At 38.9% G+C, this 57,671-nt stretch carries 44 protein-coding genes (1 of these 44 running past the window's edge); 25 read left to right on the top strand and 19 right to left on the bottom strand.

Translation table 11 applies throughout. From position 1 onward, the window contains the following. The first annotated feature begins 193 nt into the window (after positions 1–193). The 4 genes from AC07WY_RS11780 (at position 194) to AC07WY_RS11795 (ending at position 4,842) form a co-directional block, all read left to right on the top strand. Entirely contained in the window at positions 194–1,327 is a 1,134-nt protein-coding gene (locus AC07WY_RS11780) for a protein NO VEIN domain-containing protein (protein ID WP_494736420.1), read from the top strand. 366 nt (positions 1,328–1,693) lie between these two features. Further along, positions 1,694–2,836, top strand: a complete 1,143-nt coding sequence (locus tag AC07WY_RS11785) for a PQQ-dependent sugar dehydrogenase (protein WP_494736421.1) — start codon at positions 1,694–1,696, stop codon at positions 2,834–2,836. Positions 2,837–2,974: 138 nt separating this feature from the next. Beyond that, positions 2,975–3,370, top strand: coding sequence for a tautomerase family protein (locus AC07WY_RS11790; protein WP_494736422.1), 396 nt, complete (start codon positions 2,975–2,977; stop codon positions 3,368–3,370). 227 nt (positions 3,371–3,597) lie between these two features. Next, on the top strand, positions 3,598–4,842 hold the full coding sequence (locus tag AC07WY_RS11795) for an esterase-like activity of phytase family protein (RefSeq protein WP_494736423.1): 1,245 nt from the start codon (positions 3,598–3,600) through the stop codon (positions 4,840–4,842). A gap of 278 nt (positions 4,843–5,120) precedes the next feature. Here the strand turns inward: AC07WY_RS11795 and AC07WY_RS11800 are convergent, their stop codons facing one another. Both AC07WY_RS11800 and AC07WY_RS11805 read right to left on the bottom strand, forming a co-directional pair. Further along, complete coding sequence (locus AC07WY_RS11800) at positions 5,121–5,888, bottom strand: hypothetical protein (RefSeq protein WP_034612732.1); 768 nt, start codon at positions 5,886–5,888, stop codon at positions 5,121–5,123. A gap of 441 nt (positions 5,889–6,329) precedes the next feature. Further along, a complete protein-coding gene (locus AC07WY_RS11805; protein ID WP_105713782.1) occupies positions 6,330–9,821 on the bottom strand; it encodes a PAS domain-containing hybrid sensor histidine kinase/response regulator in 3,492 nt (1,163 codons plus the stop codon). A gap of 185 nt (positions 9,822–10,006) precedes the next feature. On the opposite strand from AC07WY_RS11805, the gene AC07WY_RS11810 reads away from it, so the two are divergent. The 4 genes from AC07WY_RS11810 to AC07WY_RS11825 all read left to right on the top strand — a co-directional run bounded on the left by AC07WY_RS11810 (position 10,007) and on the right by AC07WY_RS11825 (position 15,090). After that, the gene (locus AC07WY_RS11810) at positions 10,007–10,339 is read left to right on the top strand and encodes a DUF485 domain-containing protein (RefSeq protein ID WP_004725226.1); all 333 of its coding nucleotides are present in this window, start codon (positions 10,007–10,009) and stop codon (positions 10,337–10,339) included. Between the two features lies 1 nt (position 10,340). Further along, positions 10,341–12,056 (top strand): cation acetate symporter, encoded by a 1,716-nt coding sequence (locus AC07WY_RS11815; protein ID WP_004816490.1) that lies wholly within the window; start codon positions 10,341–10,343, stop codon positions 12,054–12,056. Between the two features lie 218 nt (positions 12,057–12,274). Further along, positions 12,275–12,955, top strand: a complete 681-nt coding sequence (locus tag AC07WY_RS11820) for an ion channel (protein WP_004725230.1) — start codon at positions 12,275–12,277, stop codon at positions 12,953–12,955. Between the two features lie 167 nt (positions 12,956–13,122). Further along, entirely contained in the window at positions 13,123–15,090 is a 1,968-nt protein-coding gene (locus AC07WY_RS11825) for a glycine betaine transporter (RefSeq protein ID WP_056517627.1), read from the top strand. A gap of 74 nt (positions 15,091–15,164) precedes the next feature. On the opposite strand, the gene omp33-36 is transcribed toward AC07WY_RS11825, so the two are convergent. Further along, positions 15,165–16,049: a porin Omp33-36 gene (omp33-36, locus tag AC07WY_RS11830; protein WP_034612715.1), complete on the bottom strand. Its 885-nt coding sequence runs from the start codon at positions 16,047–16,049 to the stop codon at positions 15,165–15,167. A gap of 881 nt (positions 16,050–16,930) precedes the next feature. Here omp33-36 and blaOXA point away from each other — a divergent pair. Together blaOXA and AC07WY_RS11840 are read left to right on the top strand one after the other, a co-directional pair. After that, entirely contained in the window at positions 16,931–17,776 is an 846-nt protein-coding gene (gene blaOXA / locus AC07WY_RS11835) for an OXA-274 family carbapenem-hydrolyzing class D beta-lactamase (protein WP_494736424.1), read from the top strand. A gap of 286 nt (positions 17,777–18,062) precedes the next feature. Further along, entirely contained in the window at positions 18,063–19,775 is a 1,713-nt protein-coding gene (locus AC07WY_RS11840; RefSeq protein ID WP_494736425.1) for a GGDEF domain-containing protein, read from the top strand. A 79-nt stretch (positions 19,776–19,854) separates the two neighbouring features. Here AC07WY_RS11840 and AC07WY_RS11845 read toward each other — a convergent pair whose 3' ends face one another. After that, positions 19,855–20,424 carry a hypothetical protein gene (locus AC07WY_RS11845; protein ID WP_494736426.1) on the bottom strand — a complete coding sequence of 190 codons (570 nt, stop codon included), beginning with the start codon at positions 20,422–20,424 and terminating at the stop codon, positions 19,855–19,857. 252 nt (positions 20,425–20,676) lie between these two features. Then, positions 20,677–23,508 (bottom strand): excinuclease ABC subunit UvrA, encoded by a 2,832-nt coding sequence (uvrA, locus tag AC07WY_RS11850; protein ID WP_494736427.1) that lies wholly within the window; start codon positions 23,506–23,508, stop codon positions 20,677–20,679. Between the two features lie 478 nt (positions 23,509–23,986). Between uvrA and AC07WY_RS11855 the strand changes: the two genes are divergently transcribed. Then, the gene (locus AC07WY_RS11855; RefSeq protein WP_262087270.1) at positions 23,987–24,751 is read left to right on the top strand and encodes a hypothetical protein; all 765 of its coding nucleotides are present in this window, start codon (positions 23,987–23,989) and stop codon (positions 24,749–24,751) included. Between the two features lie 100 nt (positions 24,752–24,851). Beyond that, positions 24,852–25,205, top strand: a complete 354-nt coding sequence (locus AC07WY_RS11860) for a GlpM family protein (protein WP_034612698.1) — start codon at positions 24,852–24,854, stop codon at positions 25,203–25,205. Positions 25,206–25,316: 111 nt separating this feature from the next. On the opposite strand, the gene AC07WY_RS11865 is transcribed toward AC07WY_RS11860, so the two are convergent. After that, positions 25,317–25,949, bottom strand: a complete 633-nt coding sequence (locus AC07WY_RS11865) for an LOG family protein (RefSeq protein WP_004816519.1) — start codon at positions 25,947–25,949, stop codon at positions 25,317–25,319. 373 nt (positions 25,950–26,322) lie between these two features. Here AC07WY_RS11865 and AC07WY_RS11870 point away from each other — a divergent pair, with 373 nt between their 5' ends. From AC07WY_RS11870 to AC07WY_RS11905, 8 genes are all read left to right on the top strand, one after another. Further along, on the top strand, positions 26,323–27,906 hold the full coding sequence (locus tag AC07WY_RS11870) for a TerC family protein (RefSeq protein WP_419335974.1): 1,584 nt from the start codon (positions 26,323–26,325) through the stop codon (positions 27,904–27,906). Positions 27,907–28,088: 182 nt separating this feature from the next. Then, positions 28,089–28,556, top strand: a complete 468-nt coding sequence (locus tag AC07WY_RS11875; protein ID WP_494736428.1) for a YchJ family protein — start codon at positions 28,089–28,091, stop codon at positions 28,554–28,556. A 61-nt stretch (positions 28,557–28,617) separates the two neighbouring features. Next, entirely contained in the window at positions 28,618–29,262 is a 645-nt protein-coding gene (locus tag AC07WY_RS11880) for a trimeric intracellular cation channel family protein (protein WP_004816523.1), read from the top strand. A gap of 61 nt (positions 29,263–29,323) precedes the next feature. Next, a complete protein-coding gene (locus tag AC07WY_RS11885) occupies positions 29,324–29,827 on the top strand; it encodes a GNAT family N-acetyltransferase (protein ID WP_262087263.1) in 504 nt (167 codons plus the stop codon). Between the two features lie 54 nt (positions 29,828–29,881). Then, positions 29,882–31,201: a niacin transporter NiaP gene (gene niaP, locus AC07WY_RS11890; RefSeq protein ID WP_004816527.1), complete on the top strand. Its 1,320-nt coding sequence runs from the start codon at positions 29,882–29,884 to the stop codon at positions 31,199–31,201. A gap of 601 nt (positions 31,202–31,802) precedes the next feature. Next, positions 31,803–32,090: a hypothetical protein gene (locus AC07WY_RS11895; RefSeq protein WP_494736429.1), complete on the top strand. Its 288-nt coding sequence runs from the start codon at positions 31,803–31,805 to the stop codon at positions 32,088–32,090. Positions 32,091–32,400: 310 nt separating this feature from the next. Then, positions 32,401–34,620 carry a DNA topoisomerase IV subunit A gene (parC, locus tag AC07WY_RS11900; protein ID WP_494736430.1) on the top strand — a complete coding sequence of 740 codons (2,220 nt, stop codon included), beginning with the start codon at positions 32,401–32,403 and terminating at the stop codon, positions 34,618–34,620. Positions 34,621–34,769: 149 nt separating this feature from the next. Then, positions 34,770–36,443 carry a long-chain-fatty-acid--CoA ligase gene (locus tag AC07WY_RS11905; RefSeq protein WP_004816532.1) on the top strand — a complete coding sequence of 558 codons (1,674 nt, stop codon included), beginning with the start codon at positions 34,770–34,772 and terminating at the stop codon, positions 36,441–36,443. Positions 36,444–36,527: 84 nt separating this feature from the next. Here AC07WY_RS11905 and AC07WY_RS11910 read toward each other — a convergent pair whose 3' ends face one another. Further along, entirely contained in the window at positions 36,528–36,914 is a 387-nt protein-coding gene (locus AC07WY_RS11910) for a hypothetical protein (RefSeq protein ID WP_004816535.1), read from the bottom strand. A gap of 106 nt (positions 36,915–37,020) precedes the next feature. Here AC07WY_RS11910 and AC07WY_RS11915 point away from each other — a divergent pair, with 106 nt between their 5' ends. Beyond that, the gene (locus AC07WY_RS11915) at positions 37,021–37,419 is read left to right on the top strand and encodes an MAPEG family protein (RefSeq protein WP_004725268.1); all 399 of its coding nucleotides are present in this window, start codon (positions 37,021–37,023) and stop codon (positions 37,417–37,419) included. 121 nt (positions 37,420–37,540) lie between these two features. Then, complete coding sequence (ppa, locus tag AC07WY_RS11920; RefSeq protein ID WP_004725270.1) at positions 37,541–38,065, top strand: inorganic diphosphatase; 525 nt, start codon at positions 37,541–37,543, stop codon at positions 38,063–38,065. A gap of 102 nt (positions 38,066–38,167) precedes the next feature. On the opposite strand, the gene AC07WY_RS11925 is transcribed toward ppa, so the two are convergent. Beyond that, a complete protein-coding gene (locus AC07WY_RS11925) occupies positions 38,168–39,493 on the bottom strand; it encodes an OprD family outer membrane porin (RefSeq protein WP_096735327.1) in 1,326 nt (441 codons plus the stop codon). Between the two features lie 309 nt (positions 39,494–39,802). Here AC07WY_RS11925 and AC07WY_RS11930 point away from each other — a divergent pair, with 309 nt between their 5' ends. Next, complete coding sequence (locus AC07WY_RS11930) at positions 39,803–40,573, top strand: TorF family putative porin (protein ID WP_494736431.1); 771 nt, start codon at positions 39,803–39,805, stop codon at positions 40,571–40,573. 499 nt (positions 40,574–41,072) lie between these two features. Beyond that, positions 41,073–41,843 carry a TorF family putative porin gene (locus AC07WY_RS11935; protein ID WP_262087258.1) on the top strand — a complete coding sequence of 257 codons (771 nt, stop codon included), beginning with the start codon at positions 41,073–41,075 and terminating at the stop codon, positions 41,841–41,843. Positions 41,844–41,907: 64 nt separating this feature from the next. On the opposite strand, the gene AC07WY_RS11940 is transcribed toward AC07WY_RS11935, so the two are convergent. From AC07WY_RS11940 to AC07WY_RS11955, 4 genes are all read right to left on the bottom strand, one after another. Beyond that, a complete protein-coding gene (locus AC07WY_RS11940) occupies positions 41,908–42,417 on the bottom strand; it encodes a GNAT family N-acetyltransferase (protein WP_262087257.1) in 510 nt (169 codons plus the stop codon). 159 nt (positions 42,418–42,576) lie between these two features. Then, the gene (locus AC07WY_RS11945) at positions 42,577–44,088 is read right to left on the bottom strand and encodes a GMC oxidoreductase (protein ID WP_494736432.1); all 1,512 of its coding nucleotides are present in this window, start codon (positions 44,086–44,088) and stop codon (positions 42,577–42,579) included. A gap of 2 nt (positions 44,089–44,090) precedes the next feature. Further along, positions 44,091–45,086, bottom strand: a complete 996-nt coding sequence (locus AC07WY_RS11950; RefSeq protein ID WP_494736433.1) for a Gfo/Idh/MocA family protein — start codon at positions 45,084–45,086, stop codon at positions 44,091–44,093. A gap of 2 nt (positions 45,087–45,088) precedes the next feature. Continuing rightward, positions 45,089–46,369, bottom strand: a complete 1,281-nt coding sequence (locus AC07WY_RS11955; RefSeq protein ID WP_494736434.1) for a sugar MFS transporter — start codon at positions 46,367–46,369, stop codon at positions 45,089–45,091. A 124-nt stretch (positions 46,370–46,493) separates the two neighbouring features. Between AC07WY_RS11955 and AC07WY_RS11960 the strand changes: the two genes are divergently transcribed. Beyond that, positions 46,494–47,366 carry an AraC family transcriptional regulator gene (locus AC07WY_RS11960; protein WP_494736435.1) on the top strand — a complete coding sequence of 291 codons (873 nt, stop codon included), beginning with the start codon at positions 46,494–46,496 and terminating at the stop codon, positions 47,364–47,366. A gap of 61 nt (positions 47,367–47,427) precedes the next feature. On the opposite strand, the gene AC07WY_RS11965 is transcribed toward AC07WY_RS11960, so the two are convergent. The 7 genes from AC07WY_RS11965 to AC07WY_RS11995 form a co-directional block, all read right to left on the bottom strand. After that, entirely contained in the window at positions 47,428–48,567 is a 1,140-nt protein-coding gene (locus AC07WY_RS11965; protein ID WP_494736436.1) for a glycerate kinase, read from the bottom strand. Between the two features lie 90 nt (positions 48,568–48,657). Further along, on the bottom strand, positions 48,658–51,345 hold the full coding sequence (gene ppc / locus AC07WY_RS11970) for a phosphoenolpyruvate carboxylase (protein WP_494736437.1): 2,688 nt from the start codon (positions 51,343–51,345) through the stop codon (positions 48,658–48,660). A gap of 32 nt (positions 51,346–51,377) precedes the next feature. Next, positions 51,378–52,607 (bottom strand): sugar MFS transporter, encoded by a 1,230-nt coding sequence (locus tag AC07WY_RS11975; RefSeq protein WP_494736438.1) that lies wholly within the window; start codon positions 52,605–52,607, stop codon positions 51,378–51,380. Positions 52,608–52,669: 62 nt separating this feature from the next. Next, positions 52,670–53,848, bottom strand: coding sequence for a dihydrodipicolinate synthase family protein (locus AC07WY_RS11980; RefSeq protein WP_494736439.1), 1,179 nt, complete (start codon positions 53,846–53,848; stop codon positions 52,670–52,672). Further along, positions 53,820–55,460 (bottom strand): GMC family oxidoreductase, encoded by a 1,641-nt coding sequence (locus tag AC07WY_RS11985; RefSeq protein WP_494736440.1) that lies wholly within the window; start codon positions 55,458–55,460, stop codon positions 53,820–53,822. The genes AC07WY_RS11980 and AC07WY_RS11985 overlap by 29 nt, the downstream gene beginning before the upstream one ends. 8 nt (positions 55,461–55,468) lie before the next feature. After that, positions 55,469–56,254, bottom strand: coding sequence for a 3-ketoacyl-ACP reductase (locus AC07WY_RS11990; RefSeq protein WP_494736441.1), 786 nt, complete (start codon positions 56,252–56,254; stop codon positions 55,469–55,471). Positions 56,255–56,302: 48 nt separating this feature from the next. Further along, a protein-coding gene (locus AC07WY_RS11995; protein ID WP_494736442.1) for an aldehyde dehydrogenase family protein crosses the window boundary here: on the bottom strand, positions 56,303–57,671 show its 3' portion. Its footprint extends 146 nt past the window's final position; the window shows 1,369 of its 1,515 coding nt (coding positions 147–1,515); its start codon lies off the right edge, out of view; the stop codon is at positions 56,303–56,305.

Raw genomic sequence — 57,671 nt, forward strand, 5'->3', positions numbered from 1 at the left:
AGTGAAACCTCTTAGCGCTGATGGTAGTGTGGGGTTACCCATGTGAGAGTAAGTCATCGCCAGCTTTTAAATCTAAAGCACCCCGATCTCTAGAGAGCGGGGTGTTTTTTATGGTAATAAGAAAAATAAGTGAATATAAATTATTTAATTCAAATAAACTGTATTTATAAACTTTAATAAGAGAAGGGAATATATGACAATTCATAATTTAGATGAAGAACTAGAGATATTTACAAAAAAATTTGATACTTCTTATGAAGATAGAGCCGCAACTGTACGAGCACATTTTTTAAGTGCTTATCCTCTAAGTAATCTAAAAAATATTCTTATCGATGACTATGTGATTGGTAAGAGAAACTCATCATTTTGTACATATGTTGAAGCTAAAACTAAAGATTGGGCGAATATACAAGGTGCAACAGCAATTAAGTTTGGTATTTATTTTGGTAAAACAAAATCTGATATTAAACAAAAGTATCGTTTTTCAAAAAAATTTGGTGAAACAAAAAATGAGTCATTTCGACATGTTAAGTTGTCTTTATTAAATCTTATTCAATCTGGTAAATCAAAAAAATTTCGTGAAATTGATGAAAACCCTCTCTCTCAAATGTTTAAGGCTAAAATATTAAGCCTTTACTTTCCTGATATTTATTTGAATATATGCAGTTCTGAACATATCGAAAAAATTGCACTAAATTTGGGTGTTGAAAAGAGTCGATTCATAAGTGAGTATCAACATTTATTATTGGAGAAGAAATTAGAAAATAAAATAACAAAGGATTGGAGTAATCCTAAGTTTATGTCATTTCTTTACGCTAAATTTATTTATAATGATTTACAATCACCACTTCCTAGCACGATTAAAAAGCCTCGCTCAAAATCAGCACAAAAAATTGATTTTGAAAGCATTTTGTTAAATAGAGATGCTATAGGAAAAGCTAGTGAAGAATTTGCTATGGAGTGGGAAAGAAATCGGTTAATTGGGCTCGGTTATAATAGGCTGGTTGAAAAAATAAAAGATTATCGTGATTTTCCATCTTATGGTTATGATTACCTTTCGTTTAGCTCATCAGAACAAAAGAGGTGTATCGAGGTTAAGTCAGTAGGTAAAGATAGGAATAAAAACAGCTTCCGCTTTTATCTTTCTGAAAATGAACTCACTGTCTCAAAGTCTAAAGAAGATGGTGCAGATTATTATTTTTATTTGGTCTTTTATGGAAAGGATGGAAAACCGAATAATCTCATAGCAAAGCGTGCTAAAGACTTATATAAAAGTAGTGAAATTAGTCCTTGTGCATATGTAGTAAGATTTGAGATAGAACTTTAAATATTATTTTAGAGTATAATTTGAGTCTTTATTAGTAAGAATTAAGCAGCTACAAAAAGAAAACCCCATCATCCTGATGGGGTTTTCTTCGTATTGGTGTGTTAGATTTGACCCCTGTCGAATCTCACGTCCTGTGTGTTTTCTTATTCTCAATGAGACTTCCTGTCTCTTTATGTTTGCTATGATAAGCGCAATGCCTAAGTCAGTATATTCGCTAATCACTGCGATTGTTGTAGGTTAAAGCTTACAAGATGATTCAATTAAAAATTAAGACTCAATTCGCTCAGTTACCAATATGAAATGGTGAGATGGATACTTTTGTTTAAAATAAATCGATAAGTTATAACAATACTGAGGGAATTTAAAATGAAGGCTTTTCGACAGTGCTTAATCTATTTACCCCTATTGCTCAGCTGTAGCTTGTTGAGTGCATGTAATGCTCAAAATAATCAAACCACTACGGCTAATTCTTTGATTAACCAGACCTATCAGATCCAAAAAGTAGCGACATTTGATGAACCTTGGGCAATGGCTGAGTTGGCTGATGGTCGTTTACTGATTACCGAAAGGAGAGGAAAGCTAAAACTGTTTGATCCTTCTACATTGAAAAGTATAGAAATTTTAGGGGTTCCCCAAGTGGCTTATGGTGGGCAAGGGGGCTTGGGCGATATTGTTTTACATCCTGATTTTGCAAACAATCATCAAATTTATTTAAGTTATGCCGAAACAGGAAAAGGGGGATATGGTGCGGTTGTGATTCGTGGTGAATTAAATCTACAAGAAAAAAATCCCCGAATAATCAATATCAAAAGAATTTGGGAACAAGTTCCTAAGCTTTCAGGACAAGGGCATTATGCACATCGAATGATTTTTGCAAAGGATGGCAAGCTTTGGATTAGTTCTGGTGAACGCCAAAAATTTGATCCTGCTCAAGATATGAATTCCAATTTAGGAAAAGTTTTAAGACTGAATGATGATGGTACTGTTGTTGCAGATCATCCATTTACTCAGCAAGGTGAGATTGCAAAACAAGTATGGTCGTTGGGTCATCGTAACCCATTAGGTATGGCTTTTGATGCGAAGGATCAATTGTGGGTGGTTGAAATGGGGCCTAAAGGAGGAGATGAGTTAAATCTGATTAAGAAGGGCGAAAATTATGGTTATCCGATTGTTTCCAATGGTGATCATTATTCAGGAAAATCCATTCCCGATCATGCGACACGTCCTGACTTTAAGGCACCAGAAATCAGTTGGACACCAGTAATATCACCCTCCAGTTTGGTCTTTTATCAAGATGAATTATTCCCGAAATGGAATCATAAAGCCTTGATTGGTGGGTTATCTTCAGAAGCGATTATTGTGGTTGATACTGAATCGAAGCCTGTCCGTGAGGTACAGCGTTTAAACATGCAGCAACGCATTCGAGATATCCATCCCGCCCATAATGGTTCGATTTGGGTTTTGGAAGATGGGAAAAATGCGGGGTTATTAAGACTGTTACCTAAATGAAAAATTAATTTAAATCAATGGATTATTATATTATTGAAAAGTTGTGGAAGCAGCTGAATTGATATCAGTTGAATTGTTAGGGTTGTCTAGAAATTATGCTATTCTTTCGATTTACAATAATATAAATCGAGAACAATAATGCCAGCAACTACAATTGAAGTTCGCTATCAATATTCTGTAGCACAAGAAGTGGGCTTAATCGATGCTGTTCATCATGCATTGGTGAGCGCTTTTAAAATTCCTGAATATGATCGTGATATTCGTTTATTGGTACATGAACCACATCGCTTTCAATGTCCACCGAATAAGCTTTATCCTGAAAAATTTACCCTGATTCGTATTGATTGTTTTGCTGGGCGTACACTGGATACCAAGCGAAATTTGTATCGCAGTATTGTAGAGAATCTATCTGTATTAGGGGTTCCCAAAGATCATATCAAAATTTTATTAAGAGAAATTCCCGCTGAAAATTGGGGAATCCGTGGTGGTCAAGCTGCCTGTAATGTGGATTTGGGTTTCGATATTCAAGTCTAGCTCAACCTAATATGAATCAAAGTAGATGGAATAGATTACTCTGTTGATAATATTATTTAAATTCAATGTGTTAATTCAGCTTGTGCGCGCTTATAAGGTGGAGTATATGCTGCGTGAAGCATATCTACGTATCATTAAACTGACGCAATATTGTCATTGAAATGACCTCAAAATGTCATGCTATTGGTTTCTAATAAAGCTCATTTAAATCAATAAAAAAGACCTTTATGAAAAAAATTGCTTACTCTGTTTTAGCGTTAGGCGTATTGGCTTTAACCGCATGTAATGATGATGACAATGATTTCTCATTTGAACCATCTGTCACTGTACCGACCTTGGTTTCATTTGCCAAACTTGATGTCGAAACTTATGCAGCTGGTCCAAACTCAGGTGCCTTTGTAAAGGGCGCCAATGGCATATTCCCACCTTTTAAAGGTCAGCCAGTTCAAGGCTTTTCGGGTGCTGTAAAGAACGGTGATGGCACTTATATGGTCATGGCAGACAATGGCTTTGGTACACAAGACAATTCATCTGACTTTTTACTCCGTGTTTATCAAGTAAAACCTGATTTTCGGACGAAATCAGCAGGATCTGCAAAAGTTCAAGTGATGAGCTTTATTCAGCTTCGTGATCCCAATAAATTAATACCATTTTCAATCATCAATCAAAACAGCACAGATCGTTTACTCACTGGGGCGGATTTTGATCCTGAATCGATTCAACGTACTGCGGATGGTACTTATTGGATTGGGGATGAATTTGGACCATATTTACTGCATTTTGATAAAGATGGAATACTGCTTGATGCGCCGATTGCATTACCTAATCCATTGAAAGCTGGTGTGGAATTGCGTTCTCCGCAAAATCAATTCAATAAAGCCAACATAAATTATGTAGAGCCTTTGGTTCAGCAAAGCGGTGGCTTTGAAGGAATGGCATTGTCTAAGGATGGTCAATATTTATATCCTTTGCTAGAAAAACCGTTAAAAGGCGAGACCACACAACAGCTGCTTATCTCACAATTTGATGTGAAGAAGAAAGCGTATACTGGTCGATATTATTATTTTACCTTGAATGCCAAGGCGACCAATATTGGTGACTTCCAAATGTTTGATGATAAGTCTGGCATTATCATTGAGCGTGATGCGAGTCAAAACAAGTTAGATGGTTATAAGAAGCTGATTCAAATTGAATTAGGGGATTCTGGTAAAGCGGTAAAACGTTCTGACTTAGTTGATCTTATGAATATCGCCAACCCGAATAATTTATATGGGACAGCGCGAGATGGAGATATTGGTACAGCAACAACTTTTGCTTTTCCATTTGAAACAATTGAAGATGTGATTATTGAAAATAAAAATACCTTAACTGTTTTAAATGACAATAACTTTCCAGGTTCATCAGGACGAAATGCAAAGCGTGCGGATGATAATGAAATTATTCAGATTAAATTGCCTAAAGCATTGTATTAATACGCGATAAAATGCTTAGTCTCAACGACCCGAAGCTAAATTAATCTTAGCAAGGGAAAACGCCCTCCTTTTTAAAAGGAGGGCTGGGGAGGATTAAAACTTAAACTGATCAATATTAAGTGAAATACCTGACTTTTTATTGAGGGTAAAGCATCAGTACATACCTTAAACTAGCTGAGCAGATATTCTTATTTTAAAGTACGAAGTAATCTTTAAGCTAAATCGCAGAAAGCCAGTCAATTGACTGGCTTTATTTATGCATCATTCAAGCATGAGGATTAAGCTAAACAGTCTTGTTTCGAAACTTGATCAGGGCAACCCAATGGATTTAAAGCACATTTTAAATCTTCAATTTGTTCATGGGTGACATAGCCTTTAGATTTTAGATAATCTGCAACTCGGTCATCACGTAGACTTAAGAATGCTGCATCATAAACACCTAAATCTACAAATAAAGCAGCTGCTTCTAAGCTATTAAAACGGTCTAGGAACACATCATTGCCATACATCAGGAAAACATGGTCGTAATCCGCATGTGCATCGATTTTTAAACGAGCTGCCAATGTTGTTGGTGAGGTTTTGATAAAAAGCAAATCTGATAATTCATCAAATTGGGTCATATCTAAGATATTTTCGCCGGTTTTTACTTTACCTAACCATGCTTTAAAGACCAGTACCGCACCGCCACGCAGTAACATGCTCCACACTTGATGACGAACTTCATCATTTAAGCATTCGCATTCATCTTCGAGACGTTGAACCAGTTTTTCTTCTTGTTGCGCTAATTTATCAAACAGACCTAAGCCTTGAGGATGGTAAGCAACAGGGGTAAATACATCAAATTTTAATTCCTCAAACACTTGAAGTGCTAAAGGCACAGCTGCTTGATAAATCGTGTTGAGTGCTTGGATTTGTGTGTCGTGGAGTTTGCTGTGTTTAAACAGATCTTGCCAATCAATTTCAGGCAGGATTGCATTTGCACCATATTGACGATGAAATTGTTGAGCTTGGTGTAGCCCATGTGGAACAGTTTCTGAAATATTCATGGTTAAAAATCCTATTTAAAATTGAATTCAAACGCTGTTTTTGTTTTCCTAAACATGAGCGTAGTTTTGTCTTGAAGTAATTTTTGATTTATCTGAGATGCAATAGGAATACGACTAAAGTTGTAGGTAGGGTGAAAAGTAGTTTTTTATTTTTTAAAATCATATAAATAGAAAATTGTAACTAACTATACAAGTGTATATTTACTATTTTGATGTTATTTGCCATAGAAAAGAGGGCTTTGAAGTTTTTAGTCAATAAATGGGTTCGAGTTTTGCTTTTTTTTGAATGCTTTTGCACAAAGCTTAAAAAAAATTGCTATTCCACTTAAAAAAATGCGTTACAAAACCTCTAGAACGCAATGGTCTAGAGGTTGTAAATGTTTCAAAACATTAAAGAAGAACGTGATCAATAAACTGAAAAGGGTTGAACGTAGTGGAAGATTATTTAGAAATCTTCAAGCCAGATAACCATGCACGTAGAGAAGCAGGCTTCAATGGTTTCTTCAACAACACCACGTTGAGGTCTTTAACACGCTCTGGTAATTCAGGATCAGAATCTGCAGTAATCAGTGCTGAAGGAACATTTTCCTGACGGTTTTCAACAATAAAATCTAAGCCAATTTTGCCGTGATTTAAATGCTGATCAACCAACCAGACTTGAATATTTTCTTTTTGAATAATTTCCAACGCTTGTTCAGGTTCAGTGGCTTTAAAGACTTGATAACCCCATTTGGTCAGTAGCGTTGCCATACCCTCCAAAATCGTATCATCATTGTCCAAACATAAGATTTTATAAGCTTTGGCTTTTAATGGTACCGCTTGTACAGGTGATGAAACCACTTTAGGTGCTGCTACCATTGGCACATCAATCATAAAGCATGAGCCTTTACCTAGTTCAGAGTAAACATGCACAGGATAATCAAGCAAACTGGTCATACGTTGTACGATTGCCAAACCAAGTCCTAGGCCTTGCTCACCCCATGGCGAGGTATGTCCACAACGCTCAAACTCTTGAAATAGCTTAATGCGTTGTTCTTCTGCAATCCCCGGGCCAGTATCCCAGACACCGATACGGATATGATTTGGGCGATTAGACGCGCGTAACACACCAACAATCACACGTCCGCGAGCAGTATAACGTAAGGCATTACTGACAAAGTTTTGGATGATACGACGGATCCATTGTGGGTCAGTATCAATCCAGAATTGAGCATCATGGACACGCAATTGGATATTGCGTTGTGCGGCGATTGATTTAAATTGCAGTTCTAAATCACTTAATAAATCATGCAGTGGATAAGCTTGGCGTTTCGGTTGGATTGAACCACCTTCCAGCCGCGCAATATCCAAAAGGGCAGACAACATACTTTCAGCACCATGTAAGGCACGATCAAGTTGTTGTAATGTTTTGCGGTCTTCATCCGATTGTACGCTTTGTTCTAAAGCAGTACTGAATAAGCGTGCTGCGTGCATCGGTTGAAGCAAATCGTGGCTGGCTGCTGCAATAAAGCGGCTTTTTGACATATTGGCTTTATCGGCTTGCTCACGTGCCAGTTGTTGTTCAGATAAGGCATTTGCAAGCTGTTGAGTACGGTCAGACACACGTGCTTCAAGTACTGCTTCATTTTCACGGAATGCGGTAATATCTGCAAAGGTCGTGACAAAACCACCGCCTTCAATGGGATTACCACGCATTTGAATCACACGGCCATCTTTACGAATCCGTTCAAACTCATGTGCGCTACCGACTTTCATCCAATGAATTCGCTTACGTACATGTTCTTCTACCGAGCCTGGACCACATTCGCCACGCTCTGCGTTATAACGAATCAAATCGGCAATTGGGCAGCCGACATAGACTAAATCTTTTGGATAATCAAACAGCTTTAAATATTGATTGTTCCACGCGACCAAACACATGTTTTCATCAACCACACTCACGCCTTGGGTCATGTGGTCAATCATGGTCATGATGAGATTTTGGTTAAAGCGTTGCCATTGTGACGCTTGGTCGAGAATATTTGCCACTTGGCCCAACGCCAAGCCATTATTGACCATAGCCGTGGTGAGTAATGTCCGTGCAGAGGCTGCCCCGATTGTGCCTGCGAGGTATTGTTCAGTGAACCGCCACCACATCCCATTGGCACTGCTATTCTCATTGAGCACCACATTATTCATGGTACAAAATTGCTGAAAGGCATGGGTTGCTGGGCCTTCACCAGTAATCCGTTTGGCTAGTGCAATCAGATCACCAACTTTAAGTTTAGCGACATCATGGTGTAAATAATTAATATCGGTAGAGGTGTTTTGTGCAGGTAAGGGCTTGGTTTCATAATAGAAAAAGCTTTCTGCCTGAATTTGCTCAGCAATACTAGGACGATAAATACGAGAGACCCAAATATATAAGGTAATATTTAAACCAAGTGCCCAGATTACTCCATGAGTAAGCGGGGCAAAAGATTCAAAACCAAATAAAGCTTCTGGTCTTAACCATTCAATATTTAAAGGTCCAAACATCAAAAATTGATGTGCAAACTGGCTATATTCAACAGGTAAGCTACGTAAAATCGTTGGCAATAATAAGGTATATGACCAAAGGATAAAGCCTACAACCAAGCCTGCATAAACCCCTTGGCGACTTCCGCCACGCCAGTATAAACCACCAATTAAAGCCGGCGAAAATTGTGCAACCGCACTAAAAGCCAATAATCCAAAGGTGGATAATTGGTCAATATCATTAAAGAAGTGGAAGAATAAAAATCCGAGCAGCATCACCGCTAAAATACACACACGACGGGTAAATTTAAGTACCTGTGGTAAGCGTTTGTCATGACGAGAAAGAATGCCAAACTTCCATAGAGAAGGCATAATCAAGTCATTACTGAGCATGATGGACAGTGCCACAGAAGAGACTAGTAGCATCCCTGTTGATGCTGAAAAACCGCCCAAAAATGCCAGTAAAGATAACCAGTCTTGGTTATAACTAATCGGTAATGAGAGTACCGCTACATCAGGAATGGTCAGATACTTAGGTGCTGCATGCAGTGCCCAACTGGCGATTGGAATAATGGCAATAATGGTCAGAATCAAATATGCCGCAAACCACCGTCTTGCACCACGTATATGTTTTTCATCGCGTAATTCAACCACGGCCACATGGAACTGACGTGGTAAACAGATAATTGCCAATGAAGCGAGTAATGTTTGAACCCAGAAAGTGTCTGGCACACCAAACAGTTGTACTTCATGAAAAGTTTTTTGCACATCCTGTGAGATTTGTACAATATTTTGTGGATGATCAAAAATAAAGAAAAAGGCCACGCAGAGCAGGGCAAATAGTTTTACAAATGATTCAAAAGCAACGGCAAGCATTAAACCGCCATGTTGTTCTGTATTGGCAATTTGTCTTGTGCCAAACATCATGGCCAAGATCGCCAATACAGCGGTAAGACCAAGCACACCATTGGTGGTGGTGGAGACCACTTGGGTATTGTGATCGAGCATGACGGAAGCGCTAAGCGCAATGGCACGTAATTGTAGTGCTAAGTAAGGAATAATGGCGATTACAGCCAAGATGGTCACTAAGGACGCTAATGTTCCACTTTTTCCATAACGTGCTGCGACAAAGTCGGCAATCGAAGAAATGGCATGATGTTGTCGAACGCGACCTAAACGACGCCAAATGTCATAACCCAGCCAGACAAATAATAAAGGTCCTAAATAAATCGGCAGGAAAATAATCCCCTCACGTACTGCAGCACCTGTTGCTCCATAAAACGTCCAAGAGGAGCAATATACGCCCAATGTTAGACTAAAGAGAAGCATTCTGCCGCGCGTGCTTAATCGACTCGCATGCTTCTCACCAAAGAAGGCGCAAACGAATAGAATGAGGATGTAAAGGGCCAGAACCCCTATAATTAACCAACTGTTCATAAGGACTACAGTATAAAAAGCTGCGCCTATAATAACGCATACATGAACTGTCTCGTTTATTTTGCTCAAAATTTAACGACCAAAGTCTAAGTTACGAGAACCCCACAATATTGTTAATTTTGACCATGTAAAAAAAGACTAAAAAAAGCAACCAGCGTTCTGGTCGCTTATCAAGGAGCATGGTTATGGATGAGAGACAGGTAGAGGCGATTCTACAAAATCCAAAATTCAAGGAAATGGTTGCTAAAAAAAGTAAATTAAGCTGGACATTAACTGCAATTATGTTGTTCGTTTATGTTGGATTTATGCTTTTAGTTGGCTATAACAAAGAATTTTTAATGAGTTCATTTAGTGGTGGCATCACCACTTGGGGAATTCCTTTAGGTCTAGGAATTATTGTTTTATCTTTCGTATTGTGTGGTGTGTACTCATACATTGCCAACAATAAATTGGATCAATTGAATGCAGATGCAATGAAAGAAGTCGAAGCAATCGCCCACGAAAAAGGACTGCACTAAGATGAAATGGAACTCTTTAAAGACTAAAGCAGCTCTTGCATCTACTGCACTGCTTTCTACTGTTGCACAAGCAGGCCCAGATTTAGGTGAAGCTCAGCAGCAAGCGACCAACTGGCATGCAATCATTATGTTTGCAATTTTTGTTGGTTTAACCTTATTTATTACCAAATGGGCTGCAAAACAAACCACCAATACTGCAGACTTCTACACCGCTGGCGGTGGTATCTCTGGTTTCCAAAATGGTTTAGCGATTGCAGGTGACTATATGTCTGCTGCATCGTTCTTGGGTATTTCTGCATTGGTGTTTAGCTCAGGCTTTGATGGCTTGCTTTATTCACTGGGTTTCATGGTTGGCTGGCCAATCGTATTGTTCTTGGTTGCTGAGCGCCTACGTAACTTAGGTAAATATAACCTGTCTGACGTGGTTTCGTTCCGTTTAGAAGAAAAACCAGTACGTACACTTGCAGCAATCAGTTCGCTTGTAGTTGTGGCTTTCTATTTGATTGCTCAAATGGTGGGTGCAGGTCAGTTGATCAAATTGTTATTTGGTTTGAACTATAATATCGCAGTTGTGATTGTTGGTCTTCTGATGATGGCTTACGTGATCTTCGGTGGTATGTTGGCGACAACTTGGGTACAGATCATTAAAGCAGTGATGTTACTTTCAGGTGCAACATTCATGGCGTTCATGGTGATGCATTCTGTCGGTTATAGCTTCTCTGAAATGTTCAGACAGTCTATTGATGTATTTGCAAAAGTACATGATGTCAGTCTTGATGATGCAACCAAAATTATGGGACCAGGCAGTTTGGCGAAAAACCCACTCGATGCTTTGTCACTTGGTTTAGCACTCATGTTTGGTACAGCAGGTTTACCACACATTCTTATGCGTTTCTTTACAGTTAAAGATGCTAAAGAAGCGCGTAAGTCTGTGGTTGTTGCAACAGGCTTCATTGGTTACTTCTACTTATTAACTTTCATTATCGGTTTCGGTGCGATCCTTTTCGTATCAAACAACCCACAATTTATTGATGTTGCTAAAATGGCTGTGACTGGCAAACTAGAATTAGTTGGCGGTAACAACATGGCAGCGGTACACCTTGCAGATGCAGTAGGTGGCGATCTGTTCATGGGCTTTATTTCAGCAGTTGCATTCGCAACGATTCTTGCGGTAGTTGCGGGTTTGACACTGTCAGGTGCTTCAGCAATTTCACATGACTTGTACGCAAACGTACTGAAAAAAGGTCAAACAACCCCTGAATCTGAATTACGTATGTCGAAGATTGCAACACTTGGTCTTGCGATTTTTGCGATGATTTTAGGTATTTTGTTCGAGAAGCAAAACGTTGCCTTCATGGTAGGTTTAGCATTCTCTGTCGCGGCGTGTGCAAACTTCCCAGTATTGGTTCTTTCAATGTTCTGGAAAGGCTTAACTACACGTGGTGCTGTTGTAGGTGGTGTTGTCGGTCTAGTGACAGCGGTGACTTTAATTATCTTATCTAAAGCAGTTTGGGTAGACACATTAAAAATCTCTGATACTCCGATCAACTCATTCAATGGTCCTGCAATCTTTGCTATGCCATTAGCATTCATCTGCTGCTGGTTGTTCTCTGTGACAGATAAATCTGCACGTGCAGAAGCAGAGCGTAAAGCATTTGATGCACAGTTTGTACGTTCACAAACAGGTATTGGTATCTCTGGTGCTTCAGATCACTAAGTGATTTGAGATCAGCTTAAAAAACACCTTCTCGAAGGTGTTTTTTTATGGGTGATGCAAAGCTAGAACTCCATCATCCCAGTTTCAGCTTTTAAGCGATATACAGCTTGTTTGATGCTGATTTATCAGTTGAATGATCACGAAAAATTGAAAGGATTTAAGAAACTCAATGAATATGTTAATTTGAATGTTTAAAAGAACAATCAGAATCAGAAAATATGCGTTCAATGATCGAATTTTGGAAAGGTTTTAAACAATTACCGTCAGCATGGTTATTGTTGGTCCAACTGCTTATTTTAGTTTTATCTGTCTATACCAATGCCAGCAGAAGTTATCAAATTTTAACTTGGTTACTGGGTGTCTCTGCATTACTGATTATTGCCAAAGTGATTCGACAAACACCGACATTTACACTGTTGGGCTTAACCTTTGTCACAGGGGCATTTGTACTGTCCTTTCTAATGTTGATCGGTTTTCATTCTGTTACTTTGCAAATCTTTGCACATTCATTTGAAGCAGCCGCTTATTTTTGTGCAGCATATGGTCTAATCCGTTATATGTTTGCAGATCGTTATTTAACCAAAGATGAGCTGTTTGCTGCAGGTGCAGTATTTACCCTGATCGCATGGGGATTTGCCTTCTTATACAGTATTTGTCAATTGGTGGTTCCGCAGAGCTTTCAAAACCCAAATCATGTTGCGGACTACCAATCTTGGCTGGATTTATTGTTCATTAGTTTTAGTCTGCAATCGGCAACGGGATTGTCCGATTTGATTCCTGTTGCACCTGCTGCGCGGGTGATTTCAATGTTGCAAATGTTCTGTGGTGTGATGTATTTTGCCTTGATCGTCTCACGGATGATTGCCCTGCAATATATTGAAAATAAACCAAAATCATGAGCTAATGATCTTGTTACATTTAGTAAATTGTTGAAAATGTTAATTTAAATTATAATGTGGCCTGAATCCAATCGCTGTTCTACAGGATTCGTCTTTTTTCACACCTGTGAATGCCTTTTTTTGACTTTAAAAAGTCTGTCCATTGAGTATAAAAACCTGGGGGAAATATGCCTTCCAAAAAAATCACTTGGTTTGACAATGTCAATCCAAATGTTTTCTTGAGCACTGTTGGAATTATTGCGCTTTTTTTAGCCGTTGTTGTCTTTGCACCAAATGCCTTTGAACTGATTACTCAAAGGATGAACCGCTGGATCACCGATTCATTTAGTTGGTTCTATGTTTTATCTGTCGCAATATTTTTAATTGTGCTGATTTTTATTGCCTTTTCTGACATGGGTAAAATCAAGCTTGGACCTGATCATAGCCAGCCTGAGTATAGTAATGGGTCATGGTTTGCCATGCTATTTACTGCGGGTATGGGAATCGGGTTAATGTTCTTCAGTGTTGCAGAACCTGTCATGCATTATGTCAATCCACCTGCTGGTGATCCACAAACCATTGAATCTGCTCAAGAAGCAATGAGAATTACCTTTTTCCATTGGGGCTTACATGCTTGGGCTATCTATGCGGTTGTGGGCTTAACGCTGGCTTATTTTGCTTTTCGCTATAACTTGCCACTCAAAGTTCGTTCGGGTTTATTTCCGATTATTGGTCAACGAATTCATGGTCCAATCGGAGATGCGGTCGATACTTTTGCCACCATTGGTACGGTATTTGGTGTGGCTACCACGTTAGGATTTGGGGTAACTCAAATTAATTCTGGCTTAAATTATTTATTTGGCTGGGAAAGTAATATTAGCACCCAAATCTTTTTGATTATTGTGGTGAGTACGCTGGCTTCATTGTCGGTTTTCCTCGGATTAGACAAAGGAATTAAACGACTTTCTGAACTGAATCTAATTTTAGCTTTGGTATTGCTGGGCTTTGTATTTCTTGCTAGTTCCAGTATTTATATCCTACAAGCAACCATTCAAAACGCTGGGCAGTATATTTCGAATTTGTTTAGCATGACCTTTAATTTATATGCTTATCAATCGAATGGCTGGATTGGGGGGTGGACCATTATGTATTGGGCATGGTGGATTTCTTGGTCACCATTCGTCGGTATGTTTATTGCGCGTGTTTCAAAAGGTCGAACCATTCGAGAGTTTATTGTCGGTGTGCTGCTTATTCCGACAGGCTTTACCTTGATCTGGATGGGATTTATTGGCAATGCTGCCTTGTTTAGTATTATGGAACAAGGGCAGACGGGGCTGATTTCTGCGGTACAAAAAGATTCATCAGTTGCATTGTTTGAGTTTTTAACCCACTTGCCTTTTTCAGGTGTGTTTAGTCTTATTGCGACACTGCTGGTGGTATTGTTCTTTGTTACCTCTGCGGATTCTGGTGCATTGGTGACCGATTATCTCACTGCGAAAACAGAAAATTCGCCGATATGGCAACGCTTGTTCTGGACTGTTTTAATGGCGGTCTTGTCGATCATTCTTTTAATGGTTGGTGGGCTAGGCGCGCTACAATCGGCTACCATGATGAGTGCCTTACCGTTCACATTTATCATGCTGCTATTGTGTTGGGGTTTAGTCAAAGCATTGCGCTTAGATGTCACCAAAATGCAGGCTTTACAAGTGGCAAGAATCACGCCGAGAGCTGTGCAAAATCCACGTAGTTGGCAGCAACGTTTAGGCTTAATCATGCACTATCCGCATACATTGGCCGAAGTACAACATTATATTCAGGTTGATGTGATTAAGGCTTTTGAAAGTATTCGTTTTGAGTTTAAACGCCGTGATTTAAATGTGGTGATTAAAGAAACCGAAGACGGTGTTCAACTGAGTGTGGATCATCATGATGAGTTCAATTTTATCTATAAAGTCATTGCACGCAAAATGGTTGCGCCAAGCTTTATGATGAATGAAGAACATCAGGAAACCGATGATTTTTATCAAGCAGAAATATTTTTAAGAGAAGGTGGTCAAAACTATGATGTAATGGAGTGGACGCAAGAAGACTTGATTCAAGACATCATTGATCAATATGAACGCCATCTACACTTCTTAAATGTACTGAGAAACTAAGTTGTTTATTTAAAAAACAAAGGCAATAAAAAAGGACTCGTATGAGTCCTTTTTTGATTCAATTTCTAAGCAACTTAGAAACGGAATTTAGCGTTTAAGCCAACAGTTTGCGTATCACCAACATACGAAATTGCTTGGCCTTTATTGTTTTCGTAGTTTGCATTTACGTAGCTTGCACCAACTGCAATCGCAGGTGTGATGAAGTAGTTTACGTTTGCACCCCAAGCTGAATCAGGCGTACCTTCGTAGCTAGACGCTGCGTAAGAAGCACCAACGCTTAATTGTGGGTTCAAATAGAAATCAGTTTTGAACTGGTATGCAGTCGCATCACCATAGATGATGCCTGATTCAAACGCTAAAGACATATTTGTACCGTCAATACCGCCAACGTATTTAGCACGTGCAGTGATTGCGTCTTGGTCTTCACCAATTGTTGCAGCTTCAGCAGTCGCTTTAGCAACGCCGTTACCCATAACATTGAATGCATCTAAAGCAACTTGGTCAGCAACATTAGTATAACCAACAGCGACTAAGAAGTTTTGAGTAGGAAGAGCACCCACTTCTAATGCAAAACGATCGCCTTGATCATTTGGCAAGCCATTTTTACCGTCAAGGATTGTGTGGCTATAAGAAGCACTTGCGTATGCAGGTACATATGGAGTAGGAACATAAAGTTCAGCTTTAGCGCCGTAGTTATGTGCAACTACACCAGCGTCTAATTCGCCATAGTTATATGCTAAAGAAACATTTGAAGCTTGGTTTAAGAACGCTGCTTCAGCCAATGGACCTTTTGAAGAGTCAACATTTTTGAAGTAGTAAGTACCTTGCAAACCACCAGTGAAATCTTTGTCATTTTCAGTTGTATCGATATACTCTGATTGACCTTGAATTTCAAATTGGTATGCTTGAGCGCCGGTCATGGCTAATAATAAAGCAGTGGCTAAACCGAGTTTTTTCATAATCTTTTCCAATAGGAGAAATTGGTGAAACAGACGGCATTGTATTGTAACAAGATATTAAGTCAATGACGTTTAAGGCCACTGTTTACAAAGTAGATACATGAAATTTACATTGTTTAAAAAACGTACATTTAAACAGCTTTACGTCAACCTGTAAAAAAACTTAATTAGAACAACAGACTAAATTCAGACAAAAGTTTTATTTCATATAAAACAGATATCAAATTGTTAAATTAATACATTTATTTTATTGTTTATTTGTGTTTTTTGATCGATATTACCGATGGTTGTTTTGCGATCAATGTCAAGAAAATGTCATTAAATTCTGCTTATTTTTAGAATTAATTTGTGATTGTATAATCATTTCATGTGAATATTGTTGTTTTATTCTCAATTATTTATAAAAACGATAATTAATTTATATCCGATCAATTTAATAGGTTTTACAAAGTAAAAGATATTTTAGATAATGAGTCAATAAAGTTCATTCATTTTAAATGAATTTTTTTGAGATTTAGAGTTTATATGCCCAGCTTTCCCCAAAGTTGGGCTTTTTTTTTATTTAAAAAATTCAAGGCAAATCGTATTAAACAGACAATAAAAATATTGCACCAATATGTAGCATAATTAAGCAAAAGGTGAATTATGTTGGCATGATTCTTGCCAAAAAAAATCCCAATTTTCAAAGAAAACTGGGATTTTTCGCCAAAATCTGGAGCAAATCAATAAATTCTGCTGAGGAATATTAATAAATTGCCCTAATGGAGTGCATTATGCACCAATATATTGCACCTGTAAATATTTTCTTACATTCAATTTAAAAAATAATTCATGAGCTCATCTACACTATTTCAGATTGAGTCAATGCCTAAGTAAAGTTTATGAGTAATTATCGATTTAAATCTAAAATAAAAAGCAGTGTATTGATCATTCTGAGTAGTTTGGCTTTTTCAGGTTGTGTTTCGAAGCTTAATTTGCATGATCCAGCGTCATCACAAAGAACAAGTGAAATCCCATTGCTGTTTAATTATGCGCAAACTCAAGCCGTCTTTGTGACTTATGATGGAACTCAATTTAAACGTTATGGGAATGATTTAAATAGAGCCAAGACTGCCTATATTCCAGCCTCTACTTTTAAAATGTTGAATGCCTTAATTGGTTTGCAACATGCGAAAGCGACGAATACAGAAGTATTTAAGTGGAATGGTGAAAAAAGATCTTTTCCTGCTTGGGAAAAAGATATGACTTTGGCACAAGCAATGCAGGCTTCAGCTGTACCCGTATATCAGGAACTGGCACGACGTATTGGCTTGGATTTGATGAGTAAAGAAGTCAAGCATGTTGGTTTTGGTAATACCCAAATTGGTCAACAGGTAGATAATTTCTGGCTGGTCGGACCATTGAAAATCACCCCAGAGCAAGAAGCTAAATTTGCTTATCAATTGGCAAAGAAAACATTGCCTTTTGATGATGCTGTACAGCAACAAGTTAAAGATATGCTCTATGTCGAAAGACGGGGTGATTCCAAGCTTTATGCCAAAAGTGGTTGGGGAATGGATGTGGAGCCACAAGTGGGGTGGTACACAGGATGGGTGGAACAGCCGAATGGTCAGATCACCGCTTTTGCTTTAAATATGCACATGCAGACAGGGGATGATCCTGCTGAACGCAAGCAACTGACATTAAGTATCTTGGATAAATTAGGCCTATTTTTTTATTTGAGATAAATGCAGTAGATAAAAAAATGCCCAGTTTATTGGGGGAAACTGGGCAATAAAAAAGATAAATTTTCAAATCATGAGAATTTCTATCTAAGTCTAATTTTATGCAAATTCTATTTATATGTAAAATGTGAATTTTGAATATTACTCATCTATAAAAACGATAATATAAAGGCGTTGAACGCTGTAGATTAAACTTGATTATGTGGAGTAGTTTATGTGTATATATTCTATAATATAAACAAAATTTCTTTAGCTTTATTGCGATATAACTTCCCACAGGACCATGGTGATGGTGCATGAACTCAGATCAGAACAAATAAGCACGCGTTTGCTTATCCTCATGTCAGTCATCATTTTGTCTGTTTTGTTAATTGCTGTTCCACAAATCATCAGTAATTATCGAGAGTATAGCCGAGCAAATCGAGCTTTAGTCAATATTCAAGCCTTGCAAGTTTTTGCTGAAACATCCAATAAAATTTCACGGGAAAGAGCGCCAACAAATAAAGCAATGTCGAGCTCGACAGCAAATTTTCCAGACAGAATAAAAGAATTGCAGGACTATCGTAAGGGCGTAGATCAGCAGATTAATTTAACCGTTGAGACCTTAAACAAGGCGGGGTTTACCAGTTTGGCGGATCAAGTTGATGTTCAGTTAAGACATGATTTGAACATCGCCCGCAAACAAGTCGATGCTTATTTAGCCTTACCATTAAAAGAACGTAATTCAGTGCAAATGGATCAAGTGATTCAGGGAATGTTTCGGGCGTGGGACAGTTGTAGAGCCGTGTTGCAGCAATTAATTAACCATTCAAAAAAGAATAATAGCGATGTGACAGATTATGCTTCAATTGTGCTGATATTGGCTGATTTACGTGATCAATCTGGACGAGTCGCGTCTAACATTATGGCACCCCTAAGCTTTTCCGAACCCCTGCCTGAATATAACAAAGCACGTTCATTACAAACACAAGAACAGGTTAAATATTTATGGCGTTTGATGGATACCATGCAAATAGAGTCTTTAAAAACGCCAGAGTATCTTTATTTATATGGTCAGGTGAAAACTCAATTTATTGACCAAGGTTTACCCATCGTAAATCGTTTGGTGCAAGAGAGTAGAAATCAGCAGCCTTATTTTTTAACGGCAAACCAACTGACAGATGCAATCGTGGATAAGTTTACCACGGTGGTAAATTTACAAAAATATCTACTTGAAACTCATGCCTTAAGTGCACGTCATCGAATGGAATCGGAGCAACGTCAATTTTTTATCACGCTCTTTATTTCTCTTTTGTCATTGTCGGTCGCAGTTTTTACGATGTTATATACACGTAAAAAGTTATTTGAACCCTTAATATATGCAAGAAATATGATTTTGGAACTGTCACAAGTACAAGAACGTGATTATCTAGGGGATGCTTCGATACAAACCAAAGAGGTGCATACCCTAACTGATGCGCTTGATAAATTAAAAGAAATGCTCAAGCAACGCGATGCTTTTGAATTTCAATTACAAAATAGTGCCAACACTGACAGTTTAACCGGTGTTTCAAATCGATTGGCTTTAGATGTTTATTTAAAAAATATTGCGACACAAACCGAGCGGTTTCAAGAGTTGACCTTGATCATGGTGGATATTGATAATTTTAAATATGTGAATGATCGCTTTGGGCATATTTTAGGTGATTCGGTTATTGTTGAAATTGCTCGATGTTTAAAAGCAAATATTGCGCAATCTGATTTGATTGTACGTTTTGGTGGCGATGAATTTTTGATTTTGATTGATCGTATTCAATGGGATTGGGCGTTGCAAATTTCTGAAAGCATTTTGGCTGATGTCTCACGGTTAAATTTTAACAGTTCTATGTCTAACGAACAGCTCAATGTTTCTGTCAGTATTGGCGTGGCAACAGGGGCTGAAAGTTGGGAAGCCTTATTTAATCGGGCAGATGCATCGCTATTTAAGGCCAAAGCACAAGGTCGAAATAAAGTCGTGGGATGATCGACTGGGAATCTTGATGATGATTCACCTGTTAGAAAATATTGATTTATCATCAGTATTCAATGATAAGAATACTGAATTATTTTGCAGTGACTTTACGTAACTCAGCATACAATTGATTTAAAAATCGTTGCTGTTCTGCATTGTCTTGAAAGTGACGTTGATACAGCACACTACAGCTTTCCACATCAATAATATTATTGAGATTAAATGACCAATCCTCTGTATTTTTAATACCAATCCCCAGATCGTCACCGCAACGTTGCCACTGTTTGGAGAAGCCAGAGTTTTGATTGGGAGCAAGCTGCTTAAATTCTGCTTTAAGGCTAAAGCCGCGCATTTCTGAGTTGGTGAATTTGTTGATCGCACTGATTGGTACACCACCCCAAGTGATGGTTTGTCCACTCGGCATTGAAATGCTTTGCAGTTGACTTTCATTCATTAACTGACTTTGTTTGCCAGTTTTAAAGCCCTGTTTTTCGTAGGTCAAAGTAGAGCCAACAGGAAGCTGTATTTTTTTAATCAGTAAGGGCTGGGTGGTGATAAAATAAGGATTGTCGGGTCTGCCATTACCACCCGCAATGTTTATACTACAACTGCTGAGTAAACAGATACTTGGGACTAAAAAGCATAAGTAAAGAAGCTTCATAAGGAAAATATCCTGTGCTATGCATTGATCTTGCCTTGTTTAAATTAGAAATGCAAAATTTGCTCAGCAAATCCTTAAATTAAGCCAATGATTATTGGAATATATAAGAGAAAGGCGCGAATCTGAGTTTTATAAAAATTATATGAGCTATTAAATTTCAAGATTAGATGATTAATCTCCCCCCCTAAGCCCTATGGGATAAAGAGAGAAACTCCCTCCTTATTTAAAGGAGGGAGGGGAAGATGCAGGGAATTACTTCAACAACGGTTTTAAGAATTTCGCTGTATGTGAAACTCTGGATTTCACCACCTGTTCTGGGGTACCTTCCGCAATAATCTGACCACCACCTGCGCCACCTTCAGGGCCTAAATCAATCACCCAGTCCGCCGTCTTAATTACATCGAGATTATGCTCAATCACCACAATGGTATTGCCCTTATTGCGTAGTTCATGAAGAATATCGAGCAGTTTGGCAATATCATGGAAATGCAAACCAGTGGTTGGCTCATCCAGTACATACAAGGTTTTACCTGTATCGCGTTTTGCCAGTTCACGCGCCAGTTTGACCCGTTGCGCTTCCCCACCAGATAGCGTTGTTGCAGACTGACCTAAGCGGATATAGCCTAACCCGACTTGGTTTAAGGTTTCTAAACGACGGTGAATCACAGGAATTGCATCAAAGAAATGCATCGCATCTTCGACGGTCATTTCCAATACGTCAGAAATATTCTTGCCTTTATAACCAACTTCCAAGGTTTCACGGTTATAACGCTGACCATGACAGTTATCACAAGGCACGTACATATCGGGTAAGAAGTGCATGGCAACTTTGATCATACCATCCCCCTCACACACCTCACATCGCCCGCCTTTGACGTTAAACGAGAAACGACCTGCAGCATAACCACGGGCTTTAGCTTCAGGGGTTTGCGCAAACAATTCACGAATCGGGGTAAATAAACCAGTATACGTCGCTGGGTTAGAACGTGGAGTACGTCCAATCGGACTTTGGTCAATGTCTACCACTTTATCAAGGAATTGTAAGCCATCAATCGAATCAAACTTTTCAGCAGTTAAGGTGGTTGCACCATTTAATTGCGTCGCTGCAAGTGGTAACAGGGTCCGGTTAATTAAGGTAGATTTACCTGAACCTGAAACACCTGTCACACAAGTCATTACACCTAAAGGAATCGTCAAATCAACATTTTGTAAGTTATGCCCTGATGCGCCCATCAGTTTAATTTGTTCTTCAGGCTTAGGTGGTTTAACTCGCTCTTTGGGCACTGCAATTTTTAACTTACCAGAGAGGTATTTTCCTGTTAGAGAGTTCTCATTGGCTGCAAGTTCATCATAGGTTCCTTCGGCAATGATATGACCACCATGCACACCAGCACCCGGACCAATATCAATAATATGGTCGGCTGCACGGATTGCATCTTCATCATGCTCAACCACTAAAACTGTATTGCCCAGATCACGCAAACGAACCAGTGTTTCCAATAAACGATCATTATCACGTTGGTGTAAACCAATGGATGGCTCATCTAAAACGTACATCACCCCCATTAGACCAGCACCAATTTGTGAGGCTAGGCGGATACGTTGTGCTTCACCACCTGAGAGTGTTTCAGCAGAGCGAGACAGGCTCAAATAATTTAAACCGACTGATACTAGGAAGTGCAAACGCTCGCGAATTTCTTTAAAAATTTTATCAGCAATTTCACCTTTGGCACCTTCAAGATTTAAATCTTGATAGTAGCTTTCAGCGTCACCAATCGACATTTTGGTAATTTGGGCAATGGTTTTGTCTTTAACACGGACATGACGTGAAATTTCATTTAAACGTGAGCCGCCACAAGCATCACAAGCGGCATTGGATAAATATTGCGCCAGATCATCACGGACATAATTAGATTCAGTTTCACGATAACGACGCTCTAAATGAGGCAAAATACCTTCAAAAGGTTGTACCCGATTGTGTTTACGACCACGCTCATCGATATAGCTAAGATCAACTTTTTCTTTGCCTGTACCGTAGAGAAATTTCTTTTTCGTATCAGCGTAGAGTTCATTCCAAGGCGTGTCTAACGAAAACCCAAAATGATCTGCAACTTTCTGAATCATGCTGTAATAGTATGGACGTTGTCTGTCCCAGCCACGGATTGCGCCTTGGCTAATAGAAACATCTGGGCTTGGAATCAGTTTTTCAGCACTGAAATGACTACGGGTACCTAAACCGTCGCAGACAGGGCAGGCACCAAATGGGTTATTGAACGAGAACAGGCGTGGTTCTAATTCAGCAACAGCACGGTCGCATTCAGGGCAGGAGTGTTTTGCTGAAAATACACGGTCAGGATGTTCACCACCCATCCACGATAAAATCGCCAGATCACTGCCTAAACGTAAGGCTGTTTCAAAGCTTTCGGCAATTCGGTTACCTAAGTCATCACGGACTTTAAAACGGTCAACCACAACTTCAATGGTGTGCTTTTTCTTTTTATCGAGTTCTGGCGGTGTATCGATATCAATCACTTCACCATCCACACGCGCGCGGACAAAACCTTGGCTCTGTAATTGCTCAAACAGGTTGCTGTATTCACCTTTACGCTCACGAACAACTGGTGCAAGGAGCATCAATGCTGTGCCTTCCTCCAGTCCTTTCACTGCATCGACCATTTCAGAAACAGTCTGTGCAACCATCGGCAAGTCGTGCTCTGGGCAGTAGGGTGTGCCAACACGTGCATAGAGTAAACGTAAATAGTCGTAGATTTCAGTAATGGTTCCCACGGTTGAACGGGGGTTATGGCTGGTAGACTTCTGTTCAATCGCAATCGCAGGGCTTAAACCTTCAATTGAATCAACTTCAGGCTTTTCCATTTGTGAAAGAAACTGACGTGCATACGCAGATAAAGATTCGACATAACGGCGCTGACCCTCAGCATATAAGGTATCGAAAGCCAGAGATGATTTCCCTGAGCCTGAGAGTCCTGTGATGACCACAAACTTGTCACGTGGAATATCGAGTGACACATTTTTTAAATTATGGGTACGTGCGCCTCGAATACGGATATGACTTTGACTCATAAAAGCTTTCTCGAAATTATGCGAATTAAAGGGGTATATGATAGCGATTTAATTTTGTTCAAGCTGTAAAAAATAGTTTTTAAACGACAAATTGTGTCATGTAACTGACCATTTAAAACTGTGATGGAGTTTGAGTTTTTGAATAAAATAATAATATTCATATGTTTATGATGGTTTTCAATAATTTTTAGGGTCGCATTCAGCTAATTTAAAATCAAAGCTATAATTTATTTAAAATAAGTTATTGAAGAAAAATGAGATATGCAGTCAGCTTTAGATGCTGTGCTGATTTCTGAGTACTTATTTCGATATTGCATAGGGTAGAACGAATAAACCAGATCAGCTTTAAGATTGGTCCCGTGATGCAATCAATAACCACTTATCTAAAAAAGAGAATTGTTAGACAAAGGTTCTGTGATTAACCATTGTTTTTATTATAAAATGTGTGATATCTATCGCACTTGTGGAGGGCTCGAAAATGAATATACGAAAAATTATATCAATTGTTTGTTTTGCATTTTCTTGCAATGTCTTGGCAGGCGAGACTTCACAAGTTTTATTTGATCAAGTGTTAAATTTAAAACCCAATCAATTGTACGAATTAGAATTAGAAGATGTACAAGCGGGGGATCAAATTTGGACGGCGGTTTATTTGATTGGACGACAAAATTATCCGGGACTTACTGCAAAAGTTGAATTTGTCATGGACAATCAAGGCCTGTTAAATAAAGCCAATCCCAGTGAGCATGCTGTATATCAAACACTGATTGCAGAAAATTTGACGCAAACCAATCAATATTCATTTAAACAATTCAAAGGTTTAAACACATTCATTGAAGATACTTCAGAACAGCTGATTACAGATCCGATATTGGAAAAAACAGATAGCATTCGTATTTATAGTCAAGTGAATGACTGGATTCCTGAATACAACACTTATGAACCCACCAAAGTGAAATTTGGCATTCAAAATCCTTTGGATTTTGACATTGTTGCGGCTTATGTTTTAGTGGGCAAAGGTGAAAAGCCTGCTGAACTCAGTGAATTAAACTTTAAAAATATTCCAGCCTCTTATGTCTCACCTTTGCCGCCAGTACCAGCTGATTTTACCCAAGCTGAAGTGAATAAATCTGAGACGCACTTGAGTAGAAGTGAGCTAAAATTTATCTTTTTTATTGTGATGGCGATTGTCATGGGTTTGGTTGCGTTTATTAACCGAGGCAAATTAAAACGCGCTTTTTAAAGGTTTAACTTATAGCGCATTAAATTTCTAATATTTTAGATTTCAAATTTACACGCTTGGCGTAAACTCTTGCACTGATCATGTGTTTGAGTAATTTTAGATGTTGTCTTTATTTTTGAAATGTATTCTTGGTGCAGCAGTGGTTTTGTTGATTTCAATTCTTTCAAAAAGTAAGGCATTTTATATTGCAGGTTTAGTCCCACTTTTTCCAACATTTGCATTGATCGCACATGTGATTGTGGCGCAGGAAAAAGGTGCTGAAGCCTTAAAGCAAACAGCCTTATTCGGGCTATGGTCATTGATACCGTATTTCATTTATTTGTTCACGGTTTATTTATTGGCAACTAAGCTTTCGATGTGGTCTTGTTTAGGGATTGCAACGTTATGCTGGATTGTGGCTGCTGCGGTTTTGATTTATGCATGGCAATTGTTTCAGAATGGATCGGTTTTATGATTTATTGAATCAATAAAAAGAGTTACAACGAATACTTTTGAGTTGATTATAAAGTTCATGAGCCTTTGATTAAGGCTCATTTTTTAGGGAAGAATTTTAATAATCAGCTGTTTAAACAATAAATTGTTTTGGGCTTTCTAGGTTCTTAATGGCATTGTAAATTTGATCTGCATGATTACACACAATCAGTTTTGCCCGATGTTGAGGCGGTAAAAAACCTTCAATAACAGCATGGTCTAATTGCGCAATCAAATGGTCATAGAAACCATTGACGTTATATAACATCATCGGTTTTTGATGTTGATTCAATTGTCCCCATGTCGCGACTTCTAAAATTTCCTCAAAGGTACCAAAGCCACCTGGTAGAGCGACAAAAGCACTCGCGCGTTCAGCCATCATAGCCTTACGTTCATGCATGTTTTGTACAATATGTAATTCTGTTAATTGGTTATGGGCAATTTCATAATCCAGCATAAATTCGGGAATAACACCCACAACATCACCGCCATGTTCCGTGACCGTATCTGCAACTTGGCCCATTAAGCCAATACTTGCACCGCCATAGACGATCCCAAAACCTTGTTCTGCGATGCCTTGGGCAAGTTGGATGGCTTTTTCTCGATAGGTGGGGTTATTTCCAGGTCGGGAGCCACAATAGAGCGCGATTAAACATTGTGTGGCTTTATGTTGTTGTTGATCTAATTCGAAAGGTTTATTCATCATTACAGGCAATACACTATTCATAATTTATTTTTTCACCTTAACTTATCATGTTCTTATACATTTCTACTACTTTAAGTAAGAAATGTGACAAAAACATGTTGTGTTATCAGCGCTTTTGCAATGATTTGTATCACTTTGATTTTGTATTTAATTTTAGATAAATCAGTAAAAATCCTGATAAATGAGATGAAATTCCTATCTGGATTGCCTATAATTAACGCTTATTTATCAACAAATGAATCATCATGGGTAGTGGTTGTAGTCGCTCCGAAAATGCACAATCTTTAGACAAAATAATAGTTCAAAATACACTAAAGTTTTCTTCTCAATTCCGAAATTTACAGTTCTCACATGCTGAAAATAGCTATTGCACATTTTCAATGGAGCAAGATCAATGATACTTGAGTGGATGTCTGATCCTTCTGCATGGGTTGGTCTTGCAACTTTAGTTGTTTTAGAAATCGTTTTGGGTATTGATAACCTTGTATTTATTGCAATTTTGGCAGAAAAACTTCCGCCTGAACAACGTGATAAAGCAAGGATTATTGGGCTTTTACTTGCCCTCTGTATGCGAATGGTGTTACTGGCATCCATTGCATGGGTGGTGACATTAACCCAACCATTATTCCATCTCTTTGAGCATGCTTTTTCTGGGCGTGATCTGATCCTGCTGTTTGGTGGTGTGTTCTTATTGTTTAAAGGCACAATGGAACTACATGAACGCCTTGAAGGTGGTCAGGATCTTAAAGAAGAAAATCCTGTACATGCTGTATTTTGGATGGTCATTGTCCAAATTGTTGTTTTAGATGCAGTATTCTCCCTAGATAGTGTGATCACCGCTGTGGGAATGGTGAAAGAACTTTCAGTGATGATGATCGCTGTGGTGATTGCCGTAGCTATTATGCTATGGGCATCGAAAGCTTTGATGGACTTTGTCAATAAGCACCCGACAGTAGTGATTCTATGTCTTGGCTTTTTGATGATGATTGGTTTCTCATTGATCGTTGAAGGTTTTGGTTATCACATTCCAAAAGGTTACTTATATGCAGCGATTGGTTTCTCGGTGCTGATCGAGTTTATGAACCAAACCATGCGTAAAAACCAAGAGAAAATGGTGACAACGACCGACTTACGTTTCCGTACTGCTTCGGCGGTATTGAAAATGTTAGGCGGAAAAAGTGCCGATAGTCAAAATGCTAAAGCGGATGATGTGATCGCAACACAAGCATTGGCAGATGAAATTTTTGATGATGAAAATGGCGCTTACCATAGTGTTATGGTTCAAGGGGTCTTAGGACTATCAGAACGTCCAGTAAAATCGGTCATGACACCGCGCCCTGAACTAGAATGGTTAGATTTGGATGAAGACGAAGCCAGCATTAAAGAAAATTTGATGGCAATGTCACATTCACGTTTAATTTTGGCGCATGGTGAATTAGATAATATTGCGGGTATTGTTTTAACCCATAAAGTTTTAAATGATTATATCGAAACGGGTGTTTTAAATTTTGAAAAACACTTACGCGAGCCTGTGATTGTGCATGAAAATGCGCAAGTGTTGATGGTGATGGAACAACTGCGTCAAGCACCCTTACAAATGGCGATTGTATTAAATGAATATGGGTCAATTGAAGGGATTGCAACGCCGATTGATGTGCTTGAAGCAATCGCAGGCGAGTTCCCTGATGAAGATGAACTAGAAGCTGCTGCGGAAAGTCTTGAAGATGGTTCGTTGATCCTTGAAGGTTCAACCGATATTCGTCATGTTTCTTTGCTGTTAGGTCGTGATTTAGTCGATGAGTCAGAACAATACTCAACCCTCTCAGGTTATATTCTGTTCCATCTCGGGCGTTTGCCTGAAAATGGTCAAAAGCTTCAAGTCGATGGTTATGAGTTTGAAGTGGTAACGATGGATGGGCATAAGATTGAGAAGGTGCATATTATGGCATTAACAAAATCTAAAGATGCTGAGTCCTAATGGATTTGTTGTAATGAAGCCAGTCGAAAGACTGGCTTCTTTTTATTTTGTTTTTGAAAATAATGGCTTAAACCATATCGTTAAAATGATGGCTGAATGGCATCATTCATATAGAAAGAATAGGTTTCGATTTCCTGCTGGGTTGGATTATCATTGAACCTATTCAGATTTTGAGTATTTTCATGTCCAATCTATCCTGCCCATGTGGTTCAGCACTTTATGCTGAATGCTGTCAGCCGCTGCATTTGGGTCAGAACAAAGCCAAGACAGCGGCACAGTTGATGCGTTCGCGTTATAGCGCTTTTGCCAAACATGAGATTGATTATATTGTTCAGACCACTGCGCTTGGACAGCAGCAAGCTTTGGATGTTAAAGCGATTTTAGACTGGAGCAAAGCCAATCAATGGCTCAGTCTCGAAGTGGTGCAAGCCCAAGAAAAGCTCGATAAAAATCATGCTCAAGTTGAATTTAAAGCACATTTTCATGATGGTCAGCAGGCTCAAATACACCATGAAGTTTCACACTTTGTGCAGCATGATGGTGTATGGTATTTCTTAGATCCAACCACAGATCAGCCAATCACCATGAAACAGCCATGTATTTGTGGATCCACCAAAAAATTTAAGCAATGTTGCGCACAATTTTTATAACTTTTAGTTCATTTTTGACTTAAAATAGCGCGCATCTTTTCCCATCAGTGGATGAAGGGCAATGTTACTGACGATTATTTATATTATAGCCATTACAGCAGAAGCCATGACTGGAGCGTTGTCCGCAGGACGACGCAGTATGGACTGGTTTGGGGTGATACTGATTGCCTGTGTCACTGCACTCGGTGGCGGTTCTGTGCGAGATGTTTTACTTGGACATTATCCACTGACTTGGGTCAAACATCCTGAATACCTTGTCCTGACATGCTGTGCTGCCTTTGTCACCATTATTATTGCCAAATGGATGAAGCACTTACATTCCATTTTCTTATTGTTGGATGCTTTAGGTTTAATTGGTTTTACCATTATTGGCTGTCAAATTGCCTTGCAAATGGGGCATGGTTTTGTGGTTTCCGCGGTTGCTGGGGTATTAACAGGGGTATCTGGTGGTATTCTACGAGATATTCTGTGTAATGATGTTCCGCTGGTCTTCCGTCGTGAACTGTATGCGTCGATTTCCTTTGTCGCGGTGATTTTCTATTGGTTCTGTATAGATTTTGGTTTATCGCTTGAAATTACTGTGGTTTCTACTTTAGTTTTTGGTTTTGCATTACGTTGTGTGGCGATTTATTTTGGTTTGGAAATGCCGAAATTTATCTATAAAGATCATGATGAACAATCGGCATCTTCTAAAGATGAGTCCTAAGAATGGATGCTTGAACAGCAGCTATTGACTGTGAATCGCTACGTTTAACTTTGAGCTTGGTATGTCATATCTGATTCAGCAAAATATTAAACTTGAAAAATTTACTGAGCTAGATTTTGCTGTGTATTTTGAATTGGTCAAAAATATTAAAGTCATGCAAATGATTACCGAGCGAGCATTAACGCTTGAGGAAGCACATACAGAATTTGCCAAGATTTTATCCAAGAATACCTATGATGTGGCATTGGGAAATTATAAAATTCTTGATGCTCAAACAAATGACTTTATGGGTTTAGCCAAACTTGAGTTGGATCGGCCAACAGCAACAACTGCGGAATTGGGCTATATGCTTTTACCCGAATATTGGGGAAAAGGTATTGCTAGTCAGGTTGTTACATTTTTAATTGAGCATGCAAAACAACAAGCATATTTAAAGGATCTCATGGCTATTATTGATCCCGAAAATATAGCTTCAAGAAAAATATTGATAAACAATGGTTTCCATTCTCAAGAGTTTAAAGATTTTGACGGACTAGCAGGAGAAATTCTGCTGTTCAGTCTTTAAAATTAAACTGCGAGCCAAAGTTGTTTCTGCTTTTACATATTTGTTGAGTGCATTATGGATTTAGTATCACGTGTACAACGCTTACCCATAGGTAAATTTCACTATACCTTACTCTGGGTGATCGGGTTGGGCTGGATGTTTGATGCCATGGATACAGGACTGATCTCCTTTATTCTCACCAAAATGGCGGAAGAATGGCAAATGACCCCTACTGAAAAAGGCTGGGTGGTCTCCATTGGCTTTGTGGGTATGGCAATTGGTGCTGTATTTTCCGGTGGCTTGGCTGATCGAATTGGTCGTAGAACAGTCTTTGCGATTACTTTGGTGACCTATAGCATTGCAACCGCGTTATGTGCTTTTGCGCCGAATCTGACTTGGTTATTACTGTTCCGTTTTATTGTCGGATTAGGTCTGGGTGGGCAACTTCCTGTGGCTGTGACTTTGGTCAGTGAATATATCCCTGCTCAAGTACGGGGTCGATTTATCGTACTTTTAGAGAGTTTCTGGGGACTTGGCTGGCTTGTTGCTGCGCTTATTTCTTATTTTGTAATTCCTGATTATGGTTGGCATATAGCATTTTTGATTGGTGGTTTACCTGCAATTTATGTTTTTATGATTCTCAAAAAAGTGCCTGAATCGGTTCCTTATTTGATTAATCGTGGACGAATTGAAGAAGCCCATGCACTGGTCCAGAAACTGGAACGGCAGTGTGGTGTAGAAGTGATTGAAACCATTGAAGTCAAACCTGTTTCAGCAAAACAAACGATTTCATTTTCACAGCTTTGGTCAGGTGCTTTTGCCCGTCGTACTTTGATGCTGTGGTTGATTTGGTTTGGTATTGTCTATTCTTATTATGGCATTTTTACTTGGTTACCAAGTTTGCTGGTCAAGCAGGGCTATACCATTGTGCAGTCTTTTGAATATGTACTCGGGATGATTTTGGCACAATTACCCGGTTATGTGGCTGCGGCTTGGTTGGTGGAAAAGCTTGGACGTAAAGTAACCCTCGCTGGTTTTATTGCTATGTGTGCGCTTTCTGCTTACTTCTTTGGTCAAGCGACCTCAGTCAATATGATTATGTTGTGGGGATGCTTAATGTCGTTCTTTAATTTGGGTGCATGGGGGGTGCTATATACTTATACACCTGAACAATACCCAACCAATATTCGTGCTTTTGGCTCAGGTTGGGCATCTGCAATCGGTCGTATGGGGGGAATTGTCGCACCGTTGGTGGTGACCCATATGATGGTGGCAAGTGATGGATTTAGTTCAGTCTTTATGATGTTTACGATTGTACTTTTCGCTGTTGCAGCTGTGGTTTTGGTCTTGGGTGAAGAAACCAAAGGTAAGACCTTAGAAGAGATTGGATTGTGATTGTGAAGGTTGTGCAGAATAAATTTAGATATTAATTAGATCTCTTATCAAAGTAAGCTTTTAAATGATTTCTAAACGAGATTAACCCTGATCAATCATGGCTGATTATTCCATAGAAATGAATTTCTATGATTCTAAAACTTACAATGCCACCCTTTACATTTAAAGTTTAAATTCCTTTGCGTAGGCGATGCCTCACTTTTCAGAGATGAAAAGATGACAAAAATCTTCTGTTGGGTGAGAGGTACGTCCTGTACCCCCACCCAACGGAGCGACATCCATGTCGCCACACGATAGAACAACCATGTCTAATTCATGAATATAAAAAAGCAGACGAATGAATATAATTGTTATTGCACATATAGAGTATTAAAGGCTCATTTTTTAATGATGCAAGAAGCCTACAGTTTCAAGTGATTGATTTTCTTGTTTTTGAGAAAATGTAATTTGTAATTTTTAGAAAAAAGATTATTAAATAGTTATGTTCTTATCACAAAGTCTTTTTAGACTAATATATCTAGAACATTTTTTGAATCGAAATTTATGCCTTGATTCGTATGAGAACTTTAACATTATTCAATAAAATCAGAGGGAAATAGTTATGTCAGCTAAAACCATTCAAGATATCAATAAACAGTACAATTATGAAGATGGAAATCCAGGTGGGGAAAAGGATGGACCTCTTGTTTCTTGTGGTCAATGTAATGGATATAATGAATTAGAATATATCTATAATGAAAAGCTTCTACCATTAATTGAAGATGATGAATTTACTGAACAAGAAGCAATTACAGCATTAGAAGAAACTTGCAAAGAATTAAAAAATCCAAGAAACAGGACTGATTTTTATAAAAAATTATCAGATAAATTGAGTGTGGAAATTAAATAATCCATTGTTTTTTATATTTATAAATCAAGACCTCAATTCTTATCAAATCGAGGTCTTTCTATTTTATCGATAAGAGCATTTTGTTTTGATAAGAATTGTTGTGTATTTGACTTTTAATATTTTAGATTTGAAATAAAAGTTGCTCATTTCTTAAAAAATGGATAATTTTACGTCATTAGAAAGATCTAAAGACGCAATTTGTCGTTGTAGGGTACACTTGCACTTGTCTAGTCAGACCCTGCGACTTAGCATAAGAACGTAGATACAAAACATTTATTTAGAACGCACTTATTTAGGATAAAAGGTTGTTATGACAAGCCTTGCGCATCATGCGACAGAAAATCGTTCCGTAGCAGAATTTACTGAACAAGCTTACCTCAACTATGCCATGTACGTGATTATGGATCGGGCATTGCCACACATTAGTGATGGTTTAAAACCTGTACAACGCCGTATCGTTTATGCGATGAGCGAATTGGGATTAAAACCAAGCGGTAAGCCGAAAAAGTCTGCGCGTACAGTCGGTGATGTATTGGGTAAATACCATCCGCATGGTGACTCAGCCTGTTATGAGGCCATGGTGTTGATGGCGCAGCCATTTAGTTACCGTTACCCATTTATTGAAGGGCAAGGGAACTGGGGTTCGCCTGATGATCCTAAATCATTCGCAGCCATGCGTTATACCGAAGCCAAACTCTCACCTTATAGTGATTTGTTGCTTTCTGAATTAGGTCAAGGAACCTGTGATTGGCAAGATAACTTTGATGGTTCAATGAAAGAACCTGTCAATTTACCAGCGCGTGTACCAAATATTTTACTCAATGGTACCACTGGTATTGCAGTGGGAATGGCAACGGATATTCCGCCACACAATTTACGTGAAGTGGTTAAAGGTACGATTGCTTTAATCCGTAATCCAAACTTAACAGATGAAAAAATTGCAGAATATATTCCTGCACCTGACTTACCGACCAAAGCAGAAATTATTACACCACGTGATGAATTATTAAAAATTCAAATGACTGGACGTGGTAGCTATCGTACCCGTGCCGTATATACCATTGAAAAAAATGAAATTATTATCACTGAGCTGCCATATCAAGTTTCTGGCTCAAAAGTCATCACGCAAATTGCAGATCAAATGCAAGCCAAAAAACTGCCATTGGTCAGTGACTTACGTGATGAATCAGACCATAAAAACCCAACACGGTTGGTGATTGTATTACGTTCAAACCGTATTGATGCTGATGCAGTCATGAGTCATTTGTTTGCGACAACCGATTTAGAGTCGAGCTATCGTGTCAATATGAACATGATCGGTGCTGATGGTCGTCCACAAGTTAAATCAATTCGTCGCATTTTATTAGAATGGATTGAAATTCGTAAGAGTACTGTCACACGTCGTCTGCAATATCATCTGAATAAAATTGAAAAGCGCCTACATATTCTTGGTGGTTTGATCATTGCATATTTGAATATTGATGAAGTGATCAAAATTATTCGCGAAGAAGATCAACCTAAACCCGTGTTGATGATGCGTTTCAATATTGATGAAGTTCAGGCAGAAGCAATTTTAGAGCTTAAGTTACGCCATTTGGCAAAACTTGAAGAAATGGAAATGCGCCGTGAGCAAGAGGAACTTGAGGCCAGAGCAGCGGTGATTCGTGAACAACTTGCAAATCCAGAGTCATTAAAATCTTTAATTATCGAAGAACTTAAAGATGATGCGAAGAAGTTTGGTGATGATCGTCGTTCACCGATTGTGCAACGTGAAGAATCACAAGCCATTAGTGAACAAGATTTAATGCCAGCTGAAGCGGTAACAGTGATCCTTTCTGAAGCGGGCTGGGTTCGTGCAGCCAAAGGTCATGATATTGATGTTGAAAAATTAAATTTCCGTGCTGGTGATCAGTACTTGAGTTCAGCACAAGGCAAGTCCAATCAGAAAGTATATATTTTAGATGAAACTGGACGAAGTTATGCTTTGGCCATCAATAGTTTGCCATCGGCGCGTGGTTTAGGAGAACCGTTGAGTTCAAAACTTTCTCCAGCCAATGGTGTGGGCTTTATGCAAGTCCTGATTGAAGATGAAGAAAAAGAAATAGTTGCTGTAAGTTCAAAAGGTTATGGCTTTAAATCGCAAGCTAAACAATTGGATACCAATGCCAAAGCGGGTAAAACATTCCTGACTGTTGCTGAAAATGCGACAGCAATGCCAATTGAAGTCGTTGAAAATCATACTCATTTGGCTATACTCAGCTCAGCAGGACGGCTACTTTTAATTGAATTATCTGAGTTGCCAACGCTGAATAAAGGTAAAGGAAATAAGTTGATACAACTTGAAACTAATGAGTCTGTTCAGTTTATGTTAACTTTGAATTTAGATGAAGTAATACAAGTGCTTACAGGGCAGCAACAATTAAAATTAAAAGGGGAAGATTTACAGAAATATATCGGTAAACGCGCATCAAAAGGTCAGTTGTTACCGCGCGGATATCAAAAAGCAAATAAACTGTTGATTCAAAGATAAAACTAGCATCCTTGGATTGAAATACGTTATATATGCAAAGTGTTCGTGAAAATGGATGCAATATTGAGCACAAAGAAGCCAAAAAATTATGTTCAATATTGAGAAAAACAGTTTAAAACTAAGGATTACTGATTGGAGATTATGGCATTATGGAAAAAGTTTGGTTCGCTGAATATCAAAAAACTGGAATTCCAGAAACAGTAGAATTGCCACAGGAAAATAGCTCTCTTATTGATATTTTTGAGCGTAATTTCCAAAAATTTGGTTCACGTGATGCCTTTATCTTCATGGATAAAGTGATGTCATTCAGTGACCTTGAATTGGCAAGCCGTAAATTTGCGACTTATTTGCAAAGTTTAGGTTTGGCAAAAGGTTCACGTGTCGCAGTGATGATGCCTAACGTCCTTCAGTATCCCGTTGTTGCTTTAGGTGTATTCCGTGCAGGTTTGGTACTTGTGAATGTGAATCCACTTTATACAGCACGTGAATTAGAACACCAACTTAATGACTCAGGCGCTGAAGCTTTAGTCATTGTTGAAAACTTTGCGACTGTTTATCAAGCGATTATTGGCAAAACACCTGTAAAACATGTTGTTGTTGCATCCGTTGGCGATATGTTGGGTACTTTAAAAGGTACTTTGGTGAATTTTGTTTTACGTAAAGTGCGTAAACAAATTCCAGACTGGAATATTCCAGGACATATTAAGTTTAATGCAGCATTGGCAAAAGTAAGTCCAAGCAATTATAAACGTCCAACCATGACCCTCAGTGATACTGCTGTACTTCAGTACACAGGTGGTACTACGGGTGTTTCTAAAGGGGCGGAACTGACGCACCGTAACTTAGTGGCAAACTTGTTGCAATGTGATGGCATTTTCCAAAGTAAGTTTGGTCAAGGTGATGGCGCGAAAGATGATCGTATCTTCTGTGCTTTACCGCTTTATCACATCTTCGCATTCATGGTGTGTGCGATGTATGGTATGTATAAAGGTCAGGCAAATATTCTGATTCCAAATCCACGTGATTTACCTGCGGTGATTAAAGAATTACGTAAATACCAACCGGGTTTCTTCCCTGCGGTAAATACTTTGTTCAATGCGTTGGTACATAATGAAGAATTTAGACAGCTCGACTTCAGTAAGTTAAAAATGGCGATGGGTGGTGGTATGGCCGTGTTGCCGTCAACCGCTGAAGAATGGAAAAAAGTTACTGGAACCATCATTATTGAAGGTTATGGTTTATCTGAAACTTCTCCAGTTGCAACTGCAAACCCACCTGCAACGACTGAGTTTAGCGGCACAATTGGTATTCCTTTACCACTGACTGATGTTGCGATCTTAGATGATGATGGCAATCATTTGTCACAAGGTGAGCAGGGTGAAATCTCGATTCGTGGTCCTCAAGTGATGAAAGGCTATTGGAATCGCCCAGATGAAACTGCAAAAGTCATGACAGCGGATGGTTATTTCCGTACTGGTGATATTGGGATCATGGATACCCGCGGTTATTTCAAAATTGTCGATCGTAAGAAAGACATGATTTTAGTATCAGGCTTTAACGTCTATCCTTCTGAAATTGAAGAAGTGATTGCGCAACATCCAAAAGTGCTTGAAGTGGCTGCAATTGGTGTACCTGATGAAAAATCTGGTGAAGTGCCAAAACTATTTGTAGTGAAAAAAGATCCGTCTTTAACCACTGAAGAAGTTCTTGAATATGCAAAAGAAAACTTAACTGGTTATAAACGTCCGCGTTATGTTGAATTTATGGATGATTTACCAAAATCAAATGTAGGTAAAATCCTACGTAAAGATTTACGTAAATAATTGAAAAGTTAAAGATAAAAAAGCGCCAACAAGGGCGCTTTTTTTTGCTTGAGGTAAAACAATCGATCGCTTTATGTGGTGATTTTATTTTTTATGCGAACGAATATACCAACCGTCAATATAGGGGCGGCTTAAGCCTACAATTGCTGTAAAGGTTAGCATGGTGCCCATTTGACGACCCAGTGCAGAAGGATGAATACTGCCATAGCTAAAATAAATATCGATTAAACAGTATACGACAATAATGGCTAACCAAAAGTATAGATTCATACGCTTTATGCCTACCGCAAAAAAGGCCACCACCAAAACAATAAGCGTCCCCAAGGTGGATTGCCAATTGTAATTTGCACAAATCACGCACAAGAGAAAAGCCAAAATTGGCAATACAATTTTAAGAATACGATCAATCTCCGCTTGTTGATGGCGCTGCTTTTCTAAAACCTCAAACAATTCATTTTGATCTGGTTGCACGTTATTGTCCTCACTACACAATTTTGCAAAACTCTGCATTTAACAAAAAATATTCTGTTCATGCCATGCTATGATAACTCGCATTAACACTTCATGAGAAAAAATCATGTCTGGGATAGATGGCATCATATATTTAATTCTAATTGCCTGTTTACTTCCTTATGTTTTTACCATTATTGCGAAAGCGTCTGGTGGTTTTAAAGCTGCTGATAATCAGAATCCACGTGAATTTTTAGCCAAAACCACAGGCTTAGCGGCACGTGCCAATGCAGTACAACAGAATAGTTTTGAGAGCTTACCTTTATTTATTGCTGCGATTTTAATGGCAGAGTATATGGTGGTATCACAACATCTGATTATGATGTTAGGGATTGCCTATATCGTGTTACGCATTATTTATGGAATTTGCTATTTGGCGAATATTTCAGCGCTACGTACCATTATTTGGGCTTTGTCCTTAGCTTGCCCAATTATTTTATTGTTATTGGTTATTCGCATCGTCTAAACAGTTTTCGATGAAATTCATTCATTTTGATGATGCAAAATGTATAATCCGCATCTGTTTGCGCAATTTAGCGTTATAATCGACAAGATTTTAAATAAGACCTCACTTGAAAGAGTATCCTATGAGCTATAGCAATATTCCTGCTGGTAAAGATGCACCAAATGACATCTACGTAATTATCGAAATCCCAGCAAATGCTGCACCGATTAAATATGAAGTAGATAAAGATTCAGATGCTTTATTTGTAGATCGTTTCATGGGTACAGCAATGTTCTACCCAGCGAACTATGGTTATGTACCAAATACATTGTCTGAAGATGGTGATCCATTAGATGTATTGGTTGTAACTCCACACCCATTGGTACATGGTTCAGTGATTCGTTGTCGTCCTGTTGGTAAATTAAACATGGAAGATGATGGTGGTATCGATGCGAAACTAATCGCAGTTCCACATGATAAATTGACTCCGCTTTATAAAGATGTGAAAGAGTATTCAGATCTTCCTGCTTTGTTGTTGAATCAAATTGAACATTTCTTTGCACATTACAAAGATTTAGAGCCTGGCAAATGGGTTAAATTGACAGGTTGGGAAAGTTCAGAAGTTGCCAAAGCTGAAGTCTTAAAAGCAATCGAAGCTGCAAAATAAGCCTGATTAAAACGTGGTTTGAAAATTGAAAAATATTCAAACCCATAAAAAAACCTGCATCATTCAATGCAGGTTTTTTTGTTTCTGTGGCTTTATTCTAAATTAGAAAAATTTCACAGGAATGTCTAAGAAAATACGCCATTCATTGGTATCACCAATATAGACAGGATTATACGCTTCACTTGCACGGTAGTAAGAGTGACGTAGACGTAAGCTCGCATCTTTTGCAAAACCGCTTTGCATGGTGTATTTCACCTGATTAAAGAATTCACGTTCTTGTGCATCATCAGTTACATTACGGACTTTAATATCCCAACCATAAACAAATGCTGTGGTCCAATTTAAGCCAGCAACACCATAATTGCTAAAGTCTAGGTTATATTGAACTTGTGCTGATTTTTCATGGTTACCAATAAAATCAGACATATAAGAGTTTGGTAAATAAATACTTTGGAAACCGTCAGCATTTTGACCATAGTCATAACCCACATCACCCGTATTTTGTTGGTAAGCCAACATCACAGTGTGCGGACCTTGATTATAAGTAGAAGACAATGCCCAGATATTATTGGTTTTTTCTACGCCTGCTTTACCTGTGCTTGCATAATCCACATCGACAGGACCAGTTGCAGAATAGGTATTGGCATTTTTATCAAACTTGGTGTGATAACCACTGAAATCAAAAGTTAAAGAACTTTGATTTGCCAATGGGTATTTATAATTTGCATTGATATAATGACGTTCTAACGCATTTTTAGAATCTAAACCATAATAAGATGCACTCAGTTGGTCATCAAATTTGTATTTAGCACCCCAAACAATTGCATCATCTAATTTATTACCATCAGTACTGATCTGATCAGACATTTGGTCTTTAGTGAATTTACCAGCAACAAGTTCTAAATTTTTAATTTCATGGCTGGTTAATAACGTACCTGTAAAATATTCAGGAACAAGACGTGTTGTATTACTTGCCAGTACAGGTAAATCTAAAACTTGTGTACCATAACGTACAGTTGTATTTGAGAAACGAGCTTTTACGTTTGCGCCACCACGTGCCCAATGATCATATGGATCAACTCGTCCATTTGCGTCTCTTGCACCATTATTTTTGAGTGCAATCATATTATTGCCAGCATGGTTGTTTGGACCGATTTTAAAAGAACCATCACCAACCACACCAACACCGAAACCGACGATACCTTGAGTGAAGCCTGAATCTAAGTCAACAATTGCAGTTTGTGCAAATGAGCTTTGATCGTCAATACCGTGTTTTTTATCACGAAGGATATAACCTGTACGAAACAATACAGAACCTTTGGCATCTTCAACGAACCCTTTTGCTTCACTTTGTTCGCTAGCAAATGTAGGGGATATTAGAACCGCGTTAATTAATACAGCTAAAGTAAGTTTTGGAGCATTCAACATGAATTGCCTCGTGAACGAGAATAGATTGCACTGACTGATCGAATTCAGAACAGATTGTGGATGAATTGTATATTTAATCTATAAAAAGGGAATCTCTTTTGCTTAAAAATATTACATTTCTGTAATCTTTTACGCAATATTAATTTCTTTACTTATGAAAAAAAGTTCTAAAGAATTGTTAAAATGATGATTTTATGTGAAATGTAAAATAAATTAGAAAATATGCTGAATTTATCTCCATGTTTTTTACCAAAAATTTAAAAACACAGTAAAATTCGCCTTTATTTATACGCCCACCTGTTTGCCATCATGAACTCACTTATTTCTAAACTGTTATGGGCAATGCCTATATGTATCGCGTCGTGCCCTACATTTGCTGACGAATCAAATGCCTTGGTTAAAAATGGCACGATCTCTGGAAATGTGGGACTGGTATCCAAGTATATCTATCGAGGTGGAGTTGAAAATGATGATATTGCTGCGCAAGGCGGTTTAAGTTATGCACATAAAAGTGGCATCACGGTGGGGTATTGGGGTTCTACACTGAGCTATAACCCCGCAGATGATAGACAAAATCATGGTTTTGAAAATAATTTTTATTTAGCTTATGCTCAGGAAATTGCGCAAAATTGGAGCTATAACTTAAAAACCACTGCATATGTTTATCATAAAGGCGGTACTGTTTATGCCGATCAAGCTGATCATCGTAAAACCACCTATACCGATTTATCTGCTGAGCTAAGTTATAAGAATCTAACTGCGGGTGCTTCAGTGATGTTAGCTGATGCATCCGCTGCCAATGCTGGTGATGTTTATCTCAGCATTGCTTACCGTCATGCTTTGGTTCAAGATTTTATTTTTAACAGTTCTATTGGCGCATCTCTATATAACAGTCATCATGATGACAGTATTGTGCAAACCGAACAGAATTTTGCATTGAGCGAAATACGCTTGGGAGTCAGTAAAACCATTGCCAATACAGGTGTTGCTGCTTCATTAGACTATGTGATCGGCGGTAAAGATCGTTTAGGTGAAGCGTATAAGGACAATCTGGTATTTGGTTTAGCTTATAGTTTTTAACATGAACATGCGTGAGTCATTCAGCCTGACTCATTTTATTTAAGTGTATGACTGAACATTGGGCATGCACTTTTTTTAGGCATTTTTTAAACTGTGTGCTTTTTCTGAGCAAAAACAATATCCACCCCTAAAATCATCTTATATAAAAAGCCTAAAGCAATATTTATACGCTTTTTATGACAACAATAAAGCACATTATAGAAAATTTACGCTTAGATTTTTCATACTACTTTGCATTAAAACCATGTTTAAAGTAGGTCGGTATGAATCAGTTCCATCAAGTGATGCTTGAAATAGCATGTGTTCAACAATTGAAGAATAAAAAAAAGCATCTACAATTTTTTAATTTTAAAATATTGATTATCAATAGATTACTGCATATTTATGAATTTTATAAACAGCTTGAGTTTCATCTTGGCATGGCAATTGCTAATTGCTTAGGGAGTTCATCAAATTTTAGCATAACAAATAAACATCGTATGATGGGGGAGCACTTAAGATGAAATTCTCAACTAAAGCACTAACATTGGCAGTTCTATCGTCTACAGCAACAATGGCAATGGCGGAAGACAACGCACTGTCAAAATTAGGTTTAAGCTTTTCAGGTAGTGCTGCCGTAACGAGTGACTATCGTTTTCGCGGTATGACTCAAAATTATAACGATCCAGCAGTACAAGCGGGTTTTACCTTATCGCATAGTTCAGGTTTATATGCGGCTCTTTGGGGTTCAAATGTAAATTTTGGTGAGGCAGATCCACATTTAGAATTAGATCCATCTATTGGTTATACAACAGCATTGGCATTATCTCCAACCTTTAAACCGACTTTGGATGTTGGTGTTGTTGAATATAATTATCCAAGTGCAAGCAGTGATTTTAACTGGACTGAGTTTTATGCAAAATTAATATTTGCCGATGTCTTGGTTAAAGGCAGTAGTTTATTGACCAATGTGAACTATACCAATGACTGGGCAGCAGTTGGTGGGAACAGTTGGAATTTTAACGTTGGCTATTCAGCGCCATTTGGTGATACAGGGTTTGGTGGGCTTGCCAATGTGGGCTATACCACAATGGATAAAAAAGCATTACCTGATGGCAACGACAATTATGTCGACTGGAAAGTCGGGGTGAACTATGCCGTTAAATCTATTCCGGGAGTAACAGCGGAACTTGCAGCAATCGGAACCAATATTGATACTGATGGATTCACTAATTCTGGAAAACGTGGTGTTGAAACAGGTGCGGTGTTTACTTTAACTAAAGCGTTCTAAGCGCAAATTAAGATCTATAAAGGTGACCTTGAGTCACCTTTATTTTTTGCGATTTTGAAATAAATTAGGCTTTCACTTCAAATGCTGGATGATATTTTACCGTTCCTTGTGGAATGCTTTGGTCAAAGCTAAGGGCTTGAAAATATTCAGCAGGCACACCTTCAAGGATTAAACTGTCATGCGGTTGAAAGCCAAATTTGGAATAATAGGCAGGATCGCCAAGGACTACACACCCAGCAGCGCCAAGTTGTTTTAGTTGCTGTAAGGACTGTTGTATTAACGCCTTCCCCACACCTTGGTGTTGGTATTCTGGTGCAACTGAAATTGGACCTAAACCATACCAATGTTGTGCGCCAGAAGAAATCTCCACAGGTGAAATTGCCACATGCCCAATAATCTGTTGATCCAATTCAGCAACAACTGAAATGGTTAATTGATTTGCCTCTCTGAGTGCATTGACGATTAAGTGTTCTGTGTGGTCAGTATGCGCTGCATTTAAAAAAGCCAATTGAGTGAGATTGAAAATATTTTCAATGTCATCTGCTTGTTCGTTGCGTAGGGTTAGATTTAGCATTTTATTCACATTTTAATGTTCTCTATCTGATTCTAAGATTGAACCATCTGCGATGACAAGGTACCGTTTAAATAGTGTATTTTGAATGTGCAAATTACTGGATTAAACGCTTAACTCGTATCTCCAAGACTGATACGAGTTTTTTTTAGCATAACTCAATTAAAAAGGTGATGTAGATAGAATGTGATGGGAAACTCTTAACGCTTGAGCTGCAATGGTTAATGCTGGGTTTACCGCAGCAGAACTCGGAAAGAAGCTGGCATCCACCACATATAAATTATCATGATCATAAGATCTACAATATGTGTCGAGAGCTGAATCTTTGGGATTATTTCCCATACGAATGGTTCCACATTGATGAGACGGTGTCCTTTTATCAAACGGTTGATTCAGAACGAAATAGAAACCACAATCTTTGAGAATAGCACTAAACTTGTGTACCAGCTTTTGATGTGCGCTCCAATTATTTCTTTCCCAAACTAAATTTATCTTGTCATCCTCAACATAAACTCGATTGTTGGGAGAAGGAAGATCTTCACTCATTGCATAGAAGTCGATGCTATGTCTACTAAAATAATCTAAAGCAAAAGATGGTATAAAGGGCATATTGGATTTCAAAATTTTCCCAGAAACTTTACCGAGAAGTTGAATATTGCCCAAAGGTAATCCACCAGCACCATCATTTAAATAAAAGTCATTGATGCCAAACGTTTTTGAGTAAATGGCATCATTTGTATATCTATGATTAAAACCGATAATTGCTGAACAATTATGGTTCATAAAGTTTCGCCCAACTATACCTGAACTATTTGATAGACCTTTTGGATTATTTTGATTTTTTGAGCGAAGTAATAAAGCCGCTGAATGAATTGCCCCTGCTGAGAGAATGACAAGTTTCGGTCTAATAGATTGGAGCTCGTCATGATGAGTATAAATGACCTCTTCAATACGATTTGTTGTAGGCGAGGTCTTTAAATGAACAACCTTACTGTTGGTCTGTAATCTTACATTTTTATATTGAATCGCTTGAGCCAACGGTCCTGTTTCTGCATCAATTTTTCCATTGAAGAAATGAGGATGTGCATCCCAAGGGACTTTTCTTGTTTGTCTCCATTGTTCAATATCAATTGCCAATGGTAAAGGATAAGGATGAAGACCTTGAGCCGTTAATTGCTCTTTCACCACTTTAATCGCTGTCTCATCTTCAATAGCTTTATATGGATATTGAGTTGAATGATAAGGCTCGGTTGGATCAAACTTATCGTCACCTCTGACTTTAAAAAGTGCCTCAGCTCTTGTATACCACGGTTCAAATGCTTCATATGAGAATGGCCATGCTGGAGATGTCCCCCCTTCATGTGCCATTTCTAGAAAATCCTCTTTGCGGTACCTTGCGAGAACAGCACCAAAGAACTTTGAATTTCCGCCTACATAGTAATAATTCCCTGGTTTAAACGCTTGCTTGTCCTTATCGAACCATTCTTCATCGGGCTTAAAGTACTGTTGTGTAAAAATCTGATCTTGATCTTGATTGATCGGGGAGTCAGGTAGTTGAATGCCACATTCAAGAATAAGAATATTCAGCCCACTCGGAGCAAGACCAGCAGCCATGGTTGAGCCGCCGATGCCAGATCCAATGATGAGAATATCCGTCTGATGATTTAAAAACACGGCTACTCTCCTGTAACTGCCAAGACATTGGTTTTATTTATAATCGCTTGTTGTATCGCTAGAGAAACTTCTAAAGAGCGTAAACCATCATAGGCTGTTGCAGCAGGCTGACCACGATTTTGTGTTGCATTTTTAAATTTTTGCAATGAAGAAACGTATAGGTTTTCATTTTTAATATCAATGGTTTGAGTTCCATGAATATTATTTAGTTGTAACTCTCCAACCGCGTGTTGAGTGAGTGTATTACGAGCCAATAGAGTACCTTTGGTTCCAATAACGTCAATACTGGTTTGGAAATACTGGGCGGTAAATGAATCATAAAAGCTCACTAAAGTCCCTTTAGCAAAAGCAATCGTCCCCATCACAGTTTCAGGTATGTTATTTGGACTAATAAGCCCTGTTTGAGCCATTGCGCTTACCGAAATGGGTTCATCGTCGAGTAGAAAACGAAGTGTATCAATGTCATGCACGGTAATATCAAGAACCACTCCTCCTTCTGCTGGGGTATTGATACGCCAACTTTGCAGCTTTTCAGGCAGAGAAACCGCATGACAAAATCGAATTGTAAGTACATCGCCAATCGCATCACTGACAATAAGCTCACGCATTTTTTTGATTACAGCAGAATTTCTGAGGTGGTAGTTCACGCCTAAGACCACTTGATTAACTTCTGCTTGGAAAATCATTTCTTTGGCATCTGTAATACTCAGCGCCATTGGCTTTTCACACATCACATGCTTTTTTGCTTTTAATGCTGCGATTGCGTGTTCAAAGTGAAGTGAATTGGTACTGGAAATATAAACAGCATCAATTTCTTCATAACTAAGTGCTTGATTTAAATCTGTTGAAAAATTAGCAATATCATGTCGATGTGCAAAATCCTGTGCACGTTCTAAGTGACCACTGACGATAGAAATCACTTCATCTCCAATCGCTCTTATGGCTGGAACAATCCATTCATGTGCAACATTACTGGCACCAACGAGTAACCAATTCATGCTTAGTCTCCTTGTTTAGAACAAAATATGCTAAATCCCAAAATACCGAGGTAACAAATGATCGGTACAAAAAGACTGATACTTAACGAGCTCAAATCTGCAACAAATCCGGTTAAAGGTGGGATAATTGCTCCACCAACAATACCGCAGCATAAAATGCCAGAACCGTCTGCAGCTCTTTCTCCTAAGTGCTTAGATGCAAGAGAAAAAATGGTTGGAAACATAATCGAATTGAAGAATCCAACAGATAAGATCGCGATGCCTGAGATATTTCCTCTTAAAGAACTACTGGTAAATAAAAGAGCCATAACAGCAAGGGAAAATATTGCGAGTAATTTGGCAGGAGTGATGATTTTCATTAATGCTGAACAGAGGAAGCGCGCGACCATTGCGCCACCCCAATAAAAGGCGACGAGTTTGCCAGCATGTTCTGCTGAAATGTTCATAATGTCTGATTGAGATAGGTAGTTCACCAGAATACTGCCGATGGTTACTTCAGCCCCAACATATAAAAAAAGACAGATAAAACCTAAAGCGAATCTTGGAGATCGAAGTAAACCTAGTGATGAGCGGAGACCTTTATGTTCACTTGGGATTACACTCTTAGGACCATAATTCCTGAAGCGGGCCAGTAGAATACAAAAAAAGCCGATCACAATGGCAATACCAGTATAAGCATGGCTAATAACAGCGGATTCTTCTTGTAAATATGCTGCCATTTCAACACTGTTCAATTGTGTTGTATCCACTGTAGCAATACTTCCTAAGATGATGATTGCACCAAAATAAGGAGCGATTGTGGTGCCCAGTGAGTTAAAAGCATGGCCCAAGGTTAATCTGCTTGAAACAGTTTCAGCTTTACCCAGTTGGGTGAGTAATGGATTTGTGACCACCTGAATGATGGTTACACCTACAGCAAGAATGAATAGTGCAGATAAAAAAGCTGGAAACATAAGAATATTGGTTGCAGGAATAAATGCTAAACATCCGATTCCCATAACGAACAGACCAATAATGGCTGAGCGTACATATCCGAATTTATAAATCAATCGACTAGCAGGGATAGAAGCAACAAAGTAAGCAAAGAAAAAAGCGGATTGAACAAGCATGGCTTCCATATATGAAAGTTGGAAGATTTCTTTTAGTTTTGGAATCAAAACATCATTTAGGCTTGTGATGCTACCAAATAGAAAAAACAGCGCAAAAACCATTATATTTAATGAATGATTACTGTGTAAATTCTGTTGATGTCCTTGATTATCTAATAATGTGGATTTATTCATTTGATACCTTTCCATGGTATGTTAAAAAGGAGAATAATTAGGATGGCTTTTTTTGTAGATATTAAGTAGGTGTTAATTTATCAATAAATGATACTATAGTTGCAATATATCGGGGAGTATAATAATGAAATCTGAATATGAGAAAATTATTGTAAAACCATATTCATCATGGTCATTTTTAAATAGAAAAATGGATGAAGGAATACCTTTTCAATGGCACCATCATCCAGAGATTGAATTTACACTAACATTAAATAGTTATGGTAAAAGATATATAGGAAGTGATATTAGTGATTATTGTGAAAATGATTTGGTTATGATTGGACCAAATATATCACATACGTGGAAATCTTTAGGCAAGTTTAATCATTCTGAGCCATATATTGCATTGGTTATATGGGTCAGTATTGAATGGATTCAAAATGTTGTTGAACTTTTTCCTGAAATGAGATCTTTGAATAACTTATTGATATTATCAAATAATGTTGTCATATTCAGTGAGGATGCTAAGCGAAAAGTTATCAATAATTTTCATAAAATATCAGTGCTTGGGTGGCCAGAACGGACACCGAGATTGCTTGATATTCTTTTGGTGCTTTCACAAGATGAAAATATGACGATTTCGAATGTCAATAAACTCAATATTACATCAGAAGATGATAAGAAAATAAAAAACTTTATAGAAGTTATTGACTTTATTGATAAGAATTATAATGTAAAAATATCAATAGAGAGTTTAGCTGAGAGGTGCTGTGTTAGCCCTGCTACTTTTTATCGCTCATTTAAGAAGATTTTAAAAAAATCACCTATGGACTATATTGTCAGCTTAAGAATTAATCATGCTTCAGAGCTTATTTTAGAAAATAATATCGCTATATCTAATATAGCGGAAAAAGTGGGTTACTCTTCTTTGGCTTTATTTAATCGACATTTTAAAGAATTAAAAAAAATGTCACCAAGAGAGTATCGTTTAACCTATAAGAAACAATTTATATAAAGCTCAATTTATTTTAATAGAGTTGCACTATTATTTTATGTAACTCTATTGATCTGAGCTATTAGTTTGCAGAACTTATTTTAATTAATCTGGCAATATCAATTGTTCTTTCATAAATTAAATGTGCTGCATTCATACATGCTTCTTCTAAATGTATAGGTCCAGCAGTTAACGAAAAAGCTGCGCTAACACCAGAGTGGTATAATTCCTGATAATTTTCACCTAATGTTCCTGCAATAACAATCACGGGAACATTTGCGCGTTGTGCTATTTGGGCGACACCAAAAGGAGTCTTACCATTTAAAGTTTGCCCATCAAATTTCCCTTCACCTGTAATGACCCAATCGGCCCCCTGAATTTTGTTAGAGAGCTGGTTTAATTCAGCAATGACCTCTATACCCGATCTAAATTCAGCATTCAAATATGCTTTAGCTGCAAAGCCTAGCCCTCCAGCTGCACCAGTTCCTGGTTCATTGCGTTTGTCAGCAGCTAATAATTGTGCTGAAATGTCGGAAAAGTGATTAAGTGATTGATCTAATTGCAATACTTGATCCTGCGTAGCCCCTTTTTGCGGAGCGAAAACATAGGATGCCCCATTTTTACCACAGAGCGGATTGGTGACATCCGCAGCCAATACAAATTTGGTTTCTTGAATACGTGGGTCAAAATCAGTTAAATCAACTTCTGCCAACTGTTGAAGTGCGAGTCCACCTTTGGGGAGTGCATTGTTGTTTTTATCGAGTAACTGAGCGCCCAAAGCAGATAAAAGTCCTGTGCCAGCATCATTTGTAGCACTGCCGCCTACAGTTAAAACAATTTCTTTGGCACCTGCATCGAGTGCAGCAAGAATGAGCTCTCCTGTACCGAAGGTACTGCTTATACATGCATTGCGTTGAGATGGTTTGACTAATTGAATACCACTTGCTTGCGCCATTTCAATCAAGGCAATTTTTTCTGTGTTTAACCATCCCCATTTGGCTATTACCGATTCTCCAAGCGGACCTTGAACAGACTGTTCACGCCATTCTCCAGCACACGCTTCGAGTACAGCCTCAATCGAACCTTCACCACCATCAGCCATAGGACAAATGATAATTTCAGCTTCTGGAAAAACGCTTTGCCATCCACAGGCAATAGCTTCAGCTATTGCCTGTGCAGATAAACTATCTTTAAATGAATCTGGTGCAATTATAACTTTCATAAATATTCTCAAAGACCAATTTTGTTTGAAGAAATATATGGATCTGTTTTTCTCACTATGGCTTAGCGAAAGACTTTTATCTTTCGTTATTTAGCCTGTATTTCTTAACCCCGCAGCAATCCCTGTGATACTGACCATTAAAGCTTGATCCACGGGTGTAGTGTCTAAAGGATGTTCTGCTAAATAACGACGCCTACGTTTCATTAATTCAGCTTGTAACAAATGCAAAGGATGTAAATAAGGTTTACGGACTTGCATTGACTGATCAAGCACATCATTTGTACTGAGTAATTTAGATTCACCTTTGACGAACAGAAGCGTTTTGATGGCTTCTTTCAATTTCAGGCGTAACTCATCACCCAGATTTTTTAAATTTTCATCATCTGTTAAGTGTGATTCATAATAAAGGGCAATATGGCAATCTGCTTTTGATAACACCATTTCCAGCATATCAATCAGTGTTTGGAAGTAAGGCCAATCTCTAAGCATTTCATCTAATATGGCTTTTTTATCTTCATTTAGAATTTGGTGAATTGCAGCACCTGTACCCAGCCATGCGGGTAACATTAAACGAATTTGGGTCCATGCAAACACCCATGGAATTGCTCGTAAAGATTCGATCCCACCATCAGTCCTACGTTTAGCTGGACGTGAACCTAATGGGAGCATTTGTAACTCTAACTCTGGAGTAACAGCTCTGAGATATTGTACGAAATGTGGATTGTCTCTTACCGTTTTACGATAAGCATTCACTGAAATATCCGTCATTTGATCCATTAAGTCACGCCATTCCTGTTTCGGTATTGGAGGTGGCAGTAAGGTTGCTTCCAGAGTTGCTGCGGTATAAATTTCAAGATTTTGTAGGGCTATTCCCTCTAAACCGAATTTAAAGCGAATCATTTCGCCTTGTTTAGTCACACGTATTGCCCCTGAAATCGAACCAGGTGGTTGTGAAAATAACGCTTGTTGAGTGGGTGCACCACCGCGACTAATTGAACCTCCACGTCCATGAAACAAGGTAAGCTGAATATTATGGGCCTTGGCGATTGCAGCAAGTTGCTCTTGTGCACGGTATTGGGCCCAATTGGCTGACATAAATCCCGCATCTTTGGCTGAATCCGAATACCCAATCATGACTTCATGCTTTGCTTGGATGTGCTGTTTATACCAATCCATGTGGAAGAGGGTGTCCATGGTATTTGCAGCTCCCTCTAAATCTTTCAGCGTTTCAAATAATGGAACGACACGTAATGGTTGTAAAATTCCAGCTTCTTTTTGCAAAAGCAGAACCGCTAATACATCACTCGGGTATTCCGCCATTGAAATGATATACGCACCCAAGCTTTCAGCAGGTTGCTCTGCAAGCATACGCATGGTGGCAAACACCTCTTTGACATCAGGGTGGTCAATTAAACCCAGATGTGAGCTTTTAAAGTGCTTAGGCAGTAAAGGACGTTTACTTTGTAATTCCCGGATTAAGAAATTTTGTCGGGCTGGTTCTGTCCATGATTCAAAATTTCCCAAACCCAGATATTCGGTAATGGCTGAAATCGCTTGGCGATGCCGAGCAGACTCTTGGCGAATATCTAACTTAAGTAATTCAATGCCAAAACAATTAATTCGATAAATGAAATCAAGTAATTTGCCGTTGGCTATTTCAGGTAAGTTACATGCCGCTAGGGAGCGATGACACAGTAATAAGGGTTCTAATAAGTCTTCTTTATTTTGAATCACCAAGTTCAAATGATCGTCACGATCAATGCCTTGTAATTTCTGGCTTAACCAATCTAGTGTGGCTTTTAATCGTTCGCGCGTATGACGTAAATATTCTTGGTAAGGTTCAGGGTGATCATAACCTAATGTGTCACGGAACTCTTGAGAACAGGCTTGAAGTGAAAGTTCCCAGCGAAGATCTTCAAGATCTCTAAGATAGAGGCTCGCGGCTTGCCAACGAGACAACCAGAGTACTTCTTGGGTGATCTCATGCGTCACATTCGGGTTGCCATCTCGATCTCCCCCCATCCACGATGCAAAGCGGATCGGGGAAATATCTAAGGGCAAATGTAAATTACAATTTTGATCAACCAGACGATCTAACTCACGCATAAATTTGGGTACAGCATTCCATAGCGTTTGTTCGATCGTGGTGAAGCCCCATTTTGCTTCATCAAGAGGTGTAGGGCGCTTTTGACGAATTTCATCCGTTTCCCACGCTGAACAAATTAATTTCTTTAGGTTCTCTATGACGAAGTCATGTTCATGAGGAGTGAGTTTTTGTTGATCTAACTTAGACAAACAATCATTGATGTTGTCATATTTTTGAATCAATGTTCGGCGGCTGACTTCTGTAGGATGGGCAGTTAAAACCAGTTCAATGTTTAACTGCGTTATTTGTTCAAACAGCTGCTTTGAAGTAATTTTATGTTGTTTAAACTTCTCAAATAATGGCACAAGTGGGTTAGGTGATAGTTGTTGATTAAATTCACTTTGGCGTCGATTACGGACAACATGATATTGCTCTGCGATATTGGCAAAGTTCAGAAAGTATGAAAAAGCGCGTGTCAGAGGTAAAATTTCATGATCTTTAAGATTGAAAAATATCTGCTCAAGTTGTTTTTCGGCTTCAACTTGACCGTCCCGAGCTGCCTTAGATAAAGCCCGTATTTGCTCAACCAAATTGAATAAATTTACATCGGCATGCTTTTTGAGGGTTTCTCCTAAGAGATTCCCTAAAAGCCGAACATCTTCACGTAAAGCGCTCTCTATTTGTCGAATCATATTTTCACTATCCAGTTTTTTGTTGTGCTTGATTAAGTTTTGTTTTGCAGCGATGCGTAGATCCCGATCACTGCAAAACACAGGGTAGGAATGATGAAAGCCAGCTGAATATTTTTTAAATCTGCAATTAATCCCATGAAATAAGGTGAAATAGCGCCTCCAACTAAAGTCATGACTAAGAATGAACCCGCTTTTTTGGTATGTACTCCTAAATTTTTTACCCCCATTGCAAAGATGGTTGGGTACATAATTGAAGAGAAGAAGAAAGAAGCAATCAGCGCATAAATTGAAATAATAGCGATTCCAGAAACAACCACACCGCACAAAATGACATTCATCACCGCATAGCTAATCAACATGCTGATTGGAGAGAATAAGCGCATCAAAAAGGTACTCACAAAGCGACCTAGCATAAATACGATCAAGCCCACAGAAAGTAAATATGATGCCTTTTGTGGTGTAAGTCCTCCCCAGTGATCAATTGCGAAATTGATAAAGAATGAACAAATCCCGACATGGGCAGCAATCCATGCAAATTGTGCAATGAGTGCCCCTGTAAAATTGGGGAAAGACCAGATTGAACGTGTTGGGTTAATTTTATTGCTTTGATGTTTACTTATTTGTACTTCAGGAAGTGGTGTTTTCGCAAAAATGATCATCATCATTACAACCACAAATGCGAGACAGACATAGGTAAACATCACCGGGTCAACTGCAAGTGGGCCTAAAGAAATAGCTGGGGCAAAGAATAATGCTCCACCAATTAATGGACCAATAAAGACCCCTAAGCCGTTAAAAGACTGTGCGAAATTTAAACGTCGTTCTGCATGTTCTGGTGCTCCTAATATAGATGCATAAAGGTTTGCAGCAGTTTCTAAACAACCTAAACCGCAGGCGAGTATAAATAGTGCAAATAAAAACATGCTAAACGCTGCGGCATTTGTTGCAGGGATAAAAAGTAAAGCACCTAATGCAAATAAACCTAAACCTACTTGGATACCCGCTTTATATCCAAAACGTTCCATAAATATGCCGATGGGGAGGGCAATTAAAAAATATGCACCATAATAAGCCGCTTGAACAAACCCAGACTGGGCTTTGGTGACGTGTAATGAGTCTTGAAAGTGTTTATTTAGAACATCAAGTAATCCATGTGATAATCCCCACATAAAAAACAAGCTGGTGATTAAGATAAAAGCAATTCTCGTCACGGATTTTGAATGGCTTATTTGGTCATTGATGGTGTTGTTTTGTACGTCCATGTGTATTTTCCTATTCTATTTTTGAGGGAAAAAGGAGGAGTTTATGCTCCTCTCAAGGATGTCTATTCGGTTTCGATACCCCCATAGACAGCTAACAATTGCTTCATTCTTTTAACGGCCAACTCAGGTTGAATAAGTGCCCCAGCTTGATCTGCTAGACGGAAAATTTTGCAGTAATGGGTTAAGCTTCGCGCGGATTGCATTCCGCCTAACATGCTGAAGTGGTCTTGGTGACCATTTAACCAAGCCAAGAAAACGACCCCAGCTTTGTAATAACGAGTCGGTGCGCAGAATATCTCTCTAGAAAGCGGTACGGTCGGTTGGATAATCTCTTCATAGCGTTTGAGATCGCCTATTGCTAGAGCAGCAAGGGCGTGGGCGGCAACAGGTGCGATTGGATCGAAAATTCCAAGTAATGCATGTGAAAAACGCTCGCCATCACCTGCAATTAATTCAGCAAAGTTAAAATCATCCCCTGTATAAAGTTTTACCCCTTCAGGTAAGCGACGGCGCAGTTCAATTTCCCATTTTGCCTCCAACAGAGAAATCTTGATGCCTTCAACTTTATCGACATTGGTGTGAATGATAGAGAGGACGGTTTCCATAGCAGTTGCAATATCCGTACTGCCCCAATAGCCATGTAAACTTGAGTCAAATGCCTCACCAAGCCAATGTAGAATGACTTTGTCTTTGGCTTCTTGTAGCAAGGTTGAATAGATGCTTTGATAGTCTGCGGCATCTTTTGCTATTGCAGATAAAGCCCGACTCGCCATTAAAATTGCACTGACTCCAGCGTTATTTACCACTTCGAATTGTGCTCTATATGCTTGAAGAACATCATCCAAAGTTGTTTCTGTATTCACCTGTAACTGCTCTGTGCCAACACCACAGCTAAGCACTGCTCCAGGAATCGTTTTTGCGTGTGCTGCACTGCGAGTAATCAGTTCAGCAGACTCTTTCCATCCTAAGCCCATACCTCGTTGCGCTGTATCCATCGCTTCTGCGACTCTAAAACCCAAACGCCATAAATACTCACGAAACGCCAGTGTTTTATCCCAATCAATTGAAAGGGTTTCATCCCAAGGATTTCCAGACTGAGTGGGTTCTACAACAACATGGGCAGCCGCATAGACAATACGATTCATGGGCTCTTTTACGGGTGATGCAAAAGGGGCTTGTGCATATTTCAATGCATATTGTTCAAGGGTTGCTTCATTCTGTGAAGGCAAGAGAATCTTCATGAGATCTATCCGTTATGTGCAAGGTTTTTCCTAAAATGAGATCAACTGCTTTCTCAGCAATCATGATGGTTGGTGCATTTGTATTGCAGCTCGGAATTCGTGGCATAACAGATGCATCTACAACTCTTAATCCCTCAATTCCATGTACTTTGAGATCGCTTGAAACTACTGCATCAGCATCGTTGCCGATTCGGCACGTTCCAACAGGGTGGTGATCCGTTTTGGCATTGGCACAGGCATATTCAAATAGTTCTTGGTCCGTTGATTTTGAAGTTCCCGGAAGCTTTTCTTCCAAAACAAAGCGTTTAAGGGCAGGTTGGTTTAATATTTTTCGCGCTAAACGTAATCCTTTCATCGACATTTCTCTGTCATAAGGATCTGCCCAATAGTTAGGGTCAATCAACGGTGCACTGGATGGATTGGCATTTGCAAGCCTTACTGTTCCTCGTGAACGTGGTCTCAATAGGGCGGAGTTGAGTGTCACGCCAGGGTTGCGCATATGTGCAACACCAGATTCAATTCCTGAACCTAAACCGAGATGAAGTTGGATATCTGGAGAGCGTGCTTTTTCATCGGCATACCAAAAACCCCCTGTTTCAAAAAGGCTTGAAGCAACAGGACCTTTTTTCAGTAAAAGATATTGAAGACCTGCCCAAGCCGCTAAAAATGGTGAAGAATACGCATCATAAGTATGATTTCCAGTGCATTCCGCTATCGCGAACAAATCTAAATGATCTTGGAAATTATTACCTACGCCTGACAAGTGATGTTTCAGGTCAATACCTACATCACGTAAGTGATCTGCAGGTCCAATACCAGATTGCATCAATAGCTTGGGTGAGCCTATAGCACCACTACTCACAATGATTTCTCGTTCTGCGTGATAAATCCCAGATTTAGAGGACGTTGCATGAACCACTTCTACCGCAACAGCTTTATTGCCCGAAAGCACGATGCGTTGAGTAAAGGTATTTAATAGAACAGTTAAGTTACTTCGATGCTGTACCGGTTGAAGATAGGCTGTTGAGGTTGATGATCGTTTGGCATGCAATTGAGTGAGTTGATAATGGCCTAAGCCATCTTGTTTTTCACCATTAAAGTCAGGATTAAAAGGAATACCTAACTCTTGACCAGCCTGAAAAAAGGCTTCACAAATAGGCAATGGGCTGATTGGATTAGAAACCCCCAATGGTCCACCATAAGCGTGGTATTTATTGGCAAAACGCTCATTGTTTTCTGCACGTTTAAAATAAGGCAAAACACCAGCATAGGACCAACCTTTTGCGCCGCATTCAGTTTCCCATTCATCATAATCCGCAGCAGCCCCACGCGTATAAATTTGAGCATTGACGGATGAACCACCACCAATCACTTTACCTTGAGTAAAACGTAATACTCTGTTGTTGAGGTGTTTTTGGGGAACTGTATTCCAGCCCCATGAGCCACGACCTTTGGTCATTTTTGCGAAACCAGCAGGCATACGATATAGCGGATGTTTATCGTCTCCTCCTGCTTCGAGCAGAAGGACATTTATTGAAGGATCTTCGCTGAGGCGATTAGCCAATACACAACCAGCTGAGCCACCGCCTACAATAATATAATCATATTTCATGGTATTTCTCAGAAAGTAGGAATTGAGAGTCCACCATCAGTATTGATGATAGAGCCTGTAGAAAAATTTAATTTGCCAGAAGCCAAACTGGTTACTACGGCGGCGATATCTTCTGTTTCTCCCCATCGCGCCATTGGAACAAGACCATTGTTAAATCGCTTCTCGTACTGATTGGCAACTCCAGCAGTCATATCTGTTCGAATAACTCCAGGGCGGATTTCAAATACACCAATATTGGCTGTTGCTAAGCGCAGGGCGAAAAGTTTTGTACTCATCGCCAACGCAGCTTTAGATAGACAGTATTCGCCTCGTTCAGTCGATGCCATTTCAGCACTGACACTGGAAATCGTGATAATGCTGCGAGGATGCTGCGAGGAGACTGCTAACATGTGTTTAGCGACATGTTGGGTTAAGAAAAAAGTCCCTCTTAAATTGGTATTGAGAACCAAATCAAATGCTTCAGATTGCATTTCGAGTAAGTCACCACGGCAAGGTGAACCAATACCAGCATTGTTTACGAGGCAATCAATTGTTCCCCCCCAAGCGATGGTTTTCTCGATCAGTGCTTTTTGAGCATCTAAATTTTCTAGTTCGCTGGCAATTGCCAGTGCTTTTCCACCCATAGACTCAACGTGTGAACATAATGCTTTGCTTATCGCATCTTCACTGCGACAGGTGAACACGATATCAAAGCCTTGATTTGCCAATTGCATAACAATGGCGGCTCCAATTCCTCTGCGACCGCCAGTAATGAGAGCTACTGGTCGCTGTTTAATTGTTGAAATCCTTGTCATAATCTTTCCTTTTTGGAACGTTCCAATTTTAATTGAAATAAAAAACTTTTAGGTCTGGGTAAGCCACCAATGAGTTCTTTCTCCGATATGGAATTGAACGGTTTTTTGTTCTGTGTAGTCTTCTACTGCAGATAGACCTAATTCTCGACCAATGCCTGAGGCTTTGAATCCACCGAAAGGTAACTCAGGGAAACCTTCGAGAAAATTATTAACCCAGATTGTGCCTGCATGGATTGCTTTTGCTGCTTGCAAACAAGTATCAATATCTTTGCTCCAAACAGCGGCAGATAGGCCATAGCTGGTTTGATTTGCAATGCTGATGGCTTCTTCAAGCGTGTCGAAGGTCAATATCGATAGCACGGGGCCGAATACTTCTTCACGGGCGATAGACATACTTGGTTTAATATTGCTAAGTATAGTCGGTTCAAAATACATACCTTTTGCTGTAGGGATGCGTGTTCCACCTAAACGGACCAATGCGCCATCTGCTTTGGCATTCTCTATCGCGCTTTGAATAATGTTGAGTTGAGCTTCGCTGGTAATTGCACCGACTTTTACATCAGGGTGTAATGGGTCACCTACAGGCACTTGTTGAGAGCGTTCAATTACGGCCAATGTAAAACGCTCAACAATGTCTTTGTGAACAAGAATTCGACTGCCGCTATTACAACATTCACCTGCGTTAAAATAGACACCAAATACCACCGCATCGACAGCAGCCTCCCAATCACAATCTGGGAAAATAATCTGTGGGTTTTTTCCACCGAGCTCAAGCGCGACTTTCTTTAATGATCGACCAGCTTCTGCTGCGATATGGCGGCCTACGCGTGTTGAACCGGTAAAAGAAACCATGTCAACGTCAGGATGATGGATTAAGGGTTCACCTACAGCAGGGCCTAAGCCTGTGACAATATTCACTACACCTTTTGGTAAACCAGCTTCTCGTAAAATTTCACCCAGTATTAATGTCGTACCATTGGTTAATTCGCTAGGTTTAATGACTGCAGTACAACCAGCCGCTAAAGCAAAGGGTAATTTTTGACTGAGAATCCAAATGGGAAAATTCCATGGCGTGATCATCGCAATAACCCCAATTGGTTGGCGGATCACAACGCCAAGCGTAGAGCTGCCTAAGTTATTGTAACTTTCACCATGTAAAGTTCGGGCAAGTGCAGCTGCATATTTCCATAAATCGACACAACCTGAGACTTCACTACGCGCTTGTAAGAGTGGTTTTCCTGTTTCTAGGCTTTCAATCAACGCCATTTCTTCAACACGATTTGCAATACCTTCCGCAACTCGTATTAATACCTCTGCACGTTCACTGCCAGATAGATTGGACCAAGTACCATGATCAAAAGCTTTACGTGCTGCTTCTATAGCGCGTTCAGCATCTTCGCGACAACCTTCTGGGTAA

It is taken from the genome of Acinetobacter sp. GW821-FHT01C12 (genome assembly GCF_059422625.1).

Bases quoted from the DNA above. Each gene is read 5' to 3' on its own strand.
- AC07WY_RS11780 (WP_494736420.1), top strand. From the start codon at position 194: ATGACAATTCATAATTTAGATGAAGAACTAGAGATATTTACAAAAAAA.
- AC07WY_RS11785 (WP_494736421.1), top strand. From the start codon at position 1,694: ATGAAGGCTTTTCGACAGTGCTTAATCTATTTACCCCTATTGCTCAGC.
- AC07WY_RS11790 (WP_494736422.1), top strand. From the start codon at position 2,975: ATGCCAGCAACTACAATTGAAGTTCGCTATCAATATTCTGTAGCACAA.
- AC07WY_RS11795 (WP_494736423.1), top strand. From the start codon at position 3,598: ATGAAAAAAATTGCTTACTCTGTTTTAGCGTTAGGCGTATTGGCTTTA.
- AC07WY_RS11800 (WP_034612732.1), bottom strand. From the start codon at position 5,888: ATGAATATTTCAGAAACTGTTCCACATGGGCTACACCAAGCTCAACAA.
- AC07WY_RS11805 (WP_105713782.1), bottom strand. From the start codon at position 9,821: ATGAACAGTTGGTTAATTATAGGGGTTCTGGCCCTTTACATCCTCATT.
- AC07WY_RS11810 (WP_004725226.1), top strand. From the start codon at position 10,007: ATGGATGAGAGACAGGTAGAGGCGATTCTACAAAATCCAAAATTCAAG.
- AC07WY_RS11815 (WP_004816490.1), top strand. From the start codon at position 10,341: ATGAAATGGAACTCTTTAAAGACTAAAGCAGCTCTTGCATCTACTGCA.
- AC07WY_RS11820 (WP_004725230.1), top strand. From the start codon at position 12,275: ATGCGTTCAATGATCGAATTTTGGAAAGGTTTTAAACAATTACCGTCA.
- AC07WY_RS11825 (WP_056517627.1), top strand. From the start codon at position 13,123: ATGCCTTCCAAAAAAATCACTTGGTTTGACAATGTCAATCCAAATGTT.
- omp33-36 (WP_034612715.1), bottom strand. From the start codon at position 16,049: ATGAAAAAACTCGGTTTAGCCACTGCTTTATTATTAGCCATGACCGGC.
- blaOXA (WP_494736424.1), top strand. From the start codon at position 16,931: ATGAGTAATTATCGATTTAAATCTAAAATAAAAAGCAGTGTATTGATC.
- AC07WY_RS11840 (WP_494736425.1), top strand. From the start codon at position 18,063: ATGGTGCATGAACTCAGATCAGAACAAATAAGCACGCGTTTGCTTATC.
- AC07WY_RS11845 (WP_494736426.1), bottom strand. From the start codon at position 20,424: ATGAAGCTTCTTTACTTATGCTTTTTAGTCCCAAGTATCTGTTTACTC.
- uvrA (WP_494736427.1), bottom strand. From the start codon at position 23,508: ATGAGTCAAAGTCATATCCGTATTCGAGGCGCACGTACCCATAATTTA.
- AC07WY_RS11855 (WP_262087270.1), top strand. From the start codon at position 23,987: ATGAATATACGAAAAATTATATCAATTGTTTGTTTTGCATTTTCTTGC.
- AC07WY_RS11860 (WP_034612698.1), top strand. From the start codon at position 24,852: ATGTTGTCTTTATTTTTGAAATGTATTCTTGGTGCAGCAGTGGTTTTG.
- AC07WY_RS11865 (WP_004816519.1), bottom strand. From the start codon at position 25,949: ATGAATAGTGTATTGCCTGTAATGATGAATAAACCTTTCGAATTAGAT.
- AC07WY_RS11870 (WP_419335974.1), top strand. From the start codon at position 26,323: ATGATACTTGAGTGGATGTCTGATCCTTCTGCATGGGTTGGTCTTGCA.
- AC07WY_RS11875 (WP_494736428.1), top strand. From the start codon at position 28,089: ATGTCCAATCTATCCTGCCCATGTGGTTCAGCACTTTATGCTGAATGC.
- AC07WY_RS11880 (WP_004816523.1), top strand. From the start codon at position 28,618: ATGTTACTGACGATTATTTATATTATAGCCATTACAGCAGAAGCCATG.
- AC07WY_RS11885 (WP_262087263.1), top strand. From the start codon at position 29,324: ATGTCATATCTGATTCAGCAAAATATTAAACTTGAAAAATTTACTGAG.
- niaP (WP_004816527.1), top strand. From the start codon at position 29,882: ATGGATTTAGTATCACGTGTACAACGCTTACCCATAGGTAAATTTCAC.
- AC07WY_RS11895 (WP_494736429.1), top strand. From the start codon at position 31,803: ATGTCAGCTAAAACCATTCAAGATATCAATAAACAGTACAATTATGAA.
- parC (WP_494736430.1), top strand. From the start codon at position 32,401: ATGACAAGCCTTGCGCATCATGCGACAGAAAATCGTTCCGTAGCAGAA.
- AC07WY_RS11905 (WP_004816532.1), top strand. From the start codon at position 34,770: ATGGAAAAAGTTTGGTTCGCTGAATATCAAAAAACTGGAATTCCAGAA.
- AC07WY_RS11915 (WP_004725268.1), top strand. From the start codon at position 37,021: ATGTCTGGGATAGATGGCATCATATATTTAATTCTAATTGCCTGTTTA.
- ppa (WP_004725270.1), top strand. From the start codon at position 37,541: ATGAGCTATAGCAATATTCCTGCTGGTAAAGATGCACCAAATGACATC.
- AC07WY_RS11925 (WP_096735327.1), bottom strand. From the start codon at position 39,493: ATGTTGAATGCTCCAAAACTTACTTTAGCTGTATTAATTAACGCGGTT.
- AC07WY_RS11930 (WP_494736431.1), top strand. From the start codon at position 39,803: ATGAACTCACTTATTTCTAAACTGTTATGGGCAATGCCTATATGTATC.
- AC07WY_RS11935 (WP_262087258.1), top strand. From the start codon at position 41,073: ATGAAATTCTCAACTAAAGCACTAACATTGGCAGTTCTATCGTCTACA.
- AC07WY_RS11940 (WP_262087257.1), bottom strand. From the start codon at position 42,417: ATGCTAAATCTAACCCTACGCAACGAACAAGCAGATGACATTGAAAAT.
- AC07WY_RS11950 (WP_494736433.1), bottom strand. From the start codon at position 45,086: ATGAATTGGTTACTCGTTGGTGCCAGTAATGTTGCACATGAATGGATT.
- AC07WY_RS11955 (WP_494736434.1), bottom strand. From the start codon at position 46,369: ATGAATAAATCCACATTATTAGATAATCAAGGACATCAACAGAATTTA.
- AC07WY_RS11960 (WP_494736435.1), top strand. From the start codon at position 46,494: ATGAAATCTGAATATGAGAAAATTATTGTAAAACCATATTCATCATGG.
- AC07WY_RS11965 (WP_494736436.1), bottom strand. From the start codon at position 48,567: ATGAAAGTTATAATTGCACCAGATTCATTTAAAGATAGTTTATCTGCA.
- ppc (WP_494736437.1), bottom strand. From the start codon at position 51,345: ATGATTCGACAAATAGAGAGCGCTTTACGTGAAGATGTTCGGCTTTTA.
- AC07WY_RS11975 (WP_494736438.1), bottom strand. From the start codon at position 52,607: ATGGACGTACAAAACAACACCATCAATGACCAAATAAGCCATTCAAAA.
- AC07WY_RS11980 (WP_494736439.1), bottom strand. From the start codon at position 53,848: ATGAAGATTCTCTTGCCTTCACAGAATGAAGCAACCCTTGAACAATAT.
- AC07WY_RS11985 (WP_494736440.1), bottom strand. From the start codon at position 55,460: ATGAAATATGATTATATTATTGTAGGCGGTGGCTCAGCTGGTTGTGTA.
- AC07WY_RS11990 (WP_494736441.1), bottom strand. From the start codon at position 56,254: ATGACAAGGATTTCAACAATTAAACAGCGACCAGTAGCTCTCATTACT.